56 protein-coding genes, 1 pseudogene and 1 riboswitch (2 of these 58 cut by a window edge) are annotated in these 57671 nt (G+C 33.6%); of the genes and pseudogenes, 10 read left to right on the forward strand and 47 right to left on the reverse strand.

The genetic code is table 11. From position 1 onward, the window contains the following. Positions 1-736, forward strand: the final stretch of a protein-coding gene (locus tag C7J90_RS08865) for a transglycosylase domain-containing protein (RefSeq protein ID WP_103208953.1). Its footprint begins 1472 nt before the window's first position; 736 of the gene's 2208 nt are visible here — the last part of the coding sequence; the start codon falls outside the window, past its left edge; its stop codon occupies positions 734-736. A 297-nt stretch (positions 737-1033) separates the two neighbouring features. On the opposite strand, the gene C7J90_RS08870 is transcribed toward C7J90_RS08865, so the two are convergent. From C7J90_RS08870 to cmk, 25 genes are all read right to left on the reverse strand, one after another. Continuing rightward, positions 1034-1360, reverse strand: coding sequence for a YpoC family protein (locus tag C7J90_RS08870; protein ID WP_103208952.1), 327 nt, complete (start codon positions 1358-1360; stop codon positions 1034-1036). A gap of 1 nt (position 1361) precedes the next feature. Next, a complete protein-coding gene (nth, locus tag C7J90_RS08875) occupies positions 1362-2033 on the reverse strand; it encodes an endonuclease III (RefSeq protein ID WP_103208950.1) in 672 nt (223 codons plus the stop codon). Next, complete coding sequence (locus C7J90_RS08880) at positions 2023-2715, reverse strand: DnaD domain-containing protein (protein ID WP_103208949.1); 693 nt, start codon at positions 2713-2715, stop codon at positions 2023-2025. The genes nth and C7J90_RS08880 overlap by 11 nt, the downstream gene beginning before the upstream one ends. A gap of 157 nt (positions 2716-2872) precedes the next feature. Further along, positions 2873-4165 carry an asparagine--tRNA ligase gene (asnS, locus tag C7J90_RS08885; RefSeq protein ID WP_103208947.1) on the reverse strand — a complete coding sequence of 431 codons (1293 nt, stop codon included), beginning with the start codon at positions 4163-4165 and terminating at the stop codon, positions 2873-2875. A 73-nt stretch (positions 4166-4238) separates the two neighbouring features. Next, positions 4239-6935 carry a helicase C-terminal domain-containing protein gene (locus C7J90_RS08890; protein WP_103208946.1) on the reverse strand — a complete coding sequence of 899 codons (2697 nt, stop codon included), beginning with the start codon at positions 6933-6935 and terminating at the stop codon, positions 4239-4241. A 24-nt stretch (positions 6936-6959) separates the two neighbouring features. Continuing rightward, positions 6960-7934 carry a biotin--[acetyl-CoA-carboxylase] ligase gene (locus C7J90_RS08895; protein WP_103208944.1) on the reverse strand — a complete coding sequence of 325 codons (975 nt, stop codon included), beginning with the start codon at positions 7932-7934 and terminating at the stop codon, positions 6960-6962. Continuing rightward, positions 7918-9120, reverse strand: coding sequence for a CCA tRNA nucleotidyltransferase (locus C7J90_RS08900; RefSeq protein ID WP_406688129.1), 1203 nt, complete (start codon positions 9118-9120; stop codon positions 7918-7920). Before C7J90_RS08900 ends, C7J90_RS08895 begins: the two co-directional genes overlap by 17 nt. Positions 9121-9127: 7 nt before the next feature. Beyond that, entirely contained in the window at positions 9128-10252 is a 1125-nt protein-coding gene (bshA, locus tag C7J90_RS08905) for an N-acetyl-alpha-D-glucosaminyl L-malate synthase BshA (RefSeq protein ID WP_103208941.1), read from the reverse strand. Positions 10253-10265: 13 nt separating this feature from the next. Next, positions 10266-10583: a nucleotide pyrophosphohydrolase gene (locus C7J90_RS08910; protein ID WP_103208939.1), complete on the reverse strand. Its 318-nt coding sequence runs from the start codon at positions 10581-10583 to the stop codon at positions 10266-10268. 176 nt (positions 10584-10759) lie between these two features. Continuing rightward, a complete protein-coding gene (locus tag C7J90_RS08915; protein ID WP_103208938.1) occupies positions 10760-11455 on the reverse strand; it encodes a zinc metallopeptidase in 696 nt (231 codons plus the stop codon). Between the two features lie 34 nt (positions 11456-11489). Beyond that, a complete protein-coding gene (locus C7J90_RS08920) occupies positions 11490-12095 on the reverse strand; it encodes a DUF1405 domain-containing protein (protein ID WP_103208936.1) in 606 nt (201 codons plus the stop codon). Between the two features lie 169 nt (positions 12096-12264). Beyond that, on the reverse strand, positions 12265-12813 hold the full coding sequence (locus tag C7J90_RS08925; RefSeq protein ID WP_103208934.1) for a YpiB family protein: 549 nt from the start codon (positions 12811-12813) through the stop codon (positions 12265-12267). Positions 12814-12821: 8 nt separating this feature from the next. Beyond that, a complete protein-coding gene (locus C7J90_RS08930; protein WP_103208933.1) occupies positions 12822-14063 on the reverse strand; it encodes a tetratricopeptide repeat protein in 1242 nt (413 codons plus the stop codon). Position 14064: 1 nt separating this feature from the next. Next, positions 14065-15354 (reverse strand): 3-phosphoshikimate 1-carboxyvinyltransferase, encoded by a 1290-nt coding sequence (gene aroA, locus C7J90_RS08935; RefSeq protein WP_103208931.1) that lies wholly within the window; start codon positions 15352-15354, stop codon positions 14065-14067. A 3-nt stretch (positions 15355-15357) separates the two neighbouring features. Next, complete coding sequence (gene aroB, locus C7J90_RS08940) at positions 15358-16431, reverse strand: 3-dehydroquinate synthase (RefSeq protein ID WP_103208930.1); 1074 nt, start codon at positions 16429-16431, stop codon at positions 15358-15360. 14 nt (positions 16432-16445) lie between these two features. After that, positions 16446-17612, reverse strand: coding sequence for a chorismate synthase (gene aroC / locus C7J90_RS08945; protein WP_103208999.1), 1167 nt, complete (start codon positions 17610-17612; stop codon positions 16446-16448). A gap of 601 nt (positions 17613-18213) precedes the next feature. Next, the gene (gene ndk, locus C7J90_RS08950) at positions 18214-18663 is read right to left on the reverse strand and encodes a nucleoside-diphosphate kinase (protein WP_103208928.1); all 450 of its coding nucleotides are present in this window, start codon (positions 18661-18663) and stop codon (positions 18214-18216) included. A 75-nt stretch (positions 18664-18738) separates the two neighbouring features. Next, a complete protein-coding gene (locus C7J90_RS08955; protein ID WP_103208927.1) occupies positions 18739-19695 on the reverse strand; it encodes a polyprenyl synthetase family protein in 957 nt (318 codons plus the stop codon). 19 nt (positions 19696-19714) lie between these two features. After that, positions 19715-20428, reverse strand: a complete 714-nt coding sequence (locus C7J90_RS08960; protein ID WP_103208925.1) for a demethylmenaquinone methyltransferase — start codon at positions 20426-20428, stop codon at positions 19715-19717. Further along, entirely contained in the window at positions 20425-21006 is a 582-nt protein-coding gene (locus C7J90_RS08965; protein WP_103208923.1) for a heptaprenyl diphosphate synthase component 1, read from the reverse strand. Before C7J90_RS08965 ends, C7J90_RS08960 begins: the two co-directional genes overlap by 4 nt. A 204-nt stretch (positions 21007-21210) precedes the next feature. Further along, the gene (locus C7J90_RS08970) at positions 21211-21483 is read right to left on the reverse strand and encodes an HU family DNA-binding protein (RefSeq protein WP_103208922.1); all 273 of its coding nucleotides are present in this window, start codon (positions 21481-21483) and stop codon (positions 21211-21213) included. A 172-nt stretch (positions 21484-21655) separates the two neighbouring features. Then, the gene (locus tag C7J90_RS08975; protein WP_103208920.1) at positions 21656-22654 is read right to left on the reverse strand and encodes an NAD(P)H-dependent glycerol-3-phosphate dehydrogenase; all 999 of its coding nucleotides are present in this window, start codon (positions 22652-22654) and stop codon (positions 21656-21658) included. A gap of 17 nt (positions 22655-22671) precedes the next feature. Continuing rightward, the gene (gene der / locus C7J90_RS08980; protein ID WP_103208918.1) at positions 22672-23982 is read right to left on the reverse strand and encodes a ribosome biogenesis GTPase Der; all 1311 of its coding nucleotides are present in this window, start codon (positions 23980-23982) and stop codon (positions 22672-22674) included. A 330-nt stretch (positions 23983-24312) separates the two neighbouring features. Next, positions 24313-25494: a 30S ribosomal protein S1 gene (gene rpsA, locus C7J90_RS08985; protein ID WP_103208916.1), complete on the reverse strand. Its 1182-nt coding sequence runs from the start codon at positions 25492-25494 to the stop codon at positions 24313-24315. Positions 25495-25581: 87 nt separating this feature from the next. Continuing rightward, complete coding sequence (cmk, locus tag C7J90_RS08990; RefSeq protein WP_103208915.1) at positions 25582-26244, reverse strand: (d)CMP kinase; 663 nt, start codon at positions 26242-26244, stop codon at positions 25582-25584. Positions 26245-26320: 76 nt separating this feature from the next. On the opposite strand from cmk, the gene C7J90_RS08995 reads away from it, so the two are divergent. Beyond that, positions 26321-27289, forward strand: coding sequence for an asparaginase (locus tag C7J90_RS08995; protein ID WP_103208913.1), 969 nt, complete (start codon positions 26321-26323; stop codon positions 27287-27289). A 478-nt stretch (positions 27290-27767) separates the two neighbouring features. Here C7J90_RS08995 and ypdA read toward each other — a convergent pair whose 3' ends face one another. From ypdA to C7J90_RS09015, 4 genes are all read right to left on the reverse strand, one after another. Next, complete coding sequence (ypdA, locus tag C7J90_RS09000) at positions 27768-28754, reverse strand: bacillithiol disulfide reductase YpdA (protein ID WP_103208912.1); 987 nt, start codon at positions 28752-28754, stop codon at positions 27768-27770. 616 nt (positions 28755-29370) lie between these two features. Beyond that, a complete protein-coding gene (locus tag C7J90_RS09005; RefSeq protein WP_103208910.1) occupies positions 29371-30591 on the reverse strand; it encodes a LysM peptidoglycan-binding domain-containing protein in 1221 nt (406 codons plus the stop codon). A gap of 151 nt (positions 30592-30742) precedes the next feature. Then, positions 30743-32119, reverse strand: coding sequence for a RecQ family ATP-dependent DNA helicase (locus C7J90_RS09010; RefSeq protein ID WP_103208908.1), 1377 nt, complete (start codon positions 32117-32119; stop codon positions 30743-30745). After that, positions 32109-33059, reverse strand: a complete 951-nt coding sequence (locus C7J90_RS09015; RefSeq protein WP_103208907.1) for a helix-turn-helix domain-containing protein — start codon at positions 33057-33059, stop codon at positions 32109-32111. The genes C7J90_RS09010 and C7J90_RS09015 overlap by 11 nt, the downstream gene beginning before the upstream one ends. Positions 33060-33163: 104 nt before the next feature. On the opposite strand from C7J90_RS09015, the gene C7J90_RS09020 reads away from it, so the two are divergent. Both C7J90_RS09020 and tnpA read left to right on the forward strand, forming a co-directional pair. After that, positions 33164-33412: a ferredoxin gene (locus C7J90_RS09020; RefSeq protein ID WP_014613875.1), complete on the forward strand. Its 249-nt coding sequence runs from the start codon at positions 33164-33166 to the stop codon at positions 33410-33412. Positions 33413-34257: 845 nt separating this feature from the next. Next, positions 34258-34503 (forward strand): annotated as a pseudogene (gene tnpA, locus C7J90_RS09025) (IS200/IS605 family transposase); the annotation flags it as partial. Positions 34504-34544: 41 nt separating this feature from the next. Here tnpA and C7J90_RS09030 read toward each other — a convergent pair. The 6 genes from C7J90_RS09030 to C7J90_RS09055 form a co-directional block, all read right to left on the reverse strand. After that, a complete protein-coding gene (locus tag C7J90_RS09030) occupies positions 34545-35093 on the reverse strand; it encodes an ECF transporter S component (RefSeq protein WP_103210159.1) in 549 nt (182 codons plus the stop codon). 64 nt (positions 35094-35157) lie between these two features. Continuing rightward, a riboswitch (FMN riboswitch) is annotated at positions 35158-35293 on the reverse strand. A 151-nt stretch (positions 35294-35444) separates the two neighbouring features. Further along, positions 35445-37193: a sensor histidine kinase gene (locus tag C7J90_RS09035; RefSeq protein ID WP_103210161.1), complete on the reverse strand. Its 1749-nt coding sequence runs from the start codon at positions 37191-37193 to the stop codon at positions 35445-35447. After that, positions 37180-37902: a response regulator gene (locus C7J90_RS09040; protein WP_103210258.1), complete on the reverse strand. Its 723-nt coding sequence runs from the start codon at positions 37900-37902 to the stop codon at positions 37180-37182. Before C7J90_RS09040 ends, C7J90_RS09035 begins: the two co-directional genes overlap by 14 nt. Positions 37903-38025: 123 nt before the next feature. Beyond that, a complete protein-coding gene (locus C7J90_RS09045) occupies positions 38026-38766 on the reverse strand; it encodes a pseudouridine synthase (protein ID WP_103210163.1) in 741 nt (246 codons plus the stop codon). Next, on the reverse strand, positions 38763-39308 hold the full coding sequence (gene scpB, locus C7J90_RS09050; RefSeq protein ID WP_103210165.1) for an SMC-Scp complex subunit ScpB: 546 nt from the start codon (positions 39306-39308) through the stop codon (positions 38763-38765). The genes C7J90_RS09045 and scpB overlap by 4 nt, the downstream gene beginning before the upstream one ends. Beyond that, complete coding sequence (locus C7J90_RS09055; protein ID WP_103210167.1) at positions 39289-40026, reverse strand: segregation and condensation protein A; 738 nt, start codon at positions 40024-40026, stop codon at positions 39289-39291. The genes scpB and C7J90_RS09055 overlap by 20 nt, the downstream gene beginning before the upstream one ends. Positions 40027-40112: 86 nt before the next feature. Here C7J90_RS09055 and C7J90_RS09060 point away from each other — a divergent pair, with 86 nt between their 5' ends. After that, complete coding sequence (locus C7J90_RS09060) at positions 40113-40634, forward strand: DUF309 domain-containing protein (RefSeq protein ID WP_338141214.1); 522 nt, start codon at positions 40113-40115, stop codon at positions 40632-40634. 207 nt (positions 40635-40841) lie between these two features. Here C7J90_RS09060 and xerD read toward each other — a convergent pair whose 3' ends face one another. The 3 genes from xerD to C7J90_RS09075 all read right to left on the reverse strand — a co-directional run bounded on the left by xerD (position 40842) and on the right by C7J90_RS09075 (position 42867). Continuing rightward, the gene (xerD, locus tag C7J90_RS09065) at positions 40842-41729 is read right to left on the reverse strand and encodes a site-specific tyrosine recombinase XerD (RefSeq protein ID WP_103210171.1); all 888 of its coding nucleotides are present in this window, start codon (positions 41727-41729) and stop codon (positions 40842-40844) included. A 41-nt stretch (positions 41730-41770) separates the two neighbouring features. Continuing rightward, complete coding sequence (fur, locus tag C7J90_RS09070) at positions 41771-42220, reverse strand: ferric iron uptake transcriptional regulator (RefSeq protein ID WP_103210173.1); 450 nt, start codon at positions 42218-42220, stop codon at positions 41771-41773. A gap of 104 nt (positions 42221-42324) precedes the next feature. Further along, positions 42325-42867: an NUDIX hydrolase gene (locus tag C7J90_RS09075; RefSeq protein WP_103210175.1), complete on the reverse strand. Its 543-nt coding sequence runs from the start codon at positions 42865-42867 to the stop codon at positions 42325-42327. An 81-nt stretch (positions 42868-42948) separates the two neighbouring features. On the opposite strand from C7J90_RS09075, the gene C7J90_RS09080 reads away from it, so the two are divergent. Both C7J90_RS09080 and proC read left to right on the forward strand, forming a co-directional pair. Beyond that, positions 42949-43857, forward strand: a complete 909-nt coding sequence (locus tag C7J90_RS09080) for an aldo/keto reductase (protein WP_103210177.1) — start codon at positions 42949-42951, stop codon at positions 43855-43857. A gap of 270 nt (positions 43858-44127) precedes the next feature. Next, complete coding sequence (gene proC / locus C7J90_RS09085) at positions 44128-44949, forward strand: pyrroline-5-carboxylate reductase (RefSeq protein WP_103210179.1); 822 nt, start codon at positions 44128-44130, stop codon at positions 44947-44949. Between the two features lie 106 nt (positions 44950-45055). Here the strand turns inward: proC and rnz are convergent, their stop codons facing one another. Beyond that, the gene (gene rnz / locus C7J90_RS09090; protein WP_103210181.1) at positions 45056-45973 is read right to left on the reverse strand and encodes a ribonuclease Z; all 918 of its coding nucleotides are present in this window, start codon (positions 45971-45973) and stop codon (positions 45056-45058) included. 165 nt (positions 45974-46138) lie between these two features. On the opposite strand from rnz, the gene zwf reads away from it, so the two are divergent. Then, positions 46139-47623 carry a glucose-6-phosphate dehydrogenase gene (gene zwf, locus C7J90_RS09095; RefSeq protein WP_103210183.1) on the forward strand — a complete coding sequence of 495 codons (1485 nt, stop codon included), beginning with the start codon at positions 46139-46141 and terminating at the stop codon, positions 47621-47623. Between the two features lie 165 nt (positions 47624-47788). Then, on the forward strand, positions 47789-48646 hold the full coding sequence (locus C7J90_RS09100; protein WP_103210185.1) for an effector binding domain-containing protein: 858 nt from the start codon (positions 47789-47791) through the stop codon (positions 48644-48646). Positions 48647-49508: 862 nt separating this feature from the next. Here the strand turns inward: C7J90_RS09100 and gndA are convergent. Further along, positions 49509-50912, reverse strand: a complete 1404-nt coding sequence (gndA, locus tag C7J90_RS09105) for an NADP-dependent phosphogluconate dehydrogenase (RefSeq protein WP_103210186.1) — start codon at positions 50910-50912, stop codon at positions 49509-49511. A 112-nt stretch (positions 50913-51024) separates the two neighbouring features. Continuing rightward, the gene (locus C7J90_RS09110; protein ID WP_103210188.1) at positions 51025-52137 is read right to left on the reverse strand and encodes a M20/M25/M40 family metallo-hydrolase; all 1113 of its coding nucleotides are present in this window, start codon (positions 52135-52137) and stop codon (positions 51025-51027) included. Between the two features lie 177 nt (positions 52138-52314). On the opposite strand from C7J90_RS09110, the gene prli42 reads away from it, so the two are divergent. Further along, on the forward strand, positions 52315-52416 hold the full coding sequence (gene prli42, locus C7J90_RS12250; RefSeq protein WP_158701919.1) for a stressosome-associated protein Prli42: 102 nt from the start codon (positions 52315-52317) through the stop codon (positions 52414-52416). A 115-nt stretch (positions 52417-52531) separates the two neighbouring features. Here the strand turns inward: prli42 and C7J90_RS09115 are convergent, their stop codons facing one another. The 6 genes from C7J90_RS09115 to lpdA form a co-directional block, all read right to left on the reverse strand. Further along, positions 52532-53509: an aromatic acid exporter family protein gene (locus C7J90_RS09115; RefSeq protein WP_103210190.1), complete on the reverse strand. Its 978-nt coding sequence runs from the start codon at positions 53507-53509 to the stop codon at positions 52532-52534. Between the two features lie 12 nt (positions 53510-53521). Beyond that, the gene (gene brxB / locus C7J90_RS09120; protein ID WP_103210192.1) at positions 53522-53959 is read right to left on the reverse strand and encodes a bacilliredoxin BrxB; all 438 of its coding nucleotides are present in this window, start codon (positions 53957-53959) and stop codon (positions 53522-53524) included. Between the two features lie 96 nt (positions 53960-54055). Further along, positions 54056-55309 carry a dihydrolipoamide acetyltransferase family protein gene (locus tag C7J90_RS09125; protein ID WP_103210194.1) on the reverse strand — a complete coding sequence of 418 codons (1254 nt, stop codon included), beginning with the start codon at positions 55307-55309 and terminating at the stop codon, positions 54056-54058. A gap of 12 nt (positions 55310-55321) precedes the next feature. Continuing rightward, a complete protein-coding gene (locus tag C7J90_RS09130; protein WP_103210196.1) occupies positions 55322-56305 on the reverse strand; it encodes an alpha-ketoacid dehydrogenase subunit beta in 984 nt (327 codons plus the stop codon). Beyond that, positions 56305-57297 carry a thiamine pyrophosphate-dependent dehydrogenase E1 component subunit alpha gene (locus C7J90_RS09135; protein ID WP_103210198.1) on the reverse strand — a complete coding sequence of 331 codons (993 nt, stop codon included), beginning with the start codon at positions 57295-57297 and terminating at the stop codon, positions 56305-56307. Before C7J90_RS09135 ends, C7J90_RS09130 begins: the two co-directional genes overlap by 1 nt. A 15-nt stretch (positions 57298-57312) precedes the next feature. Next, positions 57313-57671, reverse strand: the 3' portion of a protein-coding gene (gene lpdA, locus C7J90_RS09140) for a dihydrolipoyl dehydrogenase (protein WP_103210200.1). Its footprint extends 1063 nt past the window's final position; only the last 359 of its 1422 coding nucleotides appear in the window; its start codon lies off the right edge, out of view — the gene reads right to left on this strand; the stop codon is at positions 57313-57315.

Here is a 57671-nt window from a genome sequence, read left to right on the forward strand (position 1 = left end):
TTTAGGTGGCTCATCATCTGAATTTTCAACAACCCAACTTGCATCGGCATACGCTTCATTTGCAAATGGTGGGACTTATAATAATGCACACTCAATTCGAAAAGTAGTTGAATCTAGTGGCAATACGATTGAATTTGATCATACAAGCCATAGAGCGATGAATGATTATACTGCTTATATGATTACTGAAATTTTAAAAGGTACATTCGAAGCATATGGTTCAGCTTATGGTAATGACGTATCGGGTGTGAATTTAGCGGCTAAAACAGGTACAGGTACTTATGGTACTGAAACGTATCAGCAATACAATTTACCTGATTCTGCTGCCAAAGACGTTTGGATTGCCGGTTATTCACCTCGATATTCGATGTCAGTTTGGATGGGCTTTAGTAGCGTAAAGGCATACGGTGAAAACTCATTTGTTGGAAGTTCTGAGCAAAAGTTACCACAACTATTATTTAGAGATGTTATGAGTGACATTAACCCAAGAGACGGTTCTGATTTTAATCGTCCAGATTCAGTTGCTGGTAGTGGCAAAAGTTTATATGTCGCACAAGCTCCTGATGGTAATACAACAAGTAACTTTACTGAATCAAGTAATGGCACTAACTCTGGTAATAATAACAACTCAGGAAATAACTTTAGTAACAACAACAATCAATCTCAGCAAAATAATAACCAACAGAATAATAACCAACAAAACAATGGATTCTTCAGTAATTTATTTAATCGATAAGTTATATCAAGAATCTGAGATATATCAGTAATCGAAAAAGCTTCGAGGTTTTCGTAAGAATTTACGAAAAATCTCGAAGTTTTTTTGTGATTAATTGAATGATACGAAAGTGTCTGTTTTTGTAAATATAACAGTGAGTCATGACGAAGACTATAGACTGAGGCTGTCCCCTTGGAAAGCGAAGTCATATCATACAAAGCTATATCATAAAAAGAAGCGCTAAGACGCATTGTTATTAAAAAGCATCTTAACGCTATTTATTTTGGGATTGATATCGTAGCCTCTTTGACAATTCAGTTAAAGACTTGAATGTTTGGCTTTGTATGCAGCATTCATTTTAATCAGTTCGGATTTAACAGTTTTCATTTGTTGATATCCCATATAGTGGTGTTTTCTTTCATGAATGTATCGTAAACGCTCTTCAATATTAAAAGGTTTGATTTTGAGGTTTTCAAACGTTAATCTTTCATTGTTAGGAATGCCATTAATGAATTTGATATAAGCTAGCAGATTGTCGTAGTATTGATTTAATAATGGAATGGATTGCGCTTGACCAATCGCTCTGTTTTTTGCGATTTCATCTAAAGTGATTTCGAGTGCATTCATAGCATTTAAATAATCCATTTTATTCACTACCTCCCGAAGCGCGTAATGATGCACGGTAGCGCTTTTGTCCTTCTCTACAGTCATCAAATAATGGACAAACATCGCATTTAGGCTTGCGTGCTAAACAATGGTATCTTCCAAAAAAAATCAATTGATGATGACTTTTCGTCCATCGTTCTCTAGGAATAATAGAAGTCAGACGACGCTCCACCTCATTGACGTTATCTTTCCAACGACAAATACCCAAACGTTTTGAAACACGCTCTACATGTGTATCAACAGCAAGTGCAGGTTCGCCAAATGCAACACTCATTACAACATTTGCAGTTTTACGTCCTACACCAGCTAAACTTTCAAGTTCTTTATGAGTATGTGGTACTTCGCCATTAAATTGATCTAGTAAGGAGCGAGAAAGTTTCTGTATATTTTTAGCTTTATTTCGATATAGTCCTATTGAGCGAATATCATTCTCTAATTCAGGTAATTCAACTGACAAATAATCTTCTGGCGTGTGATATTTTTGAAATAAATCATGTGTTACTTTATTCACGGTATTATCTGTACATTGTGCAGATAGTAATACAGCAATGGTTAACTCAAATGGGTTTTTATGTTTGAGTTCACATTCAGCATCAGGAAACATCGTATCAATGGTATCTATCATTTCTAAAGCTTTCGTTTTACTTATCAAATGGATTTTCCCCCTTCAACCAATTGAAAGTTGGAAAGTTTTCAATTTTTTTAGGCTTTTGATTATGCTGCTTTTTAAATTGTTCGCGTATCGATTTACTTTCTTCAGGTGTATTGACATTATTCTTTTTCCAATTTAATAAAATGCGATCGATATATTTAAGTGAAAATTTATCATGTGCTAAAGCTTCATTTAATGCTGTTTCTATTAATTCTAAACTATAGCCATCAATATCTATCCACTGATTGAGGTGTTCAATTTCTAAAGGAGAGAGTGTGCGACCAAATGTCGTTTCGAATTTGCGAAATAGAGCTTTAAATTTCTCTTTATCATTATTATTTTGATTACTTTGGTTAAGCCTATTTAAAATATGTGCAAATTGTTCGTAAAATCCATCTAAGTTAATATATTCAGTAAATTTACCATTATTATTTTTCTCAACTCTCATCGTTAATAAGCCGAGGTGAATTAATTTTTGAATAATTGATGTTATCTCTGTCTCGCTTACATTTGTCCCTTTTTTAAGAAGATTGATAGAGGGTTGTTCGTTAGAAACGTCATATGCATATAAGATTTTCAGGAAAATAATAAGGTCTGTTTCATCTAATCCTAATTCATTGTAATGTTCGAGCAATTCATATCTTAATACTAAAGGGCGTTTTTGAAGCTCATTAATATGCATCATTTACCTCCTTGTCCTTCTTACTATCAATTAAAAAGAGACCAAGTGGACTGATACAAATGATTAACAGTCGAATCATCAAACTTGGTCTCACACTCTATCATTTAAATCATAATTAAATTCAAACATTATCCCATGTCATTCGTTTGATTATTAATTAAGGATATAAGCGGTTTAATAAACGTGGGAATGGTGACGTTTCGCGTACATGTTCCACCCCAGCAATCCATGCAATCGTTCTTTCTAAGCCTAAGCCAAAACCACTGTGCGGCACACTGCCATATTTACGTAAATCTAGATAATATTGATAACTTTCAATATCTAATTGATGTGCCTCTATACGTGCTTCTAATAATGACAAGTCATTAATACGTTCTGAACCGCCAATTATTTCACCGTAACCTTCAGGCGCAATTAAGTCGGCACACAACACAGTGTCTTCATTGTCAGGATTTGGTTGCATATAAAATGGCTTTATTTTGGTTGGATAGTTGACGATAAACACTGGCAAGTCATAATGGTTTGCGATAGCTGTTTCATGTGGTGCACCAAAGTCATCGCCCCACTCTATATCGTTAAATCCTTCTTTGTGTAAAAACTCAATCGCGTTATCATATGTAATACGCGGGAAAGGTGCTTTTACTTTTTCGAGTTTAGATGTATCACGATTTAATAGTTTGAGTTCTAATTTACAGTTTTCAAGTACAGCATTTACGATAAAAGCAATATAGTTTTCTTGTACTTTTAAGCTTTCTTCATGTGTTGTGAATGCCATTTCAGGTTCAAGCATCCAAAACTCAATTAAATGACGGCGTGTTTTGGACTTTTCTGCGCGAAATGTTGGGCCAAATGAGAATACTTTTCCATAAGCCATTGCAGCGGCCTCCATATAAAGCTGACCACTTTGAGATAAAAATGCATCTTCATCAAAATATTTAGTATGGAATAATTCGCTTGTACCTTCAGGAGCACTTGCCGTTAAGATAGGCGGGTCAATTTTAGTAAACCCATTGTGATTAAAGAACTCGTATGTAGCTCTAATGATTTCATTACGAATTTTCATAACAGCATGTTGCTTTTTTGAACGCAACCACAGATGTCTATGATCCATTAAAAATTCTGTGCCATGTTCTTTTGGAGTAATAGGATAGTCATGCGCATTTTGGATAACTTCAATATTTTTAACTTGCATTTCATATCCTAAATCAGAGCGATTGTCTTCTGTGATCTCCCCTGTTATATAAAGTGACGACTCTTGTGTAATGGACTTAGCAAGTTTGAAGATTTCTTCATCAACTTCAGACTTAACAACAACACCTTGCATAAATCCAGTACCGTCTCTCAATTGAAGGAAAGCGATTTTACCGCTTGAACGTTTATTTGCCAACCAAGCACCTATAGTGACTTCTTGGCCAATGTAATCTTTTGCATTTTTAATCGTAGTTTTCATAACCAGTCTCCTATTTAAATTAATACTTACTATATTTTAACAAAACTTATACTAGACTTCTACATGTTGAAGTCTAGTGATGACTCTTTTTAAGGTGATTTAAAATCTCCTCAAATTGATTTGCACTTCCTTCATGTGTGTGATATTGAGAAAGTGTATCTAAAAAGAAATGTGTATATGAACTGTGTAACAATCGACTATCAAATGAAACGATGATCCCTTTATCATTTTCATTCCTAAGTAGTCGTCCCAGTCCTTGTCTGAAGCGGATTACTGCTTCAGGAAGTATATAATCTTTAAATATATTATTAAATTCATCTTTTAATAACATAGGTTTATCTGCATATTGGCTCATAAATGGTAACTTAGCGATCATTACGCATTTGACTTCTGCTGATTGGTAATCAAATCCTTCAAAGAAAGATGTCGTACCAAGTAGGATTGCTTTATCAAAATGATTAAACTGCTGTACTATTTTATAATTTTGATTAGGTTGTTGAGATAAAATGACATAATCTTCAAATTCAGCCATTTGATTTAAATAATCCATTACAGTATACAACATTTGGTAACTGGTAAATAATATCAAACATTTTCCTTTTATAGTATTCACATAACGTGAAATATATTCAATCATCGTTTCAATATATTGATCGTGGTTTTGATAATTGTACTTTTCGATATCATTGGGTACGAATATATGACCATTTGATTTTAATCTATGAGTTGGCTTGATTTGATAAGTGTTAAATTTATTTTTATAATCAAACCACTTTTCGAAAGTGCTAAATGAATGATTAAATGTGAGTGTACCTGAAATAAAAGTAATTGAATCAAATTTTTCTAAAAGTTTTTTGGTTAGTACATCTTTGACTAATGTATTTTTGGTGTGGATTCTGATGGTAGACTTTTGATTGATGTTTTTAAGTGAAATATAAAAAGTATGCCCTTTTTCGATATTCTTTTCAAGCTCTCGTAATTGGTCTCTAATATAAAGTAAATGCTTACGTACGGCTTTAATTACCTTGTGTTTCATCCCTTTAAAGTTTTCTATAGTTTGGTTTACCTTCGTAATATACTGATGTAAGATAGGTGTGATTTGACGTGCATCTAAATCGTATGCAAAGTGTAATTTCGATGTTTCATCGTCGTATATTGGGTTATCTTGTACTAAACTAAATAATACATTGAAAAAATGTTCATTTGTTTCGTGTATATCATTGAGGTCAGATTTAAACGTAAAGACATCAATGGGTGGTATATTCAATTGTTGGAGTATACGTTGTTGTTCAAGCATATCAATTTGTTTAAGTAGCTTTTCATGTTCAGTTTTCCCGATTAAACCAAGCTGATATTTTATATCACTATAACTCAACTCTGAAATTGAGCAATTTAGTGCGTAATCTGGTAAGCGATGTGCCTCATCAATAATACAATGACGGAATAATTGATATATCGAATTTTCAGATGAAGAATGTAATAAATGTGCATGATTTGTTACGCCGATTTGGATTTTTGCTGCATTATTCTTTATATAATTATAGTAATGACCGTCTTTCAATGTTGCAGTATATGTTTCGTTTTTTTGAGCCATATACATTTGTTGGCTCCCTCGCAAGTTAAGCTCTTGGATATCGCCTGTATCGGTAGATAATATCCAAATCAGTAATTGCATTTTTAAAAGATTGACTTCATAATTTGATGTTTCTTCTTTTAAAATATCACTGATTAGTCCTAATGAAATATAGTCTTGTTTACTTTTAATTAATTTGGCATTAATTTGAGACTTTAGTGCTCGATTAACGATAGGTATATCGTGTTCTAACAATTGGTTTTGTAGCAATTTAGTATTAGTCGAAATCATCACATGTTCTCCTGTTTCGATATAATACATTATGGCTGCTACAATATACGCTAATGATTTACCACTACCTGTCTCAGCTTCAACTAATGTTTTTTCGTTATTCATTAATTGGTTGAAAATGATTTCAGAAAGATAAAGTTGAGATTCCCGATACTGATATTTCGTTTTATTGATAATCATTAAATATAAATCTTTTAAATTCCCACTAAAATCTATAGGTTTAACTTCTAGTGGAGATTGAGGTTTAAAATAAATATGATCAAAATGTTTGAGTCCTTGAATCTGATTTGTACTATCGTGATATCTCACCATTTCAAATAGATAATCATTTAAATTATATTTCAAATGTTTACTTAAGTAATATAATTGCTTTTTGGTATTTATCGGCAATGTTTTAAAAAAGTCAAAAGCTTTAATTAATAATAATGCTGTCGTATGTGCATCTTCATCAGCACGGTGAGCCTGTGTTAATGGAATATTTAAAGATATAGCCAATTCACTTAGTTGATAGCTCTTTTCAGTTGGGAATGCAATTTGAAATATTTCTAAAGTGTCTAGAACTTTTTTAGGGTGGAAGTTAATATTATGTTTTTTTAGAGCTTTTTTTAAAAAAACAAGATCAAAATTAACATTATGGGCAACAAACACACAATCTTTAATCTGGTTATAGATATCTTTTGCAACTTCACTAAAATACGGCGCTTCACTTAACATATCAGATTCTATTGAAGTAAGTGCTTGAATAAATGTGGGAATCTCTAAATGAGTTTTAATCATTGAATGATATGTATCCACTACTTTATTATTTTCAACAAACGTGATGCCAATTTGAATAATTTCATCATAACCGAGATGATTCCCAGTTGTTTCTAAATCTACAACAGCAAAGCGTGTATGATGATACATAAAGTCCCTCCTTTCTATACTATTTTAAAATTCAATGTCAGCACTCATTAATCGCTGCACTGTACCGTGTTCATCTTCTACATGTAAAAAGCCTTGATCATCTATTTCGATAACATATCCCCAAAATTGTCTTGCACCCTCGGTAAAGCGAAGGCGTCGGTTCCATATATTTGATGATTCGATATAATCTTTCTTTATTGCAGTAAACGGTTGCGTCAAAAATTGATTGTAGCGTTGTTCAATATTTTTAAGTAACTGATCTAAGAATTGATAGCGATTTACCTTTTCATTTTGATGATGTAATTTAACGCTAGTTGCGGTATCATGTATGGACGAATCAAAATCTTCTAAATCGTGATTAATGTTAATACCAATACCACAAATGACAGCCTCTACACCATCCGCATTGGCAATCATTTCTGTTAAAAACCCACATACCTTTTTATCTTTAATATAAATATCATTTGGCCATTTAATTTGAACAAGATCATTAGAAAAAGTTTGAATCGTTTCACAAATAGCTAAAGACATGAAGAGATTAAATGTTGTTAACATAGAAAACGGTATATCTGGTTTAAGAACGATTGACATCCATAGTCCCTTCCCTTTTGGGGACTGCCAAGGTCTTTTAAAGCGGCCAGTTCCAGCAGTTTGTTCATCACTAATAACTAAAAAGGGCTCTTCTGTATTAATTAACGTCTTTTTGGCAACTAACTGTGTCGAGTCTAAACGATCATATACAAAGCATGTTTTGACGAGTGTATTGTGACTTAGCATGGAGTCTAAAATGCCTTTATACCAATTTAGTGGATACGTGTTTAGACGATGGCCCTTATTGTGAACTGAGTCTATAGATAACCCTTCTTCTTTAAGTTGGTCGATTGCTTTTTTGACAGTCATTCTAGAAATGTTAAGTTGTTGTGCTATTGTTTCACCAGATATATAATTTGGTGCGACATCTGTGATTAATTTTAAAATTGTTTCACGATATTTTGACATTTAATTTCACCCATTCAATTAAATCTTTTTTACGATTAGCTACTTCGCTTTGTACAACTGCACATTCGATATCACGTAATACTTTTTTTAGCCATGGACCGCTGTTTTTGTTCAGTACTTCCATAAGATCTTTCCCGTTAATCTGTAACATTTTTCTATTCTGTATAGGCAGTGACTGCCAGATATGCTGTATGAGTGATGCATTGTAATTTGATTGTGAAGGTAAAGAAATATGATTGCACATTAAATTTTCGCGTTGATGCTCAATATCTAAAGCGATTGATATTCCAAAGTCATATACAAATTGGTATAGCGACTTTTCGTTAGTTATACAGTTGAGTTGAATTAAAGCGTTTTTGAATTGAGTAATATAGTTGGTACTCGCATTACTTAATTTTAAACACTTTATATCTTGATTCACTTGGCTTTTATATGTTGTAATCGCAATAAATTGTTCAAGTGTTATTGGATGAATCATTTGATATGCATTCATTTGTATCAAGTTAAAGTATGGAATAAACTCCCAAAAATTCAAGTGGTGTAAATCTATGATTGCTTTGTTAATATATTGACCTAGCAATAATTTTTTGAGTTCAAGGATGATACGCTCTATCGATAAATATTGAATGTCTTCAATATGCTCTTCCATTGCACGAAAAGTATAACTATCGATGTCAAATCCGAGCTGTGATTTAAATCTTAGTCCTCTTATAATTCTAAGCGCATCTTCAGAAAATCGATCAACAGGCTTTCCGACTGTGCGTATTACTTTGTTATTTATATCAGTTTGTCCATTAAAATAATCATATAAATTAAATTCAGTATCCATGGCAATAGCATTAATTGTGAAATCCCTGCGTTTGACATCCAAATACAAATCTCTTACAAAGTGAACCTCACTTGGGCGACGATGGTTAATATACTCAGATTCTGTTCGAAATGTAGTGATTTCATAGTTTTCATTTTCCCATACAACGTTAATTGTGCCATGTTCTTTACCCACAGGAATAGTATGCGTAAATAATGATTCAATTTCATCAGGTGTAGCGCTCGTTGTAATATCAACATCATTTATTTCACGATTCATAATAAAATCTCTGACAGATCCCCCTACAAAATATGCCTCAAAACCATTTTTTTGAATATGTTTTAAGATGGGGATTGCTTGTACAAAAGGTAAAGAAATATTCACATTAAATAGCTCCTATCATTTTTTTATAATAATATTCATATTGATCAGCTATAATTTGAGAATGAAAACGATTATGAATATCGTTGAGCATGTTTTGCTGCATGGACTGATACAATGTCTGATTGCTTAGTAATTTTAAAGCATATTCTGCTGCTTTTGCACTGTCTCCAACTTCAACTAAATAACCAGTTTCTTCATGCTTAATGACTTCTTGTATACCACCAGCACGTGTCCCTATTGGAAGTACACCTGTATTCATAGCTTCCAGTAGAGTTAAACCAAAACTCTCTTTTTCACTTAATAACAATACAAGATCTGAAAATTGATAGAAATGACTCATGCAATCTTGTTTACCTAAGAATAAAATATCGTCAACTAAGTTCAATTCTTTGGCTTTCATTCTCATATCGAGTAATTCGGGGCCATCACCAATTAACAACAGTTTTGCGGGTAATTCAGCTCTTATAAGTGCGAATGTATCGATAATTGTATCAATACGTTTGACTTTTCTAAAGTTTGACACATGAATAATCACTTTTTCGTTATCTTTAATACCATATAGTTCTTTTAGCTTTGGGTTATAAGCAGTTGGAAATTCAGATTCACGTACAAAATTATAAATAGGTATAATTTCTTTATTAACATCAATAATTTCATTTGTCTGCTGTTTTAATGATTGACTTACACTTGTGACGATATCACTTTTCTCAATGCCAAATTTGATTGCATTTCTTAATGAGTGGTCATAACCGAGCACAGTAATATCTGTGCCGTGTAATGTTGTCATTATTTTAATATCCTTACCTGACATTTGTCGTGCAAGAATACCACATATGGCATGTGGTATGGCATAATGCATATGTAATACATCTAAGTCGTATTCGTTTATAACATTTGCAATCTTCGTACTTAATGAAATGTCATAAGGTGGATATTGAAATACTGCATATTGATTCACATCTACTTGATGAAACGTGATGTTAGGAACAGGTTTGTTCAAGCGAAACGGCATGTTAGACGTAATAAAGTGAACTTCATGGCCCCGCTCTGCCATTAAGATACCCAATTCTGTCGCGATAATACCCGAACCACCTACAGAAGGGTAACATGTTATTCCAATTTTCAATGAATAATCCTCCTTATTTACGCTCAAATCTATTTTTATCTCTTGTATTAAACTTTTGCATCGTTTCGTTAAAGCTTTCTGTCATATCGATATCAAGCGAGTTGGCAATACATAATAAAACAAATAAATTATCCCCTAACTCAGCTGCTACTGAATTAGGCGCTTCACTTTCTTTTTTCTTCTTTTCACCATGAAAATGATTTATTTCTCTAGCAAGCTCACCGACTTCTTCAGTTAAGCGCGCTAAATTAGCAAGTGGAGAGAAATACCCCGCCTTAAACTGAGAAATATATGTATCGACTTCGTTTTGCATTTCTTGCATTGTTTTCATAATGAAGCAAATCCTTTCAAATTATATTCTCCTCTATCTTACATGAAATATCCAGAAGTGAGCAATTTAGAAGTTTTTAATATCTTGAATAACCGTACAAAAAGAGGCAAAAGTTTATGCATTTAAACTTTTGCCTCTTAGACATTTATATTACACGTGCCTTATTCTTGCTTTAATTATTCTGCTGAACGTGCAATCAAAATAAAACGAACAAGTTCTGCTACTGCTACTGCTGTTGCTGCAACATAAGTCATAGCAGCTGCACGTAAAACACGACCAGCATGTTTATATTCTTTTTCATTAACGATATTCAAACGCTGTATTTGGTTCATTGCACGCTTACTTGCATCGAATTCAACAGGTAACGTTACGATTGAGAATAACACAGCAAATGCCATTAAGAAAATACCAATCCATAATGCAGTTGTTCCTATAGCCATTTGAAGCATTGTTAAAACAAAACCTGCCATAATGAATAAGTATGATAATGAACTACCTAGATTAGCAACTGGAACAAGTGCTGTACGGAAGCGTAAGAAGAAATAGCCTTCATAGTGTTGAATAGCATGTCCTACTTCGTGCGCTGCAATCGCTGTACCTGCAACACTTGGGCGATTAAAGTTTGCCGGTGATAAAACAACCACTTTATTTTTAGGGTCATAATGATCAGTTAAAAAGCCTTGGCCCTCTTTGACTTCAACATCATAAATACCGTTAGCATGTAAGATTTCCAAAGCGACTTCTTTACCTGTTTTGCCGCTAGTAGATCTAACTTGTGAGTATTTTTCATAGTTAGATTTTACTTTGTATTGAGCGTACATTGGTAAAATCATGAGTATAATCATATAAATAATAATTGACATAAAAGACATAATGCTCACTCCTTTAATCTATATTTTACGTGTACTATTGAGTGTGGTCAAACTTTTTACCCCTTCTCTTGGTATAAACATAAAAGACAATTGATAACGGTAAAATAGAAAGCCAAAAAGCAACGTAACCGATAATTGATTCATATTCAATTAAGGAGGCATAGACTGGATATTGATGAAATACATAATCAATAACATCATTATGAAATACCCATATAACCGTTAAAACGATTGACATCATAGTGAATTTAAATCTTGGTAAAAATAAAAAGGATTGGATTGCCATAATCATATGAGAAAAAATAAGTATCAATCCAGACAAGTAAATAGTTTGATCAGTATAAAACATAAAAATATTCATCAAAACTGCCCAAATGCCGTATTTGAGTAATGTAACAAAGGCTAACGTTTCAAAAAAAGAACTCCTTTTATTCATTAAAAATAAAAAAATTGCAATGACCAAGAACAAAGTGGCTGTGGGACTATCTGGTATGAACGGCCAAAAATACCAAAGTGATTGAGATAGTTGAGGCGCATACCAATAATAACCATATAACGTGCCTAAAAGATTACAAATAAACAAAAAAATTAAAAAAAGACGATTATAAATCATAAAATTGCATAACTGATAAACAGACATGTGTTAACTCCTCAAAAATAAAGTGAAACTTATACTAAAAATCTACTCAAAGCTTGAATGAGTCTCTTTTTGTCAAATTGATTCTTTCGATTACAGAGTGTCAACCCGATAAAAATAGGCCGTTTAAGACACATTTTATCGGGTTGAGATCGAAGTAAATATATGAATGTTATTCGTACTCTTTAAATTGAATCGTGTTTAACAATTTAGAGAAATATTGAAACTGCTGCTTCTCATTCATCATAAGTGTAAGGTCAATCTGAGACTTCAAATAATGAATCAAATAGCGCTTAACGGATTGAGATATCTCAATATCATACACATCTTGTAAATACCCTTTATCATGATGGGCATTGAGTAGTTGGTATAACAATAAGTGATCTAAACGTTGATCTCTATATTTAGAGTTTGGAAAATGAATTTTAATGTCGACATGGCAGTCATTTTGTAAAATAGTATTAAAAATGGCATTAGAATCAATAAGCGTCACGTTGTTATCGGTGTAACGAATAGCGTGTTGACTTGAATGACTGATCGACATTTCTAATGTTGGATGCCCTGGAACAATTTGATCAACAAAATGAATATGATTAAGGAAAGCTCTGTCACTTTTTAAATAATTTAGAATCCAAACACTAATACGAGATTTGAATGGGTAGCGAAAGAGTAGGTACTCTATAAATGATTTCTTTGCATAATCTAATGTTTCTTCAAACATTATAACACCTAAAGTAATCTTATTTGTTCTTCTTGCCACTCTGCATTAGTGCTGTCAAGTTCTAATAATTTGGATAGTATAGGCTTAGCATCATTTACTTGTCCAAGTTCTATTAAATAATAATAGTAATCTTTTAAGAAGTCTATATCATTAGTTAATAATTCAAAAGCTAAATTGTAAAAATGCAATGCCTCTTTATCGCGCTCTTCTTCTCCAAGTGCATACGCAAGTTGCCACATGAATTTTGGATCCATGTCTTCTTCTTCTACATATTGAACGAGACCAATCAAAGCGTGATAATCGTGTTCATTTCTATAAAAATCAGCTAACATCAGTAGTGGTTCTTGATAAGATGGATCGACCTCTAATGCTTGTTGCAATAAACGAACAGCTTCATTTTGATCGCCATGTTCAATCATTAAAGCACCAGTACTATACATTAATTCTTTGTAGAATTGATTTAATTTTAAGCCTTCTTCACCTATTTCAATAGCGTTAGGGTAATCTTTTTCATTTTCATAGAGCTGTTGTAAATAAAAATACCCTTGTATGAAATCTGGATCTTTGTTGAGTAATGTGCGTATGATTTTAATGGCTTCATGTGTGAGGTCGTTTTTTTCGTAAGCGACAGCTTTTTTGAGGTAGTCATCTGATTTCATCTCATCGTCACTAATTTCATCAAACCATTTTAATGCATCTGAGTAATTACCACTTTGTAAACTGCTGTCACCTAGTCGTGAAAAGAGATTGATGCCATTAAACTCATATTCTCCAGTTTCTAAAACAATGTCGTATTCTCTTGAAGCTCGTAAATATTGACCATCATAGTAAAGTAATTCAGCAAGCGCAAAATGAATAATAGGATCTGATGGTGAAATTTCTAACGCTTGTTCGATTTTATCGACTGCGACATCAATCATATTGATTTGTTGATATAAATCTGCTTCGAGTAACAAACGTTCAGTTGAAATTTCAACTTCATTTAAGCGCTCTAACGCTTCATCTGTTTTGTTTTCAGAGATTAATCCATCAATGAAATATATCAGGATTTCACTTTCATCAGGATATTTAGTATAAAGTGTACGGAATACTTCAAGACCCTGTGGTGTTAAGCCGTATTGATATAATGTTTCGCCTAAAATAAATAAAGCATCATCATTATCTGTTTGTAAGGCGTCTTGAACGCGTGAATCAAGTTGATCGAGTTTTTGTAAATTAATATCGTCTATTAATTTATAAATATCTTGCATACTATCCCTCTTTTTCTAATTGTTTTAACATAGGTAGAAAGCCTGGGAATGATACATTGACGCAATCAAATTGTTGAATGGTTATAGGTTTGTTCGACAACAAGGCTGCTACTGCTAAAGTCATTCCTATCCTATGATCAGTTTGACTATCTAACACATTTTGTTTTGAGACTTTAGAAGGTTCGATGGTTAAGCCGTCTTCAGTTGGCTTTACAGAAAGTCCAAGCTTACTAAGTTCAATTGCTGTTGTATCAATTCGATTGGTTTCTTTTACCTTTAATTCTTCGGCATCCACTATAATACTTGAACTATTAGCTTGTGTACAGAGTAAAGCAATCACAGGCAATTCATCAATACAGCGAGGAATTAACTGACCGCCTATTTTAATTCCTTTTAAATGAGGTGTATAGCGGACTCTTATAGAAGCGGTCGGTTCAGCACCATCAGTCTGATTAAATAATGAAATATGTCCACCCATTTTTTGAACAATTTCAATAATACCATCACGTGTCGGGTTGATGCCTACGTGGTGGAGTGTAATATCGCTACCCGGAATAATAAGTGCAGCAACAATAAAAAATGCTGCTGATGAAATATCTCCTGGAACAACAAAATCACGAGGTTGAATGTGTTGTATACTGTTTTTAGGTAGTGTAATATTTAAGCCTTGCTTTTTGATTGGTATGTTATAGTGACTAAACATCGTTTCTGTATGATTTCTTGATACATCTATTTCCTGTACAGAGGTCTTGCTATTCGCAAATAAGCCAGCGAATAAAATGGCACTTTTGACTTGAGCGCTTGCGACTGGCATAGTGTAATCAATTCCTTGTACTTGACTTGGTTGAATGACAAGCGGAGTATAATTATTTTCAACAGCAGATATATTGATATTCATTTGCTTCAACGGTTTAAGTATACGGTTCATGGGTCTTCTTCCGATTGACACATCGCCTGAAAGAACGCTTTGAATCCCTAATCCTCCTAATAATCCAGCCATCAAACGAGTCGTTGTTCCAGAGTTTCCTGTGTAAAGTGTTTGGTGAGGTGTCTTGAACTCATGGTACCCCGGTGAATCAATAATGATTTGATCATCTTGAATATCTATTGAAACGCCTAATTTTTTAAAAATACTTGCTGTTCGAAGACAATCTTCACCTAGAAGCGGTTGATTAATTGTAGAGTGACCCTTAGCTAGAGAAGCGAGCATAATTGCACGATGGGTCATCGATTTGTCTCCAGGAATTGTGATTTCGCCTTTTAAGGGACTAGTATAGTTTAAATGTACCATTAATTATGACGCCTCCTCTCCTAAACTTTTTAGTATTTGAAATGCTTGTTTTAAAATGGCTTGATTAACTGTACAAACTGTAGGAGAACCAAGCTCAGTTAATAAAACCATGCGAATACCATCTGAATTATTCTTTTTATCTTGAAGCATTAATGTATATAACGGTTCGAATGAAAATTGATGAATGTATTCAACTGGATAACTCATAGATACACAATATTGATAGTAGTGATGAATATCAAATTGAGTGTCATGTATTAAGTTAGTAACTATAAATTGATAAAGTATACCAATCATTACCGCATGTCCATGTGGAAGTTTATGTTGATATTCAATGGCGTGTCCAAAAGTGTGGCCTAAGTTAAGGTATTGTCTCTGGCCTTTTTCGAGCTCATCTTTAAGTACTATTTCGAGCTTTGTCTGTATCCCTTGAAATATAAAAGATTCAATATGACTTAACGACAGTAAAGAATTAAGGCTGTTATAGTGCCTTTCAATATCCAATGTTGCTTTTTCGCCTTTAAGTAATGCATGCTTGTATAGCTCTGCATAGCCACTTAAAATTTCACTTTTAGGTAATGTATTTAAAAATTCTAAATCATATAAAACTGCGCTTGGTCGATGAAATGCGCCAATTAAATTTTTACCTTGAGAAGCATTAATGCCTACTTTGCCCCCGATACTTGAATCATGCGCCAAAATAGTAGTTGGCATTTGGATTAAATCAACACCTCTTAATAAAGTAGATGCTAAAAATCCTACGAAATCACCGGTTGCCCCCCCGCCAATGGAAACGAGACAAGTTTGGCGAGTGGGTTGAAAGCTCAGAAGTTTTTCCATAACTGTACTATAATGTTGGATGTTTTTTAACTTCTCTCCAGAAGTTAAAAGTATTAAATGCGATTGAGTGGATTGAACGATATGATCAATTTTTGTTTTCCAATAATGGTAAACTTCTTCATCAGCAAGAATAAAAACGTGCTGATAGTGCTCGAGAAACGCATTAAGTTTAGTACTTGCATTTTTTTCAATTATGATTGGATAATTGCGATTTGGGTATGTTGTTACGAATTGCATCGTCTCACCTACTGTTAAAATGTTATATTAAGTTGTCTACGCGTTTCAATTTGTGTCTGTAATCTTGAGAAATCATTTGATTCAAATTCTTCTATAAGTGCACGTGCAATTTCGAATGATACTGCATGTTCACAAACAATACTTGCAGCAGGTACTGCACAGCTATCAGAACGCTCAATAGACGCTTTGAATGATTCTTTACTTAAAATATCAACAGACTCTAATGGTTTATATAACGTAGGGATAGGTTTCATTACACCATTTACAATGATTGGCATACCATTTGACATACCGCCTTCTAAACCGCCAAGGTGATTTGATGCTCTTGTGTATCCGTCAGATTCATTGTATAAAATAGGATCTTGTACTTGACTACCGGGTTTTTCTGCCATTTTAAATCCATCCCCAAAACTTACGCCCTTAAAAGCGTTAATACTTGTAACACTTTGTGCAATACGTCCATCTAATTTTTTATCATAATGAACATAACTCCCTATACCGATTGGCATATTATCAATAATCACTTGGACAACACCACCAATTGAGTCTCCCTCTTTTTTAGCTTGATCAATTACATCATGAACAACGGGAACTAAAGAGGCATCAATCATGCGTACATCATTTTGATCGGCGTGATCATAGATAGTTTGAATGTCATAATTATTTTCATCTTTAATATTGCCGATAGAAACTACGCGACTTAAAACTTGAATGTCTAGTTGCTGCAAGAGTTGCTTACATACAGCGCCTACTGCTACTCTTGCAGCAGTTTCACGCGCAGAGGAACGTTCAAGGACATTTCGCAAGTCTTTATGATTATACTTCATCCCTCCAATTAGATCGGCATGACCAGGTCTCGGTTTTGTAATGACACGCTTCATACTAGATTTTTCTTCATCGCTAATTGGAGAAGCGCCCATAATATTACGCCAATGGGTAAAATCATCATTTTTAATTACAATCGTCACGGGACTACCTAAAGTAACTCCATGTCGTACACCGGAAACGATTTCCACTGTGTCTTTCTCTATTTGCATACGACGACCACGTCCATATCCCCCTTGACGCTTAAACATTTCTTGATTTAACTGGGCGATATCTATTTTCATATTCGCAGGCAAGCCTTCAATAATTACTGTAAGTTGAGGTCCATGTGACTCTCCGGCCGTTAAAAATCTCATGACGTTATAACACGCTCCTTATTCTATGGAATAGTACTAATAAGAATAACACATATTCTCATCCATTTTGCATAAATAATATGATTAATATCATATCATACTTTAAACATCAAATTAACAGAAAAATATAAAAATTTTTACGCTTTTATGTATTAAAGAAATTGGGATTAAAAAGGTTCTATAGTAAATCGGACTGGTGTATAAATAATTTCATTTATTTGATTGTTCCATAAAGCCTCGCTTTTCTAGGTGCCTCACCTCAACTCATTTTAAGATTGAACTTACCCAATCTTAAAATGGATTTTCGGTTACGGCAAGATGCCTAAGAAGTCTCGGCTTAGGAATCAATCAAATGTACTATATTTATTCCCACTCCTAAGTTATAAAGTATGTTTTACCAACTCAATTTTACTGATTTATGTTGTATTAAAAGAGGCATTAATGTTCAAAACTTTATGATCATACAACGAAAAAGGCGTTAAGCAATCCATTATTGCATAACGCCTTAATTTAATGCGACCAGTCCAATTTGACTGAGAGCCATTAAAAAAAGATAAGAATTGACATGAAAAGTCAGCTCTTATCTTTAAAAGGTGTGAATCTATTCATATAACCAAGTTTCATCTGGTGCTTGGTATGTATTTATTTCGTCTTCTTTAAACCATAATGCAATTTCACGTTTAGCTGATTCAACTGAATCCGAGCCATGAACAACATTACGACCCACAGTTAAACCTAAATCGCCTCTTATTGAACCTGGAGTCGCTTCAGATGGATTTGTCGAACCGATGATGTGTCTTGAAACAGCTACAGCATCGTCCCCTTCAATAACCATTGCAAAAACAGGCGCAGAAGTTATAAATGAAATAAGTGAACTGTAAAAAGGTCTTTCTTTATGCTCAGCATAATGTTCTTCAGCTAATGGAGTTGGAACAGTCATAAGTTTTGCCCCAACTAGCTTTAACCCTTTTTGTTCAATACGTTGGATAATATTTCCGATTAGTTTACGTTGTACTGCATCTGGTTTTATCATAACAAAAGTTTTTTCCATTTCTGTTTGCCCCTTTACTGATGTATCCACTATTATCCTATCATTAAGTTGAAGCGCTTTCAATAAATATCTTGATTATCGCATTCGAGTTTGTAACTTTTTAATTAATTTTTTAAATAACGGTTTAACATCATCATTGTTAATTGAATCTAACAGCACTTCAGCTTTATGTAGATAACGCTGACTAATATCTAAAGAATCTTGAATGACAGGTGATTGACGAATTTGATTAATGCATTCATCAAATTGTGCTTCAGAGGCATGTGGATGTAACTTTTCAATTTTGTCCGCAAAACTTGGTATTCTTTTCATTTCTAACAATACAGGAAGTGTCATATGCCCATTACGCAAGTCACTTCCGACAGGCTTACCTAATTTCTTTTCAGTGCTTGTAAAATCTAAAACATCATCAACAATTTGAAAACTCATTCCAATATTATGACCAATCATTTTCATTTTTTGAATAGTTTTTTCATCAGCGTTTGATGTCATTGCACCTACTTGGGTAGCAAGTTGAATTAACAGAGCGGTTTTACGATTAATTCTTCTTAAATAGTTAGTAATGGATTGCTTTGTTCTAAATTGATCTTGAAATTGAAAAAGTTCTCCTCGACATACTTCTAATATAGCTGAAGACAAAACTTGATGAATCCGATAGTCTTTAATATTTGAAAGGTGTTCAACAGCTTTTGCAAGCAAGAAGTTACCAGTTAAAATTGCAGTGGGTTTATCCCATTTTTTCTCAATAGTTGGATTACCACGTCGTTTATCACTATAGTCAATGACATCATCATGAACAAGTGTGGCCATATGAATAAGTTCTAATGCAGCAGCAACATCATATGCAGCAATATTCCCTTTGTCTTGACCAATGTGACTACTTAAAATAACAAATAACGGTCTGACACGTTTTCCACCAGAAGATAGAAGGTGATGGGAAGCTATCTCAAGTGTGGGATCATTACTCTGAATCAACTGTTTTAAGATATTTTCAATTTTTTTAATTTCTTGATTCACGTTTATTTTCGACATGGAATTCTCACCTTTGTTATTAAATCGATTTAGGTTTATAAGCTAAGTGCATCGCTGCAACACCACCTGTAAAACTACGTATTTTGACATTTTGAAAGTTTTCTGATTCAAATATACGCTTTAATGTTTTTCGATCTGGAAAATCAAAAGCTGATTGTTGTAACCATTCGTATTCTTCTTTAGACTTTGCAAAAAACTTTCCAAAAAGTGGCATAACAAATTTGAAGTACACTTTATAGATTTGTTTGAAAATAGGAAATGTAGGCTGACTTGTTTCAAGACATACAACCATTCCACCAGGTTTTAATACACGGAACATTTCAGAAAGTGCTTTTGAATAATCTGGAATATTGCGCAAACCGAAACCAATAGTGACATAGTCAAAAGTGTTGTCTTTAAAGGGTAAGTCCATCGCGTCTCCTTGCACAAGACGAATATTGCTTATGTTTTCAGTTTTTTCTTCTGCAACTTTTAACATATTTTCACTAAAATCGACACCTGTGACTTCACCAGTATGACCGACAGCTTTACTCAAAGCAATAGTCCAATCACCCGTACCGCAACAAACGTCTAAAGCAATAGATCCAGGTTTAACGTCCATGGATTTCATGACCTTTTTACGCCATACTTTGTGTTGTTCGAAGCTAATAATGTTATTAAGACTATCGTATTTATTAGAGATATTTTGAAATACCTTATATACTTGCTCTTTATTTGCTTTATTTGTCATTATATTTTCGTCTCCATTAAAAATTGTTTGTTTTGTAAAATATCAATAATTGCCCTAATTTCGTCTTCCGTATGATGAACTAAATATGTAAGGTGCTCCACTTTGAGTTGATTCATGATTTGTTCGTATATATGTGATACATCTTGATTTAGGTTAAATATATCATTAAGTGTGCCAATAACCATTGTTTCTATTTTGAAAATCGTGTGATAAAGTTCATAATCTGATAAATCATTTTTTGAATGTTGAATATGAGACTTTAATTCATTAATTTTAATAATAGTTTGACTCATACGCATATGAAATGTGATATCTTCAAGTTCTGATAATAATTGATAATAATGCGCGCTTAATAAATCACCAATTAATATAGCATCACGGTCATAGTTGTAGTAACTAATGCGATCTAAATGTTTCATAGCTGTATCAATCGACAAGCAAGCAGTTTTTGCTGTTTCGGGAATGTTCAACTTATCTAAAATAAGACTAAACTCATAATTGATTATTAAATTATTAGGTTGTGGAAGTTGCGCTAAAATGATATTGATTTGATTTTCAAGCGTTTTAAAAGAACTATTCATATGCTACACCTCAAATTTTAATCACTCTCTATATTAACATTATCATGTAAAAATTGAAATCTGAATTATTTAAGATGTGTGTAAAGTTGATTGGGTATCAGATGGTATGTGTTTATCGTTAAATTGCTTATATGGCGTAATATATTGGTTTAGTTTGTTTCTAAAAAAGAAAAAAGCCCTAAATAGGGCTTTTTAATAAGACAATTACTTAACCGCGTCTTTTAATGCTTTACCTGCTTTGAATGCAGGGACTTTACTTGCTGGAATGTCGATTTCTTTTCCAGTTTGAGGGTTACGTCCTTTACGTGCAGCACGTTCACGTACCTCGAAGTTACCAAAGCCGATTAATTGTACTTTTTCACCTTTAGCTAATGATTTTTGAATTGATTCAAAAACAGCATCAACAGCTTGTCCAGCTTCTTTTTTAGTTAAATCAGCTTGTTCAGCTACTGCGTTGATTAAGTCAGTTTTGTTCATTTCAATTCACCTCCTCAAAGGTTATGTATAATGATATGCATTTATCATTATGGTATGACTTTAACACATGGTTATCATATACTGCAACGATTTATATATTAAAAACGTTGATTTATTGGGATTTTTATAAAAAAATCAGTTTTATTCTAGAAAATCCTTTAAATTGATACCTTTATTCAGATTTTTTAGTGCGTCCCATTAAGCATTTTACTTCTTCGGCTACAGGTTTATTTTCAAATAATACACGATAAAGTGCTTCTGTAATAGGCATTTCCACATTTACTTTTTTTGATAAATTATATACTGATTGGGTTGTGTTTACACCTTCAGCTACCATATTCATTTCATCTAAAATATCTTGTAATGTTTTCCCTTTCCCTAATTGATAGCCTAATGTAAAGTTACGAGAATGCGTCGAGGTACAAGTTACGATAAGGTCCCCAATTCCACCTAATCCTTGGAATGTAAGCGGATCAGCACCGAGTTTGACACCTAATCTCGTTATTTCGGCTAAACCACGTGTGATAAGTGCTGCTTTTGCATTATCGCCATATCCAAGGCCTACTAATACGCCACTTGCAATAGCGATAATATTTTTTAGTGCGCCACCTAATTCGACGCCGACTAAATCATCATTTGTGTATACACGTAAGTAGTCGGTCATAAATAAATCTTGTATAAGTTGACGCAGTTCCTTATTACTTGATGAAGCAGCTACAGTCGTTGGTTGTTTTAAAACAACTTCTTCTGCATGACTAGGTCCTGATAAAACGCCAATACCGGCATTATTATTAGGGCTAATACATTCAGCTAAAATTTCGGATACACGTTTGAAGGTTTCGTTTTCGATACCTTTTGCAACATGTATAAAGTATTTTTGAGTTGTTAATAGTGAATCAATTTGCTGTGTGACTTCGCGTATAGCTTTAGTTGGTAGAGCTATAAGATAAATATCAGAATGTTGAACAGCTGTTTCAAGTTGATTTGTTGCAGCAATTTTTGTGTTTAGTGTAACATCAGGTAAATACGAATGATTCGTGTGCTTTTCATTAATTTCATTGACTGTATTTAATGTTTTACCCCACATTAAAGTATTGTGGCCATTGTCAGCTAAAACATTTGCTAACGCTGTGCCAAAACTCCCAGTTCCAAATACAGTTACGTTAGTCATAACTACCCCTCCATATGTTAATTACGTTTACGAGCAATAATGTGAATAGGCGTACCTTCAAAACCAAATGCATTTCGAATTTGATTTTCAATATAACGTTTATAAGAAAAGTGTAACAATTCTACTTCATTGACAAAGACCACAAATGTCGGTGGTTCAATTGCCACTTGTGTAGCATAATATACTTTGAGTCTACGTCCTTTATCTGTTGGTGTTGGATTCATAGCAATAGCATCGGTGATGACTTCGTTAAGGGTTGAACTTTGAACGCGCTTTTTATGATTTTCACTCGCCTCATTAATATAAGGGAATAATGTTTTTAAACGTGTTCTTTCTTTAGCAGAAACAAACGCAATTTGAGCGTAATCTAAGAATTGAAAATTTTGACGAACATCATCGATAAATTTCTTCATCGTATGACTATCCTTATCTATTGTATCCCATTTATTGACTACTATAACGATAGCTTTACCTTCTTCGTGAGCATAACCTGCGACGCGTTTGTCTTGTTCGATAATACCTTCTTCTGCATCCAATACAATTAATACAACATTAGAACGTTCAATTGCTTTTAATGCGCGTAAAACTGAATATTTTTCAGTTGATTCATAGACTTTTCCTTTTTTACGCATACCAGCTGTATCGATTAATACATAATCTTGTCCATCATACGAATATTCGGTATCAATTGCATCGCGAGTTGTCCCTGCAATATTTGAAACAATAACACGTTCTTCGCCTAGGATTGCATTAATTAAGCTTGATTTTCCAACATTCGGGCGTCCTATAAGTGATAAGCGTATTGTATCATCGTCATAAGGATCAGGCTCATCTACCTTGAAGTGTTTGGCAACTTCTTCTAATAAATCACCTAACCCAAGGCCATGTGAACCTGATAGTGGAAATGGTTCACCAAAGCCCAAAGCATAAAAGTCATAAATATCATTTCTCATATCAGGGTTATCAACTTTATTAACAGCCAAGACGACTGGTTTATTAGATTTATACAGTAATTGTGCGACTAATTCATCATTTTGAGTAATGCCTTCTCGAACATTTACCATAAAAATGATGACATCCGCTTCATCGATTGCAATTTCAGCTTGGGCACGAATTTGCGTTTGGAATGGCGCATCTCCAATTTCGATGCCTCCAGTATCAATTATATTAAATTCATGTGTCAACCACTCGCCACTCGAATAAATTCGATCTCTCGTTATTCCAGGCGTATCTTCAACTATCGATACACGTTCACCGACGATACGATTAAAAATTGTAGACTTTCCTACGTTCGGACGGCCTACAATTGCAACTACAGGTTTCGTCATAAAAGTTCTTCCTCTCTATCAATATCATTCTCGCTCTAGCGCATCATCTGAACGCATAGAAGCACTGATTCATTTAAATTTAATTTCATTATATCATGAGCTAGTTTATAATTAAAAAGAATGTCAAGAATATCCATTATCTTCCAAATCATCTCAACTCTTTGATTGCGACAATTCATTATATGCTTTATATCATAGACTGTAAAGTTTGTATGGGTTATGAGCTCTGAAGGGCATACTAAAAGGCTTGAAATTTGAAAGGATTATCCAAAATTTCAAGCCTGTGCGAATACGTATTTACTTTTTATAGTTATTGACGAATCAATTTGTTTAAAAGTTCAAGTTTTTGAATTTATCTCCAAAGACATCACCAAGTGTTGGATTGTTGTCTTCCTCATTTGAAGGATTAGTATATTTTTGAGTTGTTTCTTCGTTAGCTTCGTTTGTTTCTTCTTTAGGTAACGCCGCTTTAATTGATAAAGAAATTCGTTCTGCTTCACTATCAATTGATAAGATTTTAACTTGAACAGTTTGGCCTACTTCTAGTTTTTCGCTAGGCGTTCCAATATGTTCATGGCTAATTTCAGAAATATGAACTAAACCTTGCAAGCCAGCCCCAATTTCAACGAAAGCACCAAAGTTAGTTAGACGCATCACTTTTCCTTCGACAATGTCGCCGTCGTTAAAGTTTTCTTTAATTGTTTCAAATGGGCTTGGTAAAGTATCCTTAATTGATAAAGATACTCGTTCAGAATCCTGTTCAACAGAACGTACTTTAACTTGAACAGTATCGCCAATACTAACTACTTCTTCTGGAGATTTTACGTGTTCGTGTGACAGTTCTGAAACGTGTACCAAACCATCAACACCACCAAGATCGATAAAAGCACCAAAATTTGTTAAACGTGCTACTTTACCTTCGATAACATCTCCAGCTTTAATAGAGCGCAACAACGCTTCTTTTTTCTTCGCATTTTCAGCAGCTTCTACAGCCTTTCTGCTCAGAATGACGCGGTTGTTTTCAGGGTCAAGCTCTTCCACTTTTAACTCAAGTGTTTTGCCTTCATAATCAGAAAAGTCCTCGATATAATCAGTTGAAATGAGTGATGCTGGAATAAATCCTCTTTGTCCAACGTCTACTACTAATCCACCTTTTACGACTTCAGTTACTTTAGCTTCAATTGTTTCATCATTGTCTAGTTTTTGTTGTAAATATTCGTATGATTTTTCTTCTTCTAATTGGCGTTTTGAAAGAATATAACTACCTGTTTCATTCTCTTCATCAACTTCAATCTTAGTCACATACGCCCCGATTTCATCGCCAACTTTAACTACTTCATTAACATCTTCAATGTGATGTGTTGAGAGTTGGCTTATAGGGATAATACCATTGTATTTCCCACCATTCACATGAACAACAACATGTTTTTCTTCAATTTGTTGAACTTCACCAGTTATTTTGTCGCCTTCTTTAATGTCGTTAATCATTGATTCATTGAATTCTTCAGTCATCATGAATGCCTCCTTATACTACTACATAATAATAACATCTTATAAACGCGTTGAATTGTCAAGAAATTTAGACTAGTTAGAATAAATTTAACAATACGGCTTTGTTAAATCGATTATCTTTTCTGTCACGTCATCAATAGAAAGTCCAGTTGTATCAATTTCGATAGCATCCTGTGCTTTTTTAAGTGGAGATATTTCTCTATTCATATCATATTCATCTCGTTTAGAAATATCTTTCTTGAGTTGTTCTAGAGTAGACTCAATCCCTCTTAATTCGTTGTCTTTAAGTCTTCTTTGAGCTCTCTCTTCTACCGAAGCAATCATGTATACTTTCACTTCAGCATCAGGAAGTACAGTAGTTCCGATATCACGACCATCCATGACAATCCCTTTTTCCTTAGCGAGTTGCTTTTGAGCGTCCACTAAAAATGAACGAACTTCTTCGATAGAGGCAACGTATGAAACATGTTCAGTCACATCATTTTCTCTCAAAAAATCTGTTACGTCAGAATCATTGATAAAGACACGTTGCCCTTTTTTTTCATCGTAACCTAATTTTAAATTAATTTGGCTAATTAAATCTTTGAAGTTTGTAAAGTTTTGTTTTTGATTAAGATAATAAAATGTAATTGCACGGTACATTGCCCCTGTATCTACATAAATCATTCCTAATTTTGAAGCTACACGTTTGGCAATCGTGCTCTTTCCAGCGGCTGCTGGGCCATCTAATGCGATATTTATAGCTGTCATTCTTTACCTTCCTTATTGTTGTTTGTTTATTATTATCTTATCATAATAAGTAAACAAATATCGAGGAGGAGATAGAGTGAAAAAGTTATTAGTGATACATACGGGAGGAACGATAAGTATGTCTGAAGATGAGTCTAATACTGTTAGTACTAATTCCACTAACCCTATTGCGACACACCAAGATATTATTAAGAAGTATGCTTTGATTGATGAGGTAATGCCATTTAATGTTCCCTCCCCGCATATCACCATCAATCATGTTAAAACATTAAAGTCAGTAATTGAAAATCAGCAAAACTCAAAGCATTATGATGGATTTATTATCACTCATGGTACTGATACATTAGAAGAAACAGCATTTTTACTTGATTTAACACTTTCAACGACTAAACCAGTCATTTTAACAGGTGCAATGCGTTCTTCAAATGAAATCGGATCAGATGGCCTTTATAATTTTATATCTGCAATTCGTGTCGCGATAACTGACGAAGCTAATCATAAAGGTGTTATGGTTGTTTTTAATGATGAAATTCATACAGCAAGAAATGTGACTAAAACACATACTTCAAATACAAATACATTCCAAAGTCCTAATCATGGGCCATTGGGTATCATTACAAAATTTGGGATTCAATTTCATCACCAACCTAACCCTCATCGACATCTTCAAAATATCAACCCAGAGTTAAATATAGCGCTAGTTAAAGCGCATATGGGTATGGAAAGTGAAATACTCGAATATTACGCCGAAAAAGAAATTGATGGCTTAATAGTTGAAGCATTAGGACAAGGCAATATCCCTCCTGCTGCACTCAAAGGATTGAATGCATGTCTCAAGAAAAAAATACCGATTGTAGTGGTATCTCGTTCGTTTAATGGCATAGTTAGTCCTGTTTATGCATATGATGGTGGCGGAAATGATTTATACCAAAAAGGTGTTATTTTTTCGAATGGGTTAAATGGGCCTAAAGCGAGATTAAAATTACTTGTTGCATTAAGTAACCAATTTCATAAAGAGGATTTGGCGCGTTATTTTTATGAATAAGTATGCATGAGGGAAGGTCTTAAAATTATTGGCAAGCGTATTACGTATAAATGTATTACATATTCAGAAAATTTTTGTGAAATTGATATAAAAAAGATTGAAATAAAGCATACTTTTAATAAGTGGCTCTCGGTCAAATTGGACTGGTCGCATTAAATTAAGGCGTTATGCAATAATGGATTGCTTAACGCCTTTTTCGTTGTGTGATTATAAAGTCTTGAACATTAATGCCTCTTTTAATACAACATAAATCAGTAAAATTGAGTTGGCAAAACATACTTTATAACTTAGGGGTGTGAATAAATATAGCACATTTGATTGATTCCTAAGCCGAGACTTCTGAGGCGCCTAGAAAAACGAGGCTTTATGGAACAATCAAATAAATGAAATTATTTATACACCAGTCCGATTTACTATAGAGCCTAATAAGTTAACTTTATTTCAATCAATTAGAGTTGAATCATCGACTAATGAGTCACTATGATTCTAGAGGGCTTTGCTTTTTAGATATGATATCTTGGGCAATGTGAATACCATGAAATTTTCCATTTTCAATAAAAATGGTATTCGCATCGTTACCTGCTGCGATTACACCTGCAATATAGCAGTTTTCTATATTAGTTTCAAAAGTTTCATTGTTATAAACAGGAGCAGTGCCAAATTCATTCGTATGAATATCGATACCAATGGTTTTGAGAAATTCATAGTCAGGATGGTAACCTATCATCGCAAAGACATAATCATTAGCAATCGTTTTCTCTTTGCCGTTTGTTTCAAAAGTGACACTATCTTCTGTAATTTGCGTCACTAAGCTATTAAAATGCATTTTGACGTTTCCTCGTCTTATTAAGGAATCAAAGTTAGGTAAAATCCAGGGCTTAACTGATGGAGAATATGTGTCACCACGATATATCACAGTCACTCGAGCACCTGCTTTCTCTAGCTCTATTGCAGCATCTACTGCAGAGTTTTTCCCACCAATAATTACAACATCTTGATCAAAATATGGGTGTGCCTCTTTAAAGTAATGCATAACTTTAGGAAGTGTCGCGCCTTCTATATCTAGCGAATTATGCTGTCCGTAATACCCAGTCGCAACAGTCAAAAAGCGACATTGATAGACATCTTTTGTTGTTGTAATAGTAAAATGATCATCAATTTTTCTAACGGTTAATACCTCTTCATATGCATTTACTTTTAGCTGATGATGTTTAACAACTTCGCGATAATACACAAGCGCTTGATTTCGTTTTGGTTTGAGTTCTTCTACTATAAACGGTACGTCACCGATACCTAACTTATCACTTGATGAGAAAAACGTTTGGTGAGTAGGGTAATTGTAAATGGCGTTTACAATGTTCCCTTTCTCGATTATGAGTGTTTCAATCCCCTTTTTCTTTTGTTCAATCGCAGCGCTTAAGCCACATGGGCCAGCGCCAATAATAATACTTTCAACAGTTTTCATAACGTATACTGTTACTAAGATAAGGTTTTTAGGACTTTATTATTACATGTGAGATTTTTAATAAGTGATTGAGGGTTGTTTTATAAATATTCTACATGTCCTAAAATACAAAGTATCTACCTTTGTGCTACATTAGTTAACAGTTTTGCCTCCTAATTTTTCATACTAGCACTGTATATCATAAGACATCTTGTCTTTTCATCTGTGAATATTATAACAACTTTTGTTAAGGAACTAAATGAAAAAATTTTTATCTGTAGTGAATTGAGGTGTTCAAATACATCGTAGTATTATAGCTATGGTTTTGTAGATGGCATCTTCTTATGCTAGCACAAGAAAAATAAGCTGGGACCTCGATCCCAAAATAAACAGCGCTAAGATGATTTTTAATCAAAAAGCGTCTTAGCGTATAACTGGACAGCCTCAGGAGTCTCGTCATCAATACTTCATTTATGGATGTCATCTTTCATTATTATATTTTAAAAAAGACACTTTCGTACCATCTAATTAAAGGAAAAACTTCGAGAGTTTTCGTAAATTCTTACGAAACCCTTGAAGTTTTTCGATTACTGAGATATTTATGTCCTAGCCCCTAATGAGGTTTGATGACTATATATTATGGGATGACAAGTTGCTGACCGTTACTTATATTATTTCCATTTAAACCATTGGCACGTCTTATTTTTTCGACGTTTTCAGGTGTACCGCTACCATAATATTGTATTGCGATACGGTATAAGTTTTCTTGGCCACTTACTGTATGTGTCTGATTACCAACGTTTTGGTTTTGTTGAGCATTTGGGTCATAGGGGTTGTTTTGTTGGTATTGATTAGCTTGCTGATCATTATTCAGAGATTGTTGTACATTGTTAGTATTATTGGGGTCATTGTTATCAGATTGAGTATTAGTTGAACCATTCTCTGAGTCTTTTGATGAATCATCACGATTTGAAGAAGACTTGTCTTCTTTTGAATTGTTGTCTTCTTTGTCTGCTGCTGAAGATTTATCGTTGTCGCTAGCTTGTTGTGATTGACTATCTTCTTTTTGAGCAACTTGTTGATTGTTAGTGTCGTTATGATCTTGGTTAAAAAGATAAATGCCACCAAATATTGCTAGAGTACCCAAAAGTAAAATTGCAGCTATAATGGGTAATATGCGAGAGAAAAAAACGCCTCCGGATCCATTTGCGACACTTTCTTTTGGTTCGTCTTCTTTTGCTGTTGAAGCGGCACCAGTTGTCGCTGCTTTATCACCTTTAGCTTCAGTTGCTTTATCGTTTTGTGATTTTGTCGATTCATGAGCGGCACTTCCTGTTGCAGTCCCAGCTGAAGTGGCAGCTAACGCTTTTTTTGAACTTTTGTGATTTTGTTGAGTTGCTTGATTTTCATCTTTTTGAGACTTTTCTCTTTCATCTTTCTTTTTTGATGTAGTAGATGCTGAAGAGGTAGTAGCCGCGCCAACAGTGCCGGCTAATCCTGCTTTGTCTTTATTCTTTTTCGGTTTGTCTTCTTGCTTTTTATTTTTGGGTATATCTTCAGAAGCCGTCTTATCTTTCTTTTTATTCACCACACCGCCAGCAGCACCTGGTCTTTTAGATGACTTGTGAGATTCTTTTTTTAAATCATCTGATGGTTTTGAAGGTGCTGCTTCACCTTCTTGATTATCACGTTTTCGATGACGTCTAGATGCACTTCGTGGTGGGAATTGTTGTTGCTCCCTATCAAAACGCTGTTGTTCTTCGTCGGACTTATTTTGTGTTGACCGTGGTGTATCGCTTTTTGGTTTAATTTCTTGACGGCTCTTTTCAAATTCGTCTTTAAAATTGTCTTTTGACAAAGTTTACCACCCTTTCTATATAAACAATCCATATTATCTTTTGAACACCATTAAAATATAAGTTGAATGATACTAAAGATTACCCGTTTATATTAACTGATATACATTAATTATAGCTTGTTTAAAAAGCACGTGTAAAGTTAACTGGCACCTATTCGAATAAACTTGCTAATTTTTCTTTATAGTCCATTTGTCGTTTGACTTTCTTTCTATTTTTAATAGTAAGAACATCGATTGCTTCACAACTGTCACAACATTGGGATGCTGTTTTGGGAGTCGTTTTAAAATAATGAAGGAGTGTCGCTCTTCTGCATTGTTTTGTTAGCACAAAGTTCATCATATATTGATAGGCTTTAGTTCTTAATTGTAGATGATTGTCAAATAGTGTCTTAAGTTGATCTAAAGAGAAAACATGTTTTAATTCTTCTATAATGACTTGTTTGTCTTGATTCAATAAAATCCCTTCTTGAAATAATTGGACATCTGAAGGAGTGACTAAGTTGCCAGTTGCTAGTGTTTCCATTAAAAAACGATCATCAGGTTGAAACAAGGCAATAGCCTGACTTTGCTTATTATCTCTACCTGCTCTTCCTATTTCTTGAATATAACTCGAAGGATTTGATGGTAAGTGAAAATGTATAATCGTGCGTACATCAGGTTTATTGATTCCCATACCAAATGCACTTGTAGCCACTACAATAGGGATTTCATTAGCTAAAAATTGCTGTTGTACAGTATTGCGTTCTTGATAAGAAAGGTCGGCATGATAAATCCCGGTTAAAAAACCAGAAGCGTATATCTTTTCTGCTAAATCTAAGCATACTTTCTTAGAAGAAACATAGACTATAGTTGGACCGGAAAATTCTATGAGAGACAGTAATCGTGCAACTTTATCATCATAACTCGAAAGCTGTTGAACTGAAAATGATATATTAGGTCTATCCATTGATAATTCAATCATTTTAAAAGTTTGATTTGTCACTTTTTCAAGATCATCTTTTAAATTAACAGTTGCCGTTGCCGTAAGTGCTAAAATAGGTGTAGCTTTAAAATAGTTCGTAATTTCACCAATGCGAATATAATGAGGTCTAAAGTCGAATCCCCATTCGGAAAGGCAATGAACTTCATCAAGAACAATGAGCCCGAATTGAATTGATTTTATTTTTTTAAAATTTTGAGGTAATAGGATAAACTCAGGGCTAACAAATATAAAGCGGGCTGAAGAAATGTTACGAAATGCACTTCGCCTTTCAGAACCATCTAAACCTGAATGGATAGCGACAACTTGATGTTCTCCATGCATACGCATTTGCATAACCTGATCATCCATTAAAGAAATAAGTGGAGATATAATCAGCGTTGGCTTTTGATTAATATATGTTGGGAGTTGGTAACATAAACTTTTCCCACTACCTGTAGGTAAAATACCTAGTGTATTTTGATGAGCCACTATAGAGTTTATGACATCTTCTTGGCCTGGCTTGAATTCATCAAATCCGAAAAAATGCTTTAAATCATCAACTAACATAAATAACTCCTTTCGATATTCCTATAATAGTGAGTTTAATTTCAAAGTAAGACATCGTGTCAAACACAGATTTATAGTGTTTTAATTTTTGGTATGGATATTTTTGATAATATTTTATGAATTCATTGTGAAACGGTGTTAGAAATAATGTGTAATCACTTAGATACCCTTTTATATAAAGGTCTAGTATATGGTCTTCAATTGTATTTGTCGTTACTTTTAACTTGCTAGCAATATCGTTTAGAGTTAACTCTTGTCGAAAATATCGATAAGTATTAAACACGGTTTGAGATACGTATGGATAAACTAAGCATTTGGATAAATATGGAAAGTGTTGCGAATTCTGAATAAGTTCATAGAGGTTTAATAAGTCAATATAGTAGTATACATTTAAAGTATCTTCGTCAAGTTGGTGTATTGCGCCAACTTGTGTAAAAGTGTACATTGATTCCTGATAACCGGATAAAAAATAATGTACCACACTTAAAGGTTGTTTCTCAGATAATGACTCAAATAAAAGGTATATCTCATTTTCAACATCCTGAAAAGCATTTTGACTTTTAATTTGATGATATAAATGTTTAACCGTCTTATGAATTGTTATATTCGATGTTATAGGTAGAAACATAGACTGATGATGTTTGCGATTTGAGAGTGTTTGAATAAGCAATTGCAAAGTGATAAACGTATTTTGCAATTCGTGATAAGTCGTTACGTTACTTGTAGGTATTTTAACATCACTTGTATGAGCTGTAGCAACGATATCTTTGTAATGTTCAAAACGAAGATGATTGGCACAGCTAAATAAAGTGAGCAAATTAAGAGATACAGCGTCAAAAAATGTTTGATGAGATTTTTTTCCTGTGATAATATTATATATGCTTTTTTCTGTTTTATAGTTGATAGCTTGTTGGTGTACATATTTGATTAAATTATTCATAGATACTCCTATTCTTTAAAATGAATATATTGAAAAAAGATGTATACATAACTACAATGAAATTATAATGTTAGTAAGGTACTTTGAAAAGGGAGGCGAAAAAATTGGCTAAATATACAATCGTTGATATGGATACTTGTATTGCATGTGGTGCATGTGGTGCGGCGGCGCCAGATATTTATGACTACGATGATGAAGGTATCGCATATGTTATTCTCGATGATAATCAAGGTACAACGCCTGTACCAGAAGAATTATATGAAGATTTAGAAGATGCGTTTGAAGGTTGCCCTACTGACTCTATTAAAGTCGAAGAAGAGTCATTTGATGGAGACGCTCTTAAATTTGAATAATTTTCAAATTAAAATAGTTCATTTAATAATCTAGTACAGATTGATATAGATCTTTTCAAAATATATGTAAAGCAAATAGTCTTGAAAAGTAAAGCATATAATGAGAAAGGTTGGGATAGAGTTTGACCGCCGTTTATCGGTTTCTTAGAAGGGAAAGCTGCTATGTCCTAACCTTTAATTTAGGAAGTAGAAACCATTAAGTTCACATACATCATGATAAGTTCTTTTTTTAATTATTTTGAATACAGACTATTACTAACGTTACAACATAGTATAGCACATAGAGATAGAAGAAGACCTGGGATATGAATATGTCTTAGAACCCAAAACAAGAAGATTTTCATAATAAAAAATGAAAATCTTCTTGTTTTAATTTTATATAGAAATGACTGGCTCTTAAGTTAGTATTTTTAGGGTATTAATTGGCTTAAATATAATTTTCATTTTGGTATTGATTTTTTATGTCCTGTGGGGTCATTTGACTGAGACCAATTATAAGCAAAAGTTTTATTTTTTAAAGAATATGATTATTTATATAAAAAGCAGAAGAATTTTTTAAATGATTTTCCTCTACTTTTCTTTAGGAGTAGGTTAATGTCCAAGCCCCTTACATCTTTATGTTTCGATTATTAATAAAATTCTTTTTCTTTAACATAATCATAGTTCATGATTGAATCATCTCTACGCTATTATTAATGACTTCAGTCAGTTGAGCACGTAAAACGTGCGAAACAATAAACCACCTGCTATGCGGGTGGGCAACAAAAGTTATACTAAAAAAATCCCTGCATAGCGTTATAATTAAGGTGTTCAAGCCAAATTAATAACGAAAGTAGGGATTTGTTATGGCTAATAAAGCCAAGAGTTTAGCACATACAAAATGGATGTGTAAATACCATATTGTATTTACTCCAAAGTATAGAAGAAAAATCATATACAATCAATACAGACCATCAATTATTGAAATGATAAAGTTATTGTGCAAATACAAAGGTGTGGAGATTATAGAAGGACATATGATGCCAGATCATGTACATCTATTAGTGAGCATCCCACCCGTTTTATGGGTGGTCCTGATTTTGGGATTTATATGCAGCTTTTTTGGTATGTTTCTATAATTAATTATATATTTTTAACGCTTTAATATTTTCGATAAACGATTGAAAAGTAAAACAAATACAATCGAAACGATCACACCTTTTATGATATTAAAAGGAATAATACCAGCAGTGATAATGACTTTTAAGTTATGAGCGATATCAGACAAATTCATTATCGCTCCATATAAAGGTAGTAAAATAAAATAATTTAAGATACTTAAAACAATAGTCATTACAATAATACCTACTGATAATCCAATGATTAGAGCACGTGTAGATTTTCGTTTTAAATAAATCCAATAACTTGTTAAAAGTAAGCTACTACCGGCGATAAAGTTTGCGACTGGGCCAATAGGGTCGCTCATATTAAAGAAGAAATTCAGTAGATTCTTAATTAATTCAACTAACAGTCCTGCGACAGGTCCGAAAGTAAAGGTTGCAATGAGTGCTGGAACATCACTCAAATCGATTGTAAGATATGGTGGTAAAAATGGTAATGGGAATTTAATAAACATTAAAATAAACGATATAGCACTTAACATGCCCACTACTATTAACTTTTGTGTTTGCTTTTGTTTCATTATACATCCTCCTAATCATTCATCTTACTAGAATTGGAGGAATAAAAAAGCAACACAAATAAACCTCCATCTTCTCCCTTCCAGACTATACTGTCGGCTCTAGATTCTCACTAGATCAGCCAAAAAATACAAGAATATTTTTTGGGTCGCAGGCTTTTTTCACTGCCGGTTGGGAATTACACCCGACCCCGAAGATGAATCATATGATTTAATAGCACTATAATACAGAAATATCCTTTGTAATACAATTGTTATGCAACGTAAAATCTAATTTGAACGGAGGAAAAGTAGCCCTCTAAAAAAATTATTTAAAGGATTTATCTCCTACAAGTTAGAAACGAAAAAGGATGCTTAATCCATATTGATTGGCTTTGGCAATTTAATAATAAATGTTGTCCCTTCATTTATTTGACTTTCAACATCCAAATACCCACCATGTGCCTCGACAATCATTCTTGATATAAATAGACCTAGACCGGTTCCTTGTTTCCCTCTTTTTCGCGATGCATCTACCTTATAAAAGCGTTCAAAAACTGATTCTAAATGCTCTTTTGCGATACCTACACCGGTATCTTTAACTTCTAAAATGTGATAATGAGTATCTTCTTTAGCTATAATAGAAATTTCATCTCCACTTTGTGTATAGCGAGTGGCATTATCTACTAAATTTGTTAAAACTTGCTCCATTTTATCAAAATCAAAATACCAATCGTGTGCAGCTACTCCATCAAGCTGAAAATGAAGTTTTAAATTGTATTCATGGGACTGTTGTCGATACTTTAATGCCATCTTTTGAATTAAGTTATTGATGGGTTGTAATTCTTTAGTTATATTGATTCCCTCAGCATCCATTTTAGCTACATTTAATAACTCATTGACGAGGCGATTTAATCGCTTTGATTCATCTAAAACGATGAGCAGGGATTCGTTAATTTCATTAGGTTCTGTGACTATACCGTCAACAATTGATTCGGTATAGCCTTGAAGTAAGGCAATAGGTGTACGTAATTCATGAGAAACATTGGCGATAAAATCCTTTTTGATTTGCTCAATTTGATGTTCATTGGTCATATCCCTTATGACTACAACTAAGCCACTATTACCGTTATTTTCTATTTTTTCAATATAAGTCATAATCACAACAAAAAATTGCTTGTTGATTTCAAATTCTTGGTATTCAGTAGTCTTGTTATTAAATGTCTGATCAATTTGAGAATCAAATGCTAATTTATCATCTTTTGTCATTTTTAATAGCATTTGATGTGCTAAATCATTGGATAAAATGATTTCTCTTTTATGATTGATGCCAAGAACACCTTCAACCATTGAATTAATCAAAGTGTCTCGCACATTTTTGGATGTCGTTAATGCACTAATGTGACTCTGAATACGCCGGCTCATTTTATTAAATGTCATGGCCAACTCACCTATTTCGTCTTTAGTATAAATAGGCACCCTTTTCACATAATGACCTTGCGCAACTTCTTTAGCTTGTGTTTTGAGCTGACGAAGTGGTTTAGTGATTCGTGTAGACAAAAAGAAAGCAAAGATAGTTGTAATCGCTAAGAACACAATAGCAGTAATTAGGATAATTATTGTCACAAAATTATTAGTATCATCAATGCTATTTAAATCTTGATAAATAAAAACTGCAGATGGCTCACCTTGAATTGCTTTTGAAGGATAGCCTAATAAAACATATGTATGTTGTTGTCCCTCATACTTTAAAGTGACATGTTTAAGTTTAGGCTTATTTTGATCAAAAACAGAGCGGTACTCTTTATTATTGTTGATTTCATGAAGCATTTTACGTTTTAAAGCGTCCTTTTTTATGTCATTTGCTTTATCAGGCAAAATGATAAGGCCTATATTACTTTCGAGTAGTGTTTCGCTATTTTTAATAGCAAGTGCTCTATCATCACTATGTTCGATGACTTTGGTAATGTTTTCTGCATTTTCGTATAAAGATTTTTCAGTGACTTGTGTGAAATAATATTGTATAAACGTAATAAGTGCTGCACTAAGTAAAATTAAAACTGTCGTTACTATTAAAATAATAGTTAACCACAGTTTCACAACAACATTATTAAGACGTTTCATTGTTAGATTGTACCTCAAATTTATACCCTACGCCCCAAACAGTTTGAATCATCTTAGCAGCTTCAGATGAAACACGGTTTAACTTTTCACGAAGGCGCTTGACATGAGTATCTACAGTTCTTAAATCACCATAGAATTCGTAATGCCAAACTTCTTTAAGTAATTGCTCACGATCAAAAACTTTATTGGGCGTTTTTGCTAAAAATATAAGGAGTTCATATTCTTTTGGTGTTAAATTTACTACTTTATCTTCAGCTAAAACTTTATGTGCATCATTATCAATTGTTAAGTGCTGAAACTCAATAACATCACGTGTATGAGGTTCATTCTGCTCTGAAACTGAGGACTGTGTGCGTCGTAATAATGCTTTAACACGCAAGACAACTTCTCGAGGTGAAAAAGGTTTAACTATATAATCATCTGCACCAGATTCAAAACCTTCTACACGATTGTTCTCCTCGCCTTTAGCAGTAAGCATAACAATAGGCGTATCTTTTGCTTCGCGAATGCGTACGGCAACTTCAATACCATCAATTTCAGGTAACATTAAATCTAGAAGTATACAACCATAGTCATTTTTAAGTGCGAGATCTAGAGCTTCACGACCATCACTAGCCTCAACTATCTCATATCCTTCTCTTTCTAAATATAATTTTAGCAGCTTCCTAATACGATGTTCATCATCTACGACTAAAATTCTATTAGTCATCATGATCTACCTCCCACACATGGTGACATATTATTTAACAACTTACATTATAACATATAGTCATTTCATCAAGATAATAAAACCCAAAATTCTAAACGATTATCTATATCACTGAAGCAATTATTAAATTTCTCCCTTTTGAGCTAATTGACGTAAAGTTTTGACTTCATGCGGTGATAAAACCCGTCCTTCGCCAGCACCTAACCCTTTTAAATCCAACGGGCCAAATGAAGTTCTTGTGAGCTTTTGAACTTTAAAGCCAAAATATTCAAACATTCGACGTACTTGACGATTACGCCCTTCAGTAATCGTCATTTCAACTAACGAACTATTTTTCTCTTTATTTTGCTTTTTTAATTTCACTTTCGCTGGTTGCGTTATACCGTCTTCAAGTTGAATTCCTCTTTCAAGTTCTTTAATTTGTTCCCTTAGAATATAACCTTCTATTTTAGCGACGTACGTTTTTGAGATTTTGTATTTAGGATGGGTCATAAGGTTAGTAAACTCACCATCATTTGTTAAGAGTAATACACCCGATGTATCATAATCTAAGCGTCCTACTGGAAAAATACGCGTTTCTAAATCGTCGAAGTAATCTGTAACCACCTTTCGTCCACGGTCATCAGAAACACTTGTAATGACTTGAGTCGGTTTATAAAATAAAATATAAAGTTTATCCTCTAGTTCTAACGGTACATCGTCGACACTTACTTGATCAGACGGGCGTACTTTAGTACCCAGTTCAGTCACTATAACATTATTAACTTTAACGCGCCCTTCTTGAATTAATGTTTCTGCTTTTCGTCGCGATGTATAGCCACTTTTGGCAATACGCTTTTGTAATCTTTCTAATTCGTTTGTCATTCAAATTCTCCTTTTTGGTTTACAAGATTATTAAAGAAACTTTCAATTTCTTCTTCATCCTCATCAGTAGTCGGTAATGCTTCGAGATTTGGGATTCCGAAAACATTTAAAAACAAGTCTGTAGTATAAAGTTGTTGCGCACGTAATTCGGCTGTTGATTTTGTTTCAATTAAGCCTTTCGCTATTAATGTTTTAACAGGGCCATCCGAGCTAATGCCACGAATTAATTCGATTTCGCTTCTACTAATGGGTTGATTATACGCAATAATCGCTAATACTTCCATTGCGGCTTGAGATAATTTAGTTTTCCCCTTATTGACGATTAAAGCTTCAATGTATGGTTCTAATTCTTTTTTAGTCGTTAACATATAGACTTGTCCAAATTGATGGATATCCAGACCTGGTAACTGAATTGTATTCAATGCAGTTTCAAGCTCTTTTTGATTAATATTTAACGTTTCTAAAAGTTGCTTTTCATCGATGCCATTTTCACCCACTGTATATAAAATCGCAGCAAGTGCTTCAACTATGTTTGTTGACATAATTAACTCCTTTACTGATTTCAATATTTTGAAATGCTTGGATTTGTCTAATTTGAATAAAACCCGATTTTGCCATATCTAACAGTGCTAAAAAATGTGTCACAACATGTTCGGTTGACTCATTAAAATGAAATAAATCAAAAAAAGTTATCGCGTCTGAACATTCGAGTTGCTTATATATATATTGAGTCGATTGTTGGATCGTATATGTTTCTTTTTTGATATTAACTGTTGTGGGTTTTTTTAAAGCAACCCGTGTCTTAAGTTTTTGATAAGCAATGATTAAGTCAGTTAAATCTAATGAGACATCATCAGACAAATTTTCATTTTTTTCATAATGTGACAAATCAGATTGTGGCTTCGTATATATTTTATCACGCTCTTGTTGCTTTTCTTTAAGCATTAACACATAAGATTTGTAGTTTTGATATTCAATCAATTTTTCAACTAATTCTTCACGCGGATCCTCTTCTAATAATTCGTCTTGATTACTATTAGGTAATAGCATTTTACTCTTAATCATTAACAATTCAGAAGCAGTTAATAAATATTCGCTAGCAATATTAATTTCAAGTTGTTTCATTGCATGAACATACTGCATGTACTGTTGTGTCAATTCTTTCATGGGTATATCATAAATATCAATTTCAAATTCATTAATAAGATGTAATAATAAATCTAGAGGGCCGTTAAACGCATCGAGTTTAACTTCATACATTTTACAATTCCTCATTTCTATTTGAGTGAGATGCATAATATCAAAAAGTATTATAGCATGTTTTAAAGAAGCATAAAATTTTTGGAGTGATTTATTTGGAAAAAGATTTGGTGGAATTTTACTATCATTTTCATAATGAGCAACATTATTTTCTTTGCCATGATATATTAGAAGAGGCTTGGAAAAGTGAGCCGAAATTTACAAAAAGAGATCCTATCGTGAGTCTGATTCTGTTAGCAACTGGATGCTATCATTACAGAAGAGAGAACTACAAAGGGGCAAAGCGGTCATTCCAAAAAGCGTTGAATATAGTATTAGTGTGTAGTTCGGCACAAATAAGTATGTTAGGAATTATTGGTGAAGACTATGTGGAGACACTTAAGGGGCTTATCTTTAAAAGCGAACATTTATATCCATTTACACCCGTCGCAATTCCTTTGACACCCATTATGATTACAAACATTAAAAGGTATTATCCTGATTATCGTATAACACCATACGTTGTTGAGTCTAATATCATTAAAAATCATCACATTTATCGTGATCGCACAGAAGTCATAAAAGCTCGTGCAATTGCGATGAATCAACGCAAAAAGAAACGTGAATGAGATTAAGGCATAGTGTGTTATATAACAATGAACAAATGTGCTACAAATGTTAGCTTTTTAACCGATAGATTCTATTCATTAAATACATGAGGGTTTAAAAAGCATTGTGTATTTACTTATATATAAGAACCACTAACTCATAAAAAGAAAAGTGGTTCTTTAGTTTTGTTAGATAGTATATGTGGCCAAAACACAATTAAATGTGAATTAAGCACGTGGGTGAAATTGTTGATAAATTTTTCTGATTTGAGCACTGGAAACGTGTGTATATAACTGAGTTGTCGAAATGTCAGAGTGACCTAACATCTCTTGAACTGCTCTTAAATCTGCACCATTTTCTAACAAGTGCGTTGCAAAGGAGTGCCTTAATGTATGAGGTGTTAGGCTTTTGTAAATACCTGCTTTTAAACCAGTCTGCTTAATGATTTTCCACACACCTTGTCTGGATAGCGGATTGCCATGCACGTTAAGTAATAGTGTATGAGTCACATTTTTTTTAAGGAGTTTTGGGCGAATATTTTGCATATAGTACTCTAAATATTCAATTACCGTTTCGCCAAGAGGTACGATGCGCTCTTTTTTACCTTTACCAAAAACTTTCACAAAGCCCATCATTAAATTAATATCTTCAACTTCAATATGAATCAGTTCACTAACGCGCATTCCTGTTGCGTATAATAGCTCTAACATCGTCCTGTCTCTATATCCATTTAATTTATCGAGTTGAGGTGTTTCTAATAAACGCGTGACTTCATCGACAGTTAAAATATCTGGTAATTTTCGCTCATACTTTGGTGTTTCAATCAGTACTGTTGGATCATGTTTTGAGTATTTTTCTCTAAGTGCAAATTGATGAAAGCTACGAACTGTTGATGTAAAACGTGCGATCGATTTAGACGAACGCCCTTCATCATGCAACACACCAAACCATAATTGTATCGTATCGCGATCCACAAAATCTAAATGTGTTATTTTTTGAGATTCAAGATAATTAAAATAATGATTCAAATCTCTTCGGTATGCCGCAATTGTGTTCTGGGATAACCTTTTTTCAATTTGAATAAACCTTAAATATTCTTCTAGCGTTTCTTTCATAATACAGTCCTCGGTTCTTCAAAAAATGCATACAGATATCTTTAATTTTTACTCTTTTGTTGACAGTCTTTACATACACCATGAAATGTCAAACGATGGTCAAGTATTTTAAAATTAAATTCATTTTCTACGCGTTCTTCAACTTTTGGCAGTAAATCTTCTTCAATTTCGTCAACTCTACCACACTCCATGCAGACTAGATGATGATGAAAGTGTTCAGATCCTTCTTTACGCAAGTCAAATCTTGACACACCATCGCCAAAACTAACCTTATCAACGACTTTAAGTTCTGCTAACAATTCGAGTGTACGATAAACAGTTGCAAGGCCGATTTCAGGTGCTTTTTCTTTTACTTTGAGGTACACGTCTTCGGCACTCAAATGATCAGCCTCATTTTCAATTAATACGCGTACAGTTGCTTCACGTTGTGGCGTAAGCTTATAAGACGATTGTTGTAATTGTTGCTTCACGCGATTTAAACGTTCTTCCACGGAAGCTTCACTCCCTACTTTAGTTTATAATCATTATCATTTAAAATCATTTATGGTTAATAAAATACCAGTAATTGAGAAAAAAAGCAACTTTAATCCGTTCTTTAATTAGAATGATTATAATTTGATAAGAGGTATTGAAAAGCAATCAATGTTTTAGCGTCATTGATTTCATTGTTTTGAACTGCATATTTGACTTCTTCCATAGAATATAGTACTTTTTCAACAAATTCATCTTCGTCTAAATGAGCTTCTCCTTTGTGTAAATTTTGTGCAAAATATATTGTGATTTTCTCATTTGAAAATCCAGGTGTGCCATAAACTTCACCAATTACAGTGAGTTTATCAGTCTTATAACCAGTCTCTTCCTCGAGTTCTCGTTTTGCAGCATCTTCACGGTTTTCGCCTATTTCCAATTTGCCAGCTGGAATTTCCAATAATACTTCATCCATTGGTTTACGGTATTGTTTGACCAGAATAACTTGGTGCTCAGGTGTAACTGCACAAACGGCTACAGCGCCATTATGTTTAACTACTTCCCTATAAGATGTTTTCTGATTAGGTAAAAGGACTTTGTGACGCTCAACATTTATAATTTTTCCTTCATAAATCATTTCTTTAGATAACGTTTTTTCTTCAAATTTCATCTTAAAGATACTCCTTTTCATTTGTGTAACGACTTTGCTAATATTACGATATAACTAAATTTTATCGGAAGGTGTTATAACATGCAAAAAAACACATTGAAAAGTGGAATACAAATTTCTGAGTTAGGTTTAGGTTGTATGAGCTTAGGAACTGATTTCAAAAAAGCTGAAGCTATTATTCACACAGCTTTAGAAAATGGCATTACTTACTTTGATACAGCTGATATTTATGATAAAGGTGTTAACGAGGAAATTGTAGGAAAAGCATTAAAGCCGTTTCAACAACGTAACGACTTAATTATTGGTACAAAAGTAGGTAATCATTTGAAAAGTAATGGTGACATGTTTTGGGATCCTTCAAAAAAATATATAAAAGAAAATGTTAAATCATCACTGAAGCGATTAGGTTTGGATCAATTAGATCTCTATATGTTACATGGTGGGACTATCGATGACCCATTAGATGAAACAATTAGTGCATTTGATGAATTGAAACAAGAAGGACTTATTAAATCTTATGGTTTATCTTCTATAAGACCTAATGTTATTCGTTATTATTTAAAACATAGTCAAATTGAAACGATCATGTCTCAATTCAATCTTATTGATAATCGACCTGAAATGTTACTCGAAGAAATCAATCAGCATGAAGTTAAAGTATTAGCGCGTGGTCCGTTATTTAAAGGGCTGTTAACTCAAAAAAGCGAAAAAGTTTTATCACAAAAATTTGAAGACGGTATATTTGATTACGACTATGATGAATTAAAAGATACTATATTAGAACTACGAGAAAAAGATGCTCATTTATCTGCCCTGACATTTGGCTATTTAAAAAGGTTTAATGCATTAGGCTCAGTTATTGTTGGTGCTAGTGATGTCAATCAATTAAAAGAAAATATAACTCACTTTAATCAGGGTGTGGACGCGCATGCAATTGATGCCGCTAGAAAGATTGTTAAAACACTTAAATATACGCAACATTTAGATTAGAATACCGTATTAGGGCAATAAATATATTTAACAGCTTTATCAGATTTAAATTAGGGTATTATAATACTTAGATAAAGAAATTGTTATGTCGCCTATTGAATATTATTATAATGACTAAAAGATTTTGGGACATTTTGATTTACCCTCTTACAGATAAGTGCTGTTTGAGATGGAGATATTTTGACAATGTAGTACGACTATAATCATTGAGACTCAAATGCATCGTCCCGAATCAGATTCAAAGACTAATAATTAGGAAGTGAATAGTTTATGAAAATTGTTTTTTATGGTGCTGGAAATATGGCGCACGCAATCTTTACGGGTATCGTCAATTCAAATATTTTACCTGCTGAAAATATATATTTAACCAATCGGTCTAATGAAGAAGCGTTAAAATCATATAGCGACGCTCTAGGTGTTCAATATAGCTATGATGATGAACAACTTCTAAAAGATGCAGATTATGTCTTTTTAGGATCAAAACCGCATGATTTTGATCAAATTGCTGAACGTATTCGTAAACATACTGATTCAAATCAAAAATTCATTTCAATCATGGCAGGATTGCCTATTACTTATATACGTGAAAAGTTGACAGTAGACAATCCTATTGCACGAATTATGCCTAATACAAATGCTCATGTAGGTCATTCTGTGACAGGTGTGAGTTTTTCAAGCAACTTTGGACCCAAGTCAAAAGATGAAGTATTAGAAGTGATTAATGCTTTTGGTTCAGCAATTGAAGTTCAAGAAGACCATCTACATCAAGTGACCGCAATTACAGGAAGCGGCCCGGCATTTTTATATCATGTTTTTGAAAAATATGTCTTAGCAGGTACTAAGTTAGGTCTTGAAAAATCACAAGTAGAAGAATCCATTCAAGAATTAATTATAGGGACTAGTAAAATGATTGAACGCTCTGATTTAAGTATGGAACAGCTTAGAAAAAATATAACTTCTAAAGGTGGCACGACTCAAGCAGGACTTAATGCATTGTCTGAATACGATATTGAAGGCATATTTGAAGATTGTTTGAAGGCGGCAGTGACTCGTAGTATTGAATTGTCTTCTCAAGATGAAAACGAATCATAAAAAGTACAATTTAATAAAGACACATACTCTCCCTTCATAGTAAACATTGAAAAGATGCAAACTTTGGAGGGAGTTTTGAGTATGAATCAGTTTTTGTGATGTTTCATTAAAAGGTGTAATAATCAAAATCTGCTACAAATTGAAATGAAGGTGGATTTTTATGCAATAATTGTTTGAATAACAATTGAACATCATCTTTTGTATAGCGATTACTAATATGTGTTAATAGGCCATGCTTCACTTTTGCTTTTTCCAAAAGTTTTAAAACATCATCTATATGGCTGTGGTAATAGTTATTCGCTAGTGTTTTATCTCCTTCTAAAAATGTAGCTTCATGAACTACAACGTCAGCATTTTGCGCTAATATCAGTTCGTTTTTACATGGTTTCGTATCTCCAAATATAGCAACTGTAGGTCCTATTTGATGAGGTCCTTTAAAATCATTTGCGTTATAAGTGATACCATTATGTTCAAATGTTTGACTTTCTTTAATTTGTTGATATTTAGGCCCTGGTTCAATTCCGATGTCTTGAAGTTTTTTTACGTTTAATTTACCAGGTGTTATAGGTGATTCTACACGGTAACCATAACTAGGAATGCCATGATTTAAAGGTAATACTTTAATTTTGAATTGATTGATTTCTAATTCTAATTCATCTATTATTTCTATAATTTCAATAGGATATGTGAGATGGGCATATGACAATGCAAGTGTAGATTCAACGTATGATTTGATTCCTTTAGGTCCGATAATTGTAAGTGGTTTTGCATCGCCACCTTGAAATGATCGGCTAGTTAATACTCCTGGCAAACCATAAATATGATCGCCATGCATATGTGTGATAAAAATATGACTCACTTTTCCTAATTTAATAGAATGATGTAATATTTGATGCTGAGTAGCCTCGCCTACATCAAAAAGCCAAATGTCAGTAGAATAAGGTTCGAGTTTTAAAGCTATTGATTGGGTGTGTCGCTCTTTTGTAGGCAAGCCAGCACTTGTACCGAAAAAAGTTATTTCCATCTCTAAACCTCCTTAGCGATAATATTATCATAAATTAATAAAAAACATGCATGACATTCATTTTTAAAGTAGATTCATATCATTTTAAAGCAGAATATATGACCAAATTCATATAAATGATTTATAATGATGAAAGATATTAAATAAGAATTGAGGTTTTGAATCTTGAATAAGACACATAATCACATTCCAGCGCTTATCACTATATTTGGTGCAACTGGTGATTTAAGTCACCGTAAACTATTTCCGTCATTGTTTCATTTGTATCAACAAGATCATTTGAATGAACAAATAGCTATTATTGGTATTGGTAGACGTCAACTTTCAAATGATGACTTCAGAGCGCAAGTTAAAAAGTCTATACAAGCGCACGTCCAAGATACAAAACATTTAGATAAGTTTTTGCAACATGTTTTCTATCAACCCCATGATGTAAATGATGAAGCAAGCTATAAGAAATTGCTTAAACTAAGTGAATCTCTCGACGAAGAATTTTCTCTCGGTGGTAATCGCCTGTTCTATTTAGCGATGGCACCTCAATTTTTCGGTATTGTGACAGATTATTTAAAATCATCGGGTCTAACCCAAACAAGTGGCTTTAAACGTTTAGTGATTGAAAAGCCTTTTGGAAGTGACCTCGCTTCAGCAGAATTATTAAATGAGCAAATTAGACGATCTTTTAAAGAAGAAGAAATTTTTAGAATCGATCACTATTTAGGAAAAGATATGGTTCAAAATATCGAAGTGTTGCGATTTAGTAATGCTATGTTTGAACCTTTATGGAATAATAAGTATATTTCTAACATTCAAGTGACGTCATCAGAAATTTTAGGTGTAGAAGATCGTGGTGGTTATTATGAATCAAGCGGCGCATTAAAAGATATGGTTCAAAATCATATGCTTCAAATGGTTGCTTTACTTGCTATGGAACCACCAATTAGTCTCGAAAGTGATGATATACGTTCTGAAAAAGTAAAAGTATTAAAATCACTACAAGTACTTGAGCCAGAAGAAGTTCAAAATCATTTTGTGAGAGGGCAATATGATGAAGGTACAATTAACGGACAAACTGTTAAAGCATACCGTAATGAAGATAAAGTATCATCGACTTCTGTAACGCCGACATTTGTGTCTGGAAAAGTTTTAATCAATAATTTTAGATGGGCTGGTGTCCCGTTCTACATTCGTACTGGAAAAAGAATGAAGCGAAAATCAATTCAAGTTGTTGTGGAATTTAAAGAAGTACCTATGAATCTTTATTATGAAAAAGATAAACATTTAGATTCTAATTTATTGGTTATTAATATACAACCTAATGAAGGTGTATCTATCCATTTAAATGGTAAAAAATATGTACAAGGCATTGAAACAGAACCTGTTCAATTATCGTACTCAATGAGTGCTCAAGATAAAATGAACACAGTAGATGCCTATGAAAACTTATTATTTGATTGTTTAAAAGGTGATGCAACAAACTTTACACATTGGGAAGAATTAAAGGCAACATGGAAATTTGTAGATGCTATTCAGGAGCAGTGGGATAAATTTGATCCAGAATTTCCGAATTATGAATCTGGTACAAATGGCCCATTAGAAAGCAATTTATTATTAAGTCGTGATGGATTTAAGTGGTGGGACGATATACAGTAATACCCGTTTTGGAATGCTCATCTGTTATAAATGTCATTGTTTATGAAAATTTTGCTAAGTTACCGATATCTAGTGTAACTTAGCGCTTTTTTGTTTTATAATATATACTTAGATACTTTATTACAGTTACTAACTAAGCATAGTAATTTTAGGAGTGACACAAATTTGGACGTTATCAAAAAAGTACAACAATCAATCGTATATATTGAAGATCATCTTTTAGATACTTTTGATTTTCAAACATTATGTGATTACGTTGAAATCTCTCCCTATCATTTAGAACAATCCTTTACAATGATTTTGGGATTAACCCCAAAACAATATTGGCATGCACGCCGAATGACACTAGCAGCTTACGATTTGATGCATGGCAATAGACGATTGATTGATTTAGCCAAAAAATATCGTTATTCAAATGCGAATGAATTTGCGCATGATTTTAGTAAACACCATGATGTTTCCCCTATTCAAGCTAAAATTAAACAAGACCAACTTAAATTACAAGATAGATTATATTTAAAATTAACAACTACGACTTCTGAACCATATATGTATCGCTTAGAAAATATCGGAAATATCCCTTTAGTTGGTGTATCTCGTTTCATACCTGCAGATGAACTTGACAATCACTTCATTATTCCAGACTTTCTAGAAGATTTAAAAATGAATGGATTACTAGAGGATATGATTCAATATAATGATCGCGGCCCCCATGCACTGTATGCGATTAGCTGTCCACTTGATCATGGATTAGAAGTTTATATTGGTGTCCCGAGTGAACGGTACCCCTCTCATTTAGAAGAGCGATTTTTAGATGAGCGACAATATGCTGTCTTTAATTTACAAGGTGAGATAGATTATGCAACAAATGAAGCATGGCATTACATAGAAACATGTTTACAGATGACGTTACCATTTGAACACAATAGTTTATATATCGAAATTTACCCTTTTAATATATCCTTTGATGATCCTTTTACCAAAATACAATTATGTGTTCCCGTTTCAATTGATACTAATTAAAAAATACCTTGGGTTTAGACTGTCGACAAAGTCTCTGAACTTGTGGCAGTCTTTTTTGGTTCTATAGTAAATCGGACTGGTGTATAAATAATTTCATTTATTTGATTGTTCCATAAAGCCTCGCTTTTCTAGGCGCCTCACCTCAACTCATTTTAAGATTGAACTTACCCAATCTTAAAATGGTTTTTCGGTTACGGCAAGATGCCTCAGAAATCTCGGCTTAGGGATCAATCAAATTTGTTATATTTATTCACACCCCTAAGTTATAAAGTATGTTTTACCAACTCAATTTTACTGATTTATGTTGTATTAAAAGAGGCATTAATGTTCAAGACTTTATGATCACACAACGAAAAAGGCGTTAAGCAATCCATTATTGCATAACTTCTTAATTTAATGCGACCAGTTCAATTTGACTGAGAGCCTCTTTTTTTGCTTGAATATGAAAAGTGATATGGGTGGATGTGTAAGAAAATATCTAGAGGATCACGTCCGAAAAACATTGAATCATTACATCTTAATGCGTATTAGATTATTCCTTATATCATACGTTATGTACATTCAGGCTAGGACATAAATATCTCGAAGTTTTCTTATAATGAGATGATTCATTCAATGATACGAAAGTGTCTTTTTTAAAGTATTTTAACGTAAAATTACATGTATAACGTCGTATTGTTGGAGAGACGCCTGAGGTAATAGGATGAGCTGAGCGTCGAGACCAAGGCTCGACCCATCCCCCTAGGAAATGCGAGCCAAACAATACGAATGATTGATAAGAGAAAAGCGTAGAGGTGATTCAATCATGAACCATCTCTACGCTATATTTTTTTGGGATTGATGTCCCATACACCTAGGAAACTTACTCAGTCCATTGTGTGTGGAATGTGCCCTCTTTATCTTTACGTTCATATGTGTGTGCGCCAAAATAATCACGTTGTGCTTGGATAAGGTTGGCTGGTAAATCATGTGATCGATAACTATCATAGTAGTTGATACTTGCAGCAAAACCTGGGATAGCAATTCCATTTTGGACACCTTCAGATACAACTTCACGTAATGATGATTGATACTCTGTGACAATTGATTTAAAGTAATCATCTAATAATAAATTTTGTAACGATGCATCTTTATCATAAGCATCTTTTATTTTTTGTAAAAATTGTGCACGAATGATACAACCTTCACGCCAAATCATTGCTAGTTCTCCTAGTTGGAGGTTCCAATTGTTAACTGCACTCGCTGATTTCATCTGATCAAAACCTTGAGCGTATGAACAGATTTTGCTCATATATAAAGCGCGTCTAATCTTTTCTAAGAATGCATCTTTATCACCATTAAATTCGGATTGAGGTCCAATTAAAGATTTTGAAGCAATCATACGTTGCTCTTTTAAGGATGAAATAAAACGAGCGAATACGGATTCAGTAATGATTGTTAAAGGTGCCCCTAATTCAAGTGCATTGATTGAAGTCCACTTACCAGTTCCTTTTTGACCAGCTTTGTCCATAATTTTTTCAACTAATGGTTCGCCTTCTTCATCGAGTTTTGTGAAAATGTCTCCCGTAATTTCAATTAAATAGCTTTCAAGTTCGCCAGCATTCCAATTTTTGAATGTTTTTGCAATTTCTTCATGAGACATTTTTAGCAGATTTTTCATCATGTTGTAGCTCTCTGCAATCAGTTGCATATCTGCATATTCAATACCATTATGCACCATTTTAACATAGTGACCCGCACCATCTGGTCCAATATATGTTACGCAAGGTTTTCCATCTTTTGCCTTAGCGGAAATAGCTTCAAAAATATCGGCCACTTTTTCATATGCTTCTTTTTGACCGCCTGGCATCATCGAAGGGCCAGTTAATGCTCCAACTTCTCCCCCTGAAACACCAGTCCCTATAAAGTTAATACCACTTTGAGCTAAAGCTTTATTACGTCGAATAGTATCTTGGTAGTTTGTATTACCACCATCGATTAAAATGTCATCATCATCTAATAATGGTAATAAAGCATCTATCGTTTTATCAGTTGCTTCACCAGCTTTTACCATTAATAAAATTTTACGAGGTTTTTCTAAAGAATTTACGAATTCTTCTACTGAATATGTGGGTACTATATTTTTACCTTCAGATTCTTTTACCATCGTGTCTGTTTTTTCTGATGATCGATTATATACAGAAACACTATATCCACGTGATTCGATATTCCATGCTAAGTTTTTGCCCATTACAGCTAAACCTACTACACCGATTTGTTGTGTCATTTTACTTACCTCTCTTATTATAAATTACGGCTATATTGTATCACATTACATGCATTAATATACATAGATAAGTTTGCGTGATAAGCCATTACATAAAAAAACGATATTGAAATTAAACGGTTTGAATAATTGAAAGCACAAATTGTGCAAGTTTTGTTAAAGATTGTTTAGAAATACGCTCTTCTGTTGTATGAATATGTTCATAGCCAACGCCTAATATAACAGTTGGAATATTAAATTGATTAATAATATTTCCATCAGATCCACCACCAGCAATACCTAAATTGGAGGAAAGACCGATTTTTTTGGCTGCCGCAACAGCATTTTGAATTACGGATTCACTTTGATCAACGATAAATCCGGGATAAGATAAAGAGGTTTCAACTTTGGCACTACACCCATAGGATTGAGCTGTTTGTTCAAAGGTCTCTTTCATATGTTTAGTTTGTTGATAAATTTTTTCTTTTGAATGTGAACGTGCCTCAGCCCATATTGTAACTAAATCTGAAATCACATTTGTGGGTCCACCACCTTCAAAACGTCCAATATTAGCAGTCGTTTCATGATCAATTTGTCCTAGTTTCATATTATGAATAGCACTTGAAGCAATTTTGATAGCGCTCATACCGTGATGAGGTGTACTTGCATGTGCTTTTTTACCATAAATTTGTGCATTGATTTTCATTTGGTAAGGTGCACCAATAGTAATATCACCTACTGGAACTGATGAATCGATGGCATAACCGTAATCTGCATCTAAATCATCAGCTCTTAAGGCTTTAGCACCGACTAGGCCCGATTCTTCACCAACAGTAATGACAAACTGTATTTGTCCATGTGGGATATTATGCTCTTGTATGACTTCAATGACTTCAAAAATGACTGCTAATCCAGCTTTGTCATCAGCTCCCAAAATCGTTGAGCCATCAGAATATATATAACCGTCTTCTTTGATAATAGGTTTAATATTGTTTCCAGGCGTGACTGTGTCCATATGGCTTGTAAAGTAAATTTTGTCGTGATGTGCTTCTGTACTTGGCAAAGTACAAATGAGATTATTTGCACCGAAGCCGGTTTCATTTTTGGCATTGTCTTCAACAACATTAACACCTAGTTCTTGAAACTTTTGTTTTAATATAGGTTGTATTATTTGTTCATGACCAGTTTCTGAGTTGATTTGTACTAAATCGATAAAAGTTTGTATCAATCTACTTTCGTTAATCACGTTGACACCTCTTCTCGTATATTAATATCATTTTATCTGAAAATTTTCATCATGCAAAACAATGTGTTTCTATATGGATAAAGAGAAAGTGGCCATTTGAGAAACCTTCAATCTTAATGTTATAATGTTGTTAAATATAGCCTTTAGGATTTTGATTAACTATGGAGGATAATTAAATTGCAAAATAAAAATTTAAGAAAAACATTACTCATTATTATGTTAGTTGCTATCATTATTTCACTTATTTTAACCGGGGTTGCGCCATTAATGACCACATAATGAAAAGCCTACAAAAGTTTCACGTATCAATGCAAACTTTTGTAGGCTTTTTATAATGATTTAAATGGTATCAAACTTTAAATGATTAAGGCTATGAATCATTGAAGTAAATAACTTATACTTCATGATGCATTTTAAGAGAACCAAATTGGGATTTAATTGATAGGTACTCTTCAGTATCGTATAAAATTTGAATCATACTAGACCGTGTATATAAAGCATCATGTGTTTCTGGCAGTGGTTGTTTATCTATTAATAGACGAATGTGATAAAGTTTATGCAATCGCAAAGCAGTATAATTATTTTCATTGACATTTTCAGCCATTTCTCTAAATAATTCAGCAACATGGACACTTAATTCATCATTTGCATGAATATGCTCAATGTGATACTGTATACGCTTTAAAATTTCGATTTGATCTTCACGCATATCAAAATAATGATAGTAGCTATTTTCATTTCTTACAAAATGGTTTTTAACATCTCTAAATGCTACTGATTTTGCCTCTTGAATCATTTTCATGAGTGGCTGAAATGAGACATTTGGATGATTATTATGAGAAGCACAAGCATTACTAAATGTGTAAAAAATCTTTTGGATTTGGGTTTCAATTTCTTTTTGATATTTTTCTAATTCTTTATCAAAACTCGGCATTATTGAATTCATGAAAAAAGCGATTGAAAGCCCCACTATGAGTAATAACACCTCGTTATACATTAGGTGTAAATCAATTGATGGTGCGTTAAATAAATGTAGTAGTATGACAATGCTAGTCACTACACCTTCTTGCATATTAATCATAACAGTCAATGGAATGAAAAATAGTACAATTAAGCCGAGGACAATCGCATGTTGACCGAGAATTGAAAACACTAATGCACCAAATCCAATTGCAATAATACAAGAAACAAACCTCGAGATAATCGCATTGACTGAATTCATTTTAGTGTCTTTGATACATAAAACAATTAAAATGGCACTAGATGCATAGTTATCTAGCCCAAGAAACTTTGCTATAATAACGCCTAGTGCCATACCTACTGCTGTTTTAATTGTTCTAAATCCTATACGATATGGATTTAAACGAAACATACGGTAACGCCTCTATTTCTCTTCACAATATTTGTCAAATAAGCTTTGAAGTTGAGAGATTACATCCATCGTATCATGACCTTCTATTTGATGGCGTTCAATCATTTGAGTGATTTTTCCATCTTTCATTAGCGCAAATGATGGGCTTGATGGTGCGTACCCTTCAAAATAATCACGTGCACGCTGAGTCGCTTCTTTATCTTGACCAGCAAAGACTGTTACGAGACGGTCTGGTAATACATCATAATGCAATGCATGACTTGCAGCTGGACGCGCAATACCACCCGCACAACCACAAACAGAGTTAATCATGACAAGCGTTGTGCCATCTTGTTTGAATACTTTGTCTACATCTTCTTCAGTTGTTAACTGTTCATAACCTGCGCTTTCAATTTCATTACGCGCTTGTTTAACAACGTCATTCATATATAAGTCAAAATTCAAATCCATTGACCATACCTCCAAAGTTTAATTTGATTTTATTTTACTAAACGATTTTCTACAATTCAATATTAAGCGTTTAAAACAAAGTATATCAAGCTGTGATTAATAAATTGATGTATGTTCAAGTTTATAATTTTCAATACGTTGTTTAACTTCTTGTAAGAATTGACCGGCTGCTAATCCATCTAATATGCGATGATCAATTGATAAGCATAAATTAACCATATTTCGAATGGCAATCATGTCATCTATAACTACAGGACGTTTTACAATAGATTCAACTTGTAAAATGGCTGCTTGTGGGTAGTTGATAATCCCCATTGAACTAACTGATCCAAAAGAACCCGTGTTATTGACAGTAAATGTGCCACCTTGCATATCGTTTTGTGTTAATGCATTGCGACGTGCTTTTTCAGCAAGGTTGTGTATTTCTTTAGCAATACCTTTAATCGATTTTTCGTCTGCGTTTCGAATTACAGGAACAAATAATTTTTGTTCTACAGCCACTGCAATAGAAATATTGATATCAGAATGAATGACGATTTCATTGTCAGTCCATGAGCTATTCAGTAATGGATGATTTTTTAATGATTCAGCGACAGCTTTCACAAAAAAAGCAAAATATGTCAGGTTATAGTTTTCTTGTTGCTTAAATGAATGTTTAAAATGATTGCGAGTTTTGCTCATTTCCGTTGCGTCCACTTCAACAGCCATCCAGGCATGGGGAATCTCATGCACACTTTGTTTCATTTTTTGGGCAATTTGTCGTCTTAAACCATTGATAGGTAGTGATTTTTGACTGACATCGTTAGTTGATACTTTATCATGTTGAAGTGTTTGATCTGAAGTAGTGGTTGAGCTATGAATTATTTTTAAAATATCTTTTTTTGTTACACGTCCTTCAAATCCTGTTCCTTCTACTTGTGATAAATCAATTTGATGTTCAGATGCTAACTTAAATACAACTGGAGAAAAACGACCATTGTTTTTAGTTTTATGTGTATCAGTAGCTATAGAAGTGTAAGATTTGTTATCTAATGAATCAGTTTTTGAAACGACTCCTGTTGGATTGTTCTTCTCAATTTTGTCTGAAGTTTCGTCCTCATTATTTATAGTTTCAGTTTGATCATTGACGAGTTCACAAATTGTTTCACCAACTTGAACAGTTTCGCCTGATTGTGCAGTGATTTTTTTGATTTGACCCGCATATGAAGAAGGAACTTCAGCAGTGACTTTATCAGTAATAACTTCACATAAAGGCTGGTACTCTTCAACATAATCTCCTTCTTTAACTAACCATTGATCGATCGTACCTTCATGAACACTTTCCCCTAGCTTTGGCATTTTTATTTCCATAGTAGTTCCTCCTTAAAAATGAGCAAGTTCTTGCATTTTGATTTTGATTTTTTCAGGATTTATCATGAATTCTTCTTCTAATGGAGGAGAAAAAGGCATTGCAGGTACGTCAGGACCAGCTAATCTCATAATTGGCGCATCTAAATCAAATAAGCAATTTTCTGCAATAATAGCCGATACTTCAGACATCACACTACCTTCTAAATTATCTTCTGTGACGAGTAGACATTTACCTGTTTTTTTGGCTCTTTCAATAATTGTTTTTTTATCTAATGGGTAAACTGTGCGTAAATCAACAACTTCAACGCTAATCCCCTCTTCTTCTAACACATCGGCTGCTTGTAAACAATAATTAACTGCGAGTCCATATGCAAACACAGTAATATCATCGCCTTCTTTTTTGACGTCAGCTTGGCCTAAAGGCACAGTATAGTAATTATCAGGCACATCTTCTTTTAGTAATCGATATGCTTTTTTGTGTTCAAAATATAGAACTGGATCATTTGATTCAATTGCTGAGAGTAGTAGCCCTTTTGCATCATATGGAGTTGAAGGTATGACAATAGTTAATCCAGGCGTTGATGCAAAGACACTTTCGATGCTTTGTGAATGATATAGGGCACCGTGAATTCCTCCACCAAATGGTGCACGTATCGTTAATGGAACTTGCCAGTCATTATTTGAACGGTATCTCATCTTGGCAGCTTCGCTCATTATTTGATTTGTAGCAGGTAAAATATACTCGGCAAACTGTATCTCAGCAATGGGTCTTTTCCCCATCATTGCTGCACCTATTGCAGAACCAATGATATTTGATTCTGCTAAAGGCGTATCAAGCACACGATAAAATCCGTATTTTTGTTGAAGCATTGAAGTTACACCAAAAACCCCACCTTTTTTTCCGACATCTTCCCCTAAAATAAATGTATTTGGATTGTGTTCAAGAGCTAGGTCTAATGCACTATGTATTGCTTCTAAATATGATTTATTACTCATTAAAAGGGTCCTCCCTGTTCGTAAACGTGATTATACGTTTCTGACGTTTCAGGATATGCAGCTGCTTCTGCTGATTTTGTAGCCTTATTGACAATATCCTTATTTTCATTTTCAATTTGATCGAACCAGCTTTGATCAGCTATCTGATGATTGATTAAATAGTTTTTGAACTGAACATTACAATCATTTTTAAGATCAACTTGTTTTTCCTCTGAAGAACGATATCTATCATCATCATCTGAAGAGTGCGCGGTAAGTCTAGTACACATAGCTTCGATAAGTGAAGCGCCGTCTCCATTGATTGCACGTTCACGTGCTTTGGAAATAGCAGCGTATACTGCTATTGGATCGTTTCCATCAATTGTTTCTCCATGCATACCATATCCTTTTGCACGGTCTGATAATTTTTCAGCACCATATTGTAAAGAGTTAGGAACAGAAATGGCATACTTATTATTTTCAATTAAACATATAAAAGGTAGTTTGTGAACACCTGCGAAATTTAAACCTTCGTGAAAATCTCCTTGGTTAGAACTGCCTTCACCTAATGTCGTCAGCGCCACTTGTTGTTTGTCATCCATTTTAAAAGTTAATGCAGCACCTACAGCGTGTAAAATTTGAGTTGCAACAGTTGATCCTTGTGACATGATACCTACTTCTTTTTTACTAAAATGAGAAGGCATTTGTTTGCCCCCTGAACTGATATCATCTTTTTTTCCGAACGCTGATAACATTGTTTCTAATGGTGTCATTCCTAAATAAGTGACTAAGGCCAAATCACGATAATAAGGTGAAGTAATATCACCTTGCTTTAAAGCATATGCGGCGCCAATTTGTGTGGCTTCTTGTCCTTGACAACTAATAACAAATGGTATTTTACCTGCTCTATTTAGTAGCCACATTCGTTCATCTAACTTACGACCAAGGTCCATAGCTTGATACATTGCTTTTAAATCATCTGGATTAAGGTCTGTTGCTTTATAATCTTGCATCGTTTGATACTCCTTTTATATATGAATCGATTCATTATGGTTTTTTAAACCTAATTCCATTAATAGTTCTGATATTGACGGGTGGGCGTGTGTAGTTTGTCCTAATTCGATTGATGAACCATTCATAAAATATAACATACTGAGTTCATTGATAAGCTCAGTGACATGAGGTCCGATTAATGATCCACCAATAAAAGTGTCAGTCTCACTATCAAACAATAATTCAGCAAATCCATCTTGATTTGAGATAGTTTCAATTAATGATTTTCCATTTGCTTTAAAAAACGTTTTAACTTTTTTAACCTTAATGTTTTGAGACTGAGCTGTTGCTTCATCCATTCCTACTGAAGCAATCTCAGGATAGCTGTATACAC

The organism is Staphylococcus felis, assembly GCF_003012915.1.
GTDB classification, from domain to species: Bacteria; Bacillota; Bacilli; order Staphylococcales; family Staphylococcaceae; genus Staphylococcus; species Staphylococcus felis.

What these genes read in the sequence shown, in the direction of transcription:
- scpB (WP_103210165.1), bottom strand. Translation starts at nt 39,308, where the DNA reads ATGTCAACAAACATAGTTGAAGCACTTGCTGCGATTTTATATACAGTG.
- C7J90_RS08920 (WP_103208936.1), bottom strand. Translation starts at nt 12,095, where the DNA reads ATGTCTGTTTATCAGTTATGCAATTTTATGATTTATAATCGTCTTTTT.
- C7J90_RS08930 (WP_103208933.1), bottom strand. Translation starts at nt 14,063, where the DNA reads ATGCAAGATATTTATAAATTAATAGACGATATTAATTTACAAAAACTC.
- xerD (WP_103210171.1), bottom strand. Translation starts at nt 41,729, where the DNA reads ATGAAAGAAACGCTAGAAGAATATTTAAGGTTTATTCAAATTGAAAAA.
- C7J90_RS09010 (WP_103208908.1), bottom strand. Translation starts at nt 32,119, where the DNA reads ATGTTAGTTGATGATTTAAAGCATTTTTTCGGATTTGATGAATTCAAG.
- C7J90_RS08925 (WP_103208934.1), bottom strand. Translation starts at nt 12,813, where the DNA reads ATGTTTGAAGAAACATTAGATTATGCAAAGAAATCATTTATAGAGTAC.
- C7J90_RS09015 (WP_103208907.1), bottom strand. Translation starts at nt 33,059, where the DNA reads ATGAATAATTTAATCAAATATGTACACCAACAAGCTATCAACTATAAA.
- C7J90_RS09115 (WP_103210190.1), bottom strand. Translation starts at nt 53,509, where the DNA reads ATGTTTCGTTTAAATCCATATCGTATAGGATTTAGAACAATTAAAACA.
- C7J90_RS08915 (WP_103208938.1), bottom strand. Translation starts at nt 11,455, where the DNA reads ATGTCTTTTATGTCAATTATTATTTATATGATTATACTCATGATTTTA.
- C7J90_RS08965 (WP_103208923.1), bottom strand. Translation starts at nt 21,006, where the DNA reads ATGAATAGTTCTTTTAAAACGCTTGAAAATCAAATCAATATCATTTTA.
- C7J90_RS09035 (WP_103210161.1), bottom strand. Translation starts at nt 37,193, where the DNA reads ATGAAACGTCTTAATAATGTTGTTGTGAAACTGTGGTTAACTATTATT.
- C7J90_RS09045 (WP_103210163.1), bottom strand. Translation starts at nt 38,766, where the DNA reads ATGACAAACGAATTAGAAAGATTACAAAAGCGTATTGCCAAAAGTGGC.
- C7J90_RS09135 (WP_103210198.1), bottom strand. Translation starts at nt 57,297, where the DNA reads ATGCAAGATTATAAAGCAACAGACCTTAATCCAGATGATTTAAAAGCA.
- brxB (WP_103210192.1), bottom strand. Translation starts at nt 53,959, where the DNA reads ATGGATTTGAATTTTGACTTATATATGAATGACGTTGTTAAACAAGCG.
- C7J90_RS09055 (WP_103210167.1), bottom strand. Translation starts at nt 40,026, where the DNA reads ATGTATGAAGTTAAACTCGATGCGTTTAACGGCCCTCTAGATTTATTA.
- asnS (WP_103208947.1), bottom strand. Translation starts at nt 4,165, where the DNA reads ATGAAAACTACGATTAAAAATGCAAAAGATTACATTGGCCAAGAAGTC.
- rpsA (WP_103208916.1), bottom strand. Translation starts at nt 25,494, where the DNA reads ATGACTGAAGAATTCAATGAATCAATGATTAACGACATTAAAGAAGGC.
- proC (WP_103210179.1), top strand. Translation starts at nt 44,128, where the DNA reads ATGAAAATTGTTTTTTATGGTGCTGGAAATATGGCGCACGCAATCTTT.
- C7J90_RS08955 (WP_103208927.1), bottom strand. Translation starts at nt 19,695, where the DNA reads ATGTCGAAAATAAACGTGAATCAAGAAATTAAAAAAATTGAAAATATC.
- C7J90_RS08880 (WP_103208949.1), bottom strand. Translation starts at nt 2,715, where the DNA reads ATGCATATTAATGAGCTTCAAAAACGCCCTTTAGTATTAAGATATGAA.
- C7J90_RS08895 (WP_103208944.1), bottom strand. Translation starts at nt 7,934, where the DNA reads ATGTCAAAATATCGTGAAACAATTTTAAAATTAATCACAGATGTCGCA.
- rnz (WP_103210181.1), bottom strand. Translation starts at nt 45,973, where the DNA reads ATGGAAATAACTTTTTTCGGTACAAGTGCTGGCTTGCCTACAAAAGAG.
- C7J90_RS08970 (WP_103208922.1), bottom strand. Translation starts at nt 21,483, where the DNA reads ATGAACAAAACTGACTTAATCAACGCAGTAGCTGAACAAGCTGATTTA.
- aroB (WP_103208930.1), bottom strand. Translation starts at nt 16,431, where the DNA reads ATGCAATTCGTAACAACATACCCAAATCGCAATTATCCAATCATAATT.
- ndk (WP_103208928.1), bottom strand. Translation starts at nt 18,663, where the DNA reads ATGGAAAAAACTTTTGTTATGATAAAACCAGATGCAGTACAACGTAAA.
- C7J90_RS09130 (WP_103210196.1), bottom strand. Translation starts at nt 56,305, where the DNA reads ATGAGTAATAAATCATATTTAGAAGCAATACATAGTGCATTAGACCTA.
- C7J90_RS09040 (WP_103210258.1), bottom strand. Translation starts at nt 37,902, where the DNA reads ATGACTAATAGAATTTTAGTCGTAGATGATGAACATCGTATTAGGAAG.
- aroC (WP_103208999.1), bottom strand. Translation starts at nt 17,612, where the DNA reads ATGAGATTTTTAACGGCCGGAGAGTCACATGGACCTCAACTTACAGTA.
- C7J90_RS09125 (WP_103210194.1), bottom strand. Translation starts at nt 55,309, where the DNA reads ATGGAAATAAAAATGCCAAAGCTAGGGGAAAGTGTTCATGAAGGTACG.
- aroA (WP_103208931.1), bottom strand. Translation starts at nt 15,354, where the DNA reads ATGGTACATTTAAACTATACTAGTCCCTTAAAAGGCGAAATCACAATT.
- C7J90_RS09030 (WP_103210159.1), bottom strand. Translation starts at nt 35,093, where the DNA reads ATGAAACAAAAGCAAACACAAAAGTTAATAGTAGTGGGCATGTTAAGT.
- C7J90_RS08975 (WP_103208920.1), bottom strand. Translation starts at nt 22,654, where the DNA reads ATGACTAACGTAACTGTATTTGGAACTGGGAGTTTTGGCACAGCGTTA.
- cmk (WP_103208915.1), bottom strand. Translation starts at nt 26,244, where the DNA reads ATGACAGCTATAAATATCGCATTAGATGGCCCAGCAGCCGCTGGAAAG.
- C7J90_RS09075 (WP_103210175.1), bottom strand. Translation starts at nt 42,867, where the DNA reads ATGAAATTTGAAGAAAAAACGTTATCTAAAGAAATGATTTATGAAGGA.
- ypdA (WP_103208912.1), bottom strand. Translation starts at nt 28,754, where the DNA reads ATGAAAACTGTTGAAAGTATTATTATTGGCGCTGGCCCATGTGGCTTA.
- C7J90_RS08870 (WP_103208952.1), bottom strand. Translation starts at nt 1,360, where the DNA reads ATGGATTATTTAAATGCTATGAATGCACTCGAAATCACTTTAGATGAA.
- C7J90_RS08890 (WP_103208946.1), bottom strand. Translation starts at nt 6,935, where the DNA reads ATGTATCATCATACACGCTTTGCTGTTGTAGATTTAGAAACAACTGGG.
- C7J90_RS08910 (WP_103208939.1), bottom strand. Translation starts at nt 10,583, where the DNA reads ATGAAAACAATGCAAGAAATGCAAAACGAAGTCGATACATATATTTCT.
- C7J90_RS09080 (WP_103210177.1), top strand. Translation starts at nt 42,949, where the DNA reads ATGCAAAAAAACACATTGAAAAGTGGAATACAAATTTCTGAGTTAGGT.
- gndA (WP_103210186.1), bottom strand. Translation starts at nt 50,912, where the DNA reads ATGACACAACAAATCGGTGTAGTAGGTTTAGCTGTAATGGGCAAAAAC.
- der (WP_103208918.1), bottom strand. Translation starts at nt 23,982, where the DNA reads ATGACGAAACCTGTAGTTGCAATTGTAGGCCGTCCGAACGTAGGAAAG.